A 54,972-nucleotide genomic window follows, 5' to 3' on the forward strand; every position below is an offset into this window, starting at 1 on the left:
ATCGTCATCAAAGATTCCTGTATCTATGATTTCATATTCGGGATCTGCCTTGGATCTTGCCTTGTTTTCTTCTTTTATTTTGGAATAAGGGAATTCGTTTTGGGGGTATTTGTACAGCATTTTCATATAGCTGTGGGTTGGCGTAGAATCAAGGTAATAGTAAAGTTCTTTTACATCCTCGCCATGATTTCCCTGTGGCCCTGTCAGTCCAAAAAGTCTTTCTTTGAGGATTCGATCTTTGCCATTCCAAAAAGCCCAGGCAATACAAAGATTTTGTTTGTTGTCCGAAATACCACCGATTCCTTCTTCCCCCCATCTATAAGCCTTGCTACGGGCTTCATCGTGGGTGACATTGTCCCAGGCTGCGCCATTGGGACTGTAGTCTTCCCTCACTGTTCCCCATTGTCTTTCTGTAAGGTAAGGTCCCCATTTTTTCCAATGTTTTTTTCCGTCACGGTCTTCCTCAAGCCTTAATTTCTCTGTATTCATTGATGCGTTTTCCTAATTGCCAGAACCGAATTTACCATTTTTTGGGTTTCTTGGTTCAGGAAAAGCAGTTCCGGAATACTATTTTTAAAAGTTTTTTTTACCGCAATCGTTTTAAATCAAGCTTTTTGCTTGGACCAAATTGAATATTCTACTTTGGAAGATCAAAAAAAAATCCCTTGTCAAAAAGCAAACTATGCAGAATGGCCGATTTTCAGGAAATAGAAGGTCCAATCGGATTCGTCCTATCTCCAAATTCCAGGTATGGAAAATCCTCCTTGTTTTCTTTTTGGAAGCTTTGTAAAGCATATCCAAATCTGGTTTGAAAGCTATCTACCCAATCCCGGTTTTTTTCTTGTTGAGAGGCTGAATTCACCAATGCAGTTTCTAATTTTCCGACATCAAATTTTTCAGCGATCGTTCCCACACCTGAGATTTGTGCATCTAAGGCATTACAAGCCTGTTCGTATTGTCCGGCAACAGGTACCATCAGCACATGTTTTCCCAAGTACATGGCTTCACATACCGACTCAAATCCGGCTGTGGAAAGGAGTCCTTTGCAGGCTGCCATTTTCTGCAAAAAAAGTACGTCATCCACATGATGAAACGTGAGGTTAGGCAGCGGCCATTGGATTTTTGCTTCGTTTTTTTTATCCCAAAAAGCCTCAATTTTGATCTCCGGATTGTCAACAGCTTCTTTGATTACTTCTTCTGCATAGCCGGGATTGACCATGTAAGCCAAGAAAAATCCCCCTTCAGTCGATTTTAGATTTATGACTTCCTTTCTTAATAGGGGAGGAAGAACCAAAAGATTTTCGATGTTGTGCGCTTTCATTGGCCTAAATGAGAGCGCCAACAGTAAATCCGCACCTAGTGAAGTGATATGGGTATTGGTTTTAAAAAGCAGTTTTTGGAGTGGTTGCCCGGGAGCAAAAGGAAAATCAGGATGGTGGATCAGGTATTGGTGACCGATCACCCAAAACTGGCATTTCGGTTTGTAAAGTGCATTGTATATTCCTCCCAAAACATCGTAAAAATTTAAGATGACATCCGGTTTGTGTGTTTTTACCAAATGATCGATCTGCTTTAGGCTTGTTTTAAAAACCTTGAATTTTAAGAGATTTTGCCAAATTGTTTTGGACAAGTTGATGGACTTTTGTGATTTGTCAGTCACAAAATTCGGACTTTCAAAAAGGCTTATCGGAACCTTTATGTTTTTTGTGACAAATTCCGGGATTTCCCTCCTCTTGCTTTTCCCGATGCAAACCGCACTTACCTCATGTCCCAAATTTCCGAGCATTTGGAACATGGAGATTGCCTGCGTCATATGGCCGCGGCCTTCCCCTTGGACAATAAATAGAAATTTCAATTTTTTAGAAGAAGTTTGGAAGCTTGAAATCACCGTCGAACTTATTGAAGGCCACTAATTTTAATTCAGGAATGGGTTCTGAGGAAGTTTCTTCAGTTAGTGGCTTTACCTTAAAATCAATTTCATTGTAAAAAATCAATTGCCAATTTCCCTCATGATCTTCTGCCAATGCACTCATGGTCTCCACCCAATCTCCCGAATTGAGATAAGTGATGCCATCGATGGTTCTGTTTTCGGCTTTGTGTATGTGACCGCAGATAATCCCGTCACAACCTTTTGATTTTGCCATTTTTGACAGTTCTTCTTCATATTGATCGACATAGGCCACAGCTGTTTTTACTTTTCCTTTGACGTATTGGCTAAGAGAAAAATAGGGCATGCCTCTTTTCCTTCGATGATAATTGACAAGTCGATTGAGCCAAAGAAGGAAGGTGTAGCCCACATCTCCGAGGTAGGCGATCCATCTCAGGTTGGTGGTGACGCTGTCGAAAATATCCCCGTGGGTAATAAAAAATTTCTTTCCGCAGCTTTCATAAATCATGTCAGCCTGAATAGAAAGATTTCCGATCTGAAGGGGGAGAATCTGATCCAAAAAGTCATCATGATTGCCGCGGAGGTAGTAGACCTTGGTGTGGTCTTTTTCAATCATTTTTAGCATTCTGTTGAAAAAGCGGGTGTGTTTCCGCTTCCAGGAGCCGGACTTTCTCAGTTGCCAGCCGTCGATGATGTCTCCGTTGAGGATGAGGTTTTCACAAGTATATTGCTTGAGAAACCTTGCCACCTCTTTGGCCTTTGATCCCTTTGTGCCTAGGTGCACGTCTGAGATGACGATAGTTTTAAAATTGGTTTTCAAATGGATTTGTTTTTCCCAAATCTAAAAACCGCTTATAAACTAGGTGTGAAATGGATGTTATGAAAATGATATGATTTTGACAGCTAGCCTGTTGATTGTAAAAGCAAGGTTAATTTGACGTTAAAACCAAAGGTTAGAGAACCTCCTACAAAATAGTATTCAAGGTTTAAGCATTAAAAATCAGCTTGAAGGTTGATCCTTCACCTAATTTTGACTTCACTTGGATGTTCCCTTTGTGTCTTCGCATGATCTGCTTTGACAGACTAAGGCCTATACCGGAGCCTTTCTTTTTGGTAGTAAAAAATGGAATAAAGATTTTCCCTAGTGCCTCTTCTTCGATTCCTTTGCCACTGTCGCTGATTTCAATGATGATTTTCCCCGATTCATCTATAAATGCCTCAAGCCTTACTACTCTTGTTACGGAATCCTCAACCGCCTGGATGGCATTTTGGATCAGGTTGATCAATACCTGCTCGATCAAAGTCTGATCCCCAAAAAGGATCAAATCCTGAGGTTCAATGCTTTTTTTGAATTGGATTTGATGGGCATCGAATTGATTTTGTAACAAAACTTCCAATTGGTCAAAAAGTTGTTTTAACCTGATCGCCTGAAATTTTGGTGTCGGGATATGGGCAAGACTTCTGAAATCACTTACAAAATTGATCATGCCCTCGCTTCGCTTTTCTATGGTGGAGATTGCCATCAGGTAATCCTCCAAGTCGCTTGCATCAATAGGGGCATGTGCATCGATTTTGGATTCTATGTCCCCTTTGACAGTGGAAGCCAAAGAAGAGATGGGAGCGATGCTGTTCATGATTTCATGGGTGAGGACACGGACAAGGTTTTGCCAAGCTTCCATTTCCTTCTCCTCAAGTTCGCTTTGGATATTCTGAAGGGATACAAGCTTGAATTTGACATCACGCAATACAAGCTCGATTACATAAACCGAAAGCTGCATGATTCCGTCAGGATGTGCGATTTTGATCAATTCACTTCCGCCGGTTCTTAAGGTATGGATGGCGATGTGGAGCTCTTTGTTGATTTTTTCGACTTCTGAAATGTTGCCGAGTTGCTGAATGCTGAGCATTCTTTTGGCTGCAGTATTGACTATTTGAACCTTTCCTTCTTCATCAAAGGTGATCAGTCCGATGCTTAGGTGCTGAAAGACAGAACGGAAATATTGGTAATTCGCTTCCTTTTCCGCCTGATCTTCCTTCAGTTTGGCAAGGATGGCGTTGAATTCGATATGGAGGTCATCTGTGTCAGTACCATCAAATTTGACAGGATAGACATTGGCATAATTGTCTTGTTTGATGTTATTGAGAAACTGACGTACTTTTTTGAAGGAACTTTCCGCATATCCCAAAAGGAAGATGATTTGGGCCAATACCAAAATGATGAATAATGAAATGGCAAAAACCCCCGCACCGTTGAGGATGAAGTATGACAGCAAAAACAAAGAAACCGCCAAAAGGAGAATCCTTCCAAGTAGACCGATTTTATAATCCATATTTTTCTAATCTTCTGTACAAAGAAGCCCGGGTAAGCCCAAGCTCTTTTGCGGCTTTTGAGATGTTGCCACCGTTTTTGTCAATGGCACGCTGTATTGTACTTTTTTCCATCTCATCGAGGTTATAAGTGGCCGTAGCAGCAATTTTTTCATTGGTTGGTTTTGCCGAAAGAAAGAAAAAGTCACGGCTGTCAAGCATGTCTCCTTCTGCCATGATTATGGCCCTCTCGATAGCATGTTGAAGTTCACGGATGTTTCCCGGCCAATTGTACTTTTGCAACAACTGTAAACCCGCAGGAGTGAATCCTTTGAAATCCTTCCTGTATTTTTGTGAATAGGACTTTAGGAAATGGTTGGCCAAAGTTGGAATATCATCCTGTCTTTCCCGTAAGGGAGGAAGGAATATCTCCACGGTATTGATTCGGTAAAGTAAATCCTGCCTGAAAGTATTGTCCATGACCATCTCGTGAACAGGCATGTTGGTGGCGCATATCAATCTGATGTCGATAGGGACAGCTTTGTTTGAACCTATTCTTGTCACTTCCCTTCTCTGCAATACCGTCAAAAGTTTGGATTGGAGAGGCATGCTGAGATTCCCGATTTCATCTAGGAATAAGGTTCCTTTGTCTGCTATTTCAAACCTGCCAGCTCTGTCGTCTTTGGCATCTGTAAAAGCCCCTCTTTTGTGGCCAAAAAGCTCGCTTTCAAACAGTGTTTCTGTGATCGATCCCATGTCCACTCCCACAAATATTTCATCTTTTCTATTGGATCGGTCATGGATTGCCCTTGCGATCAATTCCTTTCCTGTTCCGTTTTCTCCCAAAATCAGGATATTGGCATCGGTCTGGGCTACTTTGTCGATGATCGAAAAAATATTCTTCATTGAGGCACTTGCACCGATGATGTCAGCATATGGTTTTTTGAGCTCTGACTGAAGCTGCTTTTGCTTGGAAGACAGTTTTTCAACCTGATTGTAGCTTTCTTTAAGCCTTGAAGCAGAGGTAAGTGTGGCAAGAAGTTTTTCATTTTGCCAAGGCTTGAGAATAAAATCTGTAGCTCCTTCCTTGAGTGCTCGCACAGCCATCTCTACATCCCCAAAAGCGGTAATCAAAATCACTACTGCCTTTGGATCGATTTCTTTGATCTGCTTGAGCCAATGAAATCCTTCTTTGCCAGAAGTGGTGTCATCAGTAAAATTCATGTCCAAAAGAATCACATCAAAGGAATTGTTATTGACCAAAAAGGGGATACGTCGCGGATCTTTTTCAATGGTCACTTCTTTAGCATGTTTTTTAAGAAACATTTTTGCTGCAAAGAGCAAATCTTCATTGTCATCTATGATCAGGATTTTTCCTAGTGCTTGGTTTTCCATGTTTTCGGATTATTTGGTTCTTACCTGTATGAGAAAATGATGCCATCAATCAAAATCATCATTCACATGACTCAGGACAGTAAATATAGGAAGAATATGTTCAATATTGGACATAGGTATTTCATTATCGGACACTGTCCGCCTTAAGGTCAAAATGGTTTTTGATCCCTTATAAAAAGTCTTACCTTTGGTCATTGTATTTAAAAAAAGAGATATTATGTCAGTTGCAACTAAAGGAAACGCTGTAAAAGTACATTACACAGGAAGACTTACAGACGGAACCGTATTTGATTCTTCGTCCAACAGAGAGCCTTTGGGCTTTGTACTTGGAGATGGAAATATGATTAAAGGATTTGATGCCGCCGTAAATGGAATGGCAATCGGAGAGATGAAAAGCGTCACAATTCCTTCTTTAGAGGCATATGGCGAGAAAAGAGAGGATATGATGATTGACATCCCTATGGATCAGGTTCCTGCAGATATCAAGCCTGAAATCGGAATGGAACTTTCCCTACAGAATCAAGCAGGTCAGCCTGTCCCCGTTAAAGTTGTCCATGTAGACGAAGAAAAAATTGTTTTGGATGCCAACCATCCTTTGGCAGGTGAAGACCTGATTTTTGATATTACTTTAGTGGAAATCGGATAATTCCAACATGAAATATTTAAAAAGGGAAGCTTAAGATTTTTGTCTTTTGCTTCCCTTTTTTATTGGCCTTTCAATGGGGTATTTTTCCTTTGATAAATCCTGATTTGAGTGTTGTCAAACAAAAGGATAATTTGTTGATTTAAAAGGACTCCAGATGGTTTGAAATCATCTGAGAGTAAAAAAGTATCTTTTTTTTCAGACTGAAAGTCCATCGAAATCACTTTTTCATTTTCAATGAACACAGTTTTGTTTTTCCAAAACCCAAAATTTCGGGAAGGATTGGCCTGTATCTTTTTTATCAGATTTCCTTGATTGTCGAGGATAAAAATCCCTTCACCTTTGATATGGATAAAGAGGAGATTTTGGTATTCCCTCATCTCAGTGATGTCGAGAGAAGACCTGTCAAGAATCAGATTTAAAGGCTGTTGCTGTACAACCTGATTTCTCATGTAATCAAATTGCTTGAGAGAAAGGTCCGCTTCATCATATACCCATATGATATTATTGTTCCCGAGTGTAGCGGCTTTGGCAAGGGTAATAAGATTTAATGGGATTCTATTATCTGCAACAGGATTAATAAACCTGTCCAAAATCCTGTATTCTTGAAGATCAATAGAAAAAGTGAAAATATTAATGGTCCACCCTGCTTCCAACTGACTGATTCTGCCTTGTCGGTGGGGTGAAAAATTATTGATTACTTTTCCTGATTTGTTGAATTGATACAGGTTTCCTTCAAGGTCTGTGACAAAAATGAAACCCTGGTTATCCATGGAAACTTTGTCCATTCTTGGCAGGTTGATCTCTTCAAAATCACCCCATTCAGATTCTTGTGAAAAAGCCATCTGACAAACAGCCAAAAGAAAGGTGGATATGAACAGCAGATTTTTCAAACTGTGTGCTTTTTTATTTGAAATTCCTTTCCATCAAATACACCATACGTATAATGATTTACCCATTCACCGAGATTATAATATCGGGATTTGTTGTTTACAGGCAAATCTAAGGGAAGATGCCTGTGACCAAAAACATAATAATCAAAATGCTTGCTTTGTGCTACTTGTTTGCAATAAGCCCAAAGCCATTCATCATCTCCCTTAAACTCATTCTCGTTTTTGGCGACATTGGTAATTCTACTCTTGCTTGACCATTGGTTTGCGATCCTGACACCAATATCGGGATGCAACCACCTAAACGCCCATTGACATGCGGGGCTGGTAAAGAACTTCTTCAATACTTTATAGGAATTGTCACCCGGTCCAAGCCCATCTCCGTGTCCTACAAGAAAAGATTTGTTTTCGACGGTCAGTTCAATAGGATGGTGAAAAACTGGAATTCCCAATTCCTTGGTAAAATAATCTTTCATCCAAAGATCGTGGTTGCCTGTAAAAAAGAAAATCGGGATATTTTTATCACGGAGGTCAGCAATTTTTCCTAAAAATCTGATAAATCCTTTTGGAATTACTTCTTTGTACTCAAACCAAAAATCAAAAATATCACCCACCAAAAAAATCGCGGCCGCTTCATCCTGGATTTCATTGAGCCATTGAATTATTCTATTTTCACGGGCTTTGCTGCTTTTGGCATCAGGTGCACCCAAATGGAAATCCGATGCAAAAAAGATCTTTTTTTCGTGAAGTTTTAAATTCATAGAATTTTGACAATGCGGTAAAGGTAACAGGAAAATAAAAAAGCCTCCAAATCGGAGGCTTCTTATTGGGATATTATTTTGTCTTAATCCTCACTTTCTTCCACTTTCAGAGGCTCTTTGGTGTCACCGTGATCGGCTTTTCCGTTACCGTTTTCCTCTACTTTTGCGATGATTGTGTCTTTTTTATCTGCTTTTTTTGTATAAGCCTCGTAGGTAGTTTCTTTGGCAAAAGGTCTTTTTCCGATAAGATTTTCAAGGTCGGATTGGAAAAGTATTTCTTTTTCGAGCAGCTCCTTAGCCAATGTTTCTAGCTCCTCTTTCTTTCCGCGAAGCAAAGTCTTTGTTCTTTCATAAGCAGATGCTACAAGCTTCCTTACTTCTTCATCAATTGTTTCGGCGGTTGTTTCAGAATAAGGTTTTGTCATTCTATAATCAGCGGATTTGCTGTCATAGAAGGAAACGTTTCCGATTTTGTCATTCATACCATAAACAGAGACCATGGAATAGGCCATCTTTGTTACCCTTTCCAAATCGCTCAAGGCACCTGTAGAGATTTTGCTGAAAATGATTTCTTCAGCTGCCCTTCCTCCCAGAGTCATACACATTTCATCCAAAAGTTGCTCAGTCTGATATAGGAATTGTTCCTTTGGAAGGTATTGTGCATAACCCAATGCTGCTATTCCCCTTGGGACAATGCTGACTTTGACCAATGGATCTGCATGTTCCAAAAACCATCCCGCAACAGCGTGACCTGCTTCGTGGTAAGCAACAATTTTCTTTTCTTCCGGAGAAATAATCTTGTTTTTCTTTTCAAGACCACCTATTACCCTGTCAATAGCATCTTGGAAGTCCTGCATATCAACTGCTGTTTTGCTTCTTCTTGCAGCAATAAGTGCAGCCTCATTACATACGTTTGCGATTTCAGCTCCGGCAAACCCCGGGGTCTGCGCAGCAAGTTTCTTGGGATCGATGTCATCACCGGTTTTTATCGGACCAAGATGGACTTTAAATATAGCCTCTCTACCCACAATATCTGGTTTGTCAATACTGATCTGTCTGTCAAATCTTCCAGGTCTCAACAATGCACTGTCCAAAACGTCAGGCCTGTTGGTCGCAGCTAGGACGATTACGCCAGAGTCCGTACCAAAACCATCCATTTCAACCAAGAGTGAATTTAGGGTGTTTTCTCTTTCGTCATTGGATCCCGGCATTTGGCCTTTTCCTCTCGATCTACCTATGGCATCGATTTCATCTATGAAGATAATACAAGGTGCTTTTTCTTTGGCTTGCTTAAACAAATCCCTAACCCTTGCAGCACCTACACCTACAAACATCTCCACAAAGTCAGAACCTGACAAGGTAAAGAATGGAACTCCTGCTTCACCTGCAACAGCTTTGGCCAACAAAGTCTTACCTGTTCCCGGAGGTCCTACCAACAATGCACCCTTTGGAATTTTACCGCCTAGTTTGGTGAATTTTCCTGGGTTTTTAAGGAATTCTACGATTTCTTGGATTTCTTCTTTGGCCTCATCCAATCCTGCTACATTGTCAAAAGTAATTTTGACTTTGTTTTCCGCATCGAAAAGTTGGGCTTTTGATTTTCCCACATTAAATATTTGTCCGCCCGGACCACTTGGTCCTGACATCCTTCTCATCATGATCCAAAAGAACACAAAAAGGATGATCAAAAAGCCGAAGCTACCAAACCAATTGGACCAGCTTTCTTCATTTTTCACATTATATCCGATGCGCTGGGATTCAGGTACCTTACTTTCCAATTCTTCAAAATCCTTTTCGAATTTTTCTGCACTTGCAACCTCTATGGAATAATGGGGACCTGTTGGATTAAAGAAAGGACTATTTGCCTCAAGCTCGCTTTTGTATTTTTCATTTTGAAGTGCGGCCTCTTTCAAGGTCACATCGATTCTGTTTTGGTTTCTGATGATCATAACCTTGGCCACGTCATTGGCGAGGTAAATGTCTTCAAACCTACTTTTCGTAATATTGATTACGGTATTTCTCTGGTTGAACCAGGTAATTCCAACCAGAACAATCACAGCCGTAATGATCAGCCAAAGCTGAAAATTAGGCTTTTCGGGTGTTTTGGGCATGAAATTTTTACTCTTCTTGTTATCAGCCATTATTTTTTATTTCAAACTTTTTTTAAAAACGATTCTAGCTCCTTAAAGTTTAACCTGACTTTAAGATTCAATTTTTTTGATTTTTGCATCTCCCCACAATTCCTCCAAACCATAAAACTCTCTTTGTTCTTTGAGAAAAATATGAGCCACTACATTGACATAATCCATCAATATCCACTGATTGTTTTGCCTGCCCTCATTTCTCCATGGTTTTTCTTTGAAATTTTGGGTAACTTCTTCTACCGAGTCGGAAATTGCTTCGATTTGAGTGTCAGAGTTTCCTGAGCAGATAACAAAAAAATCAGTGAAAGCATTCTTTACACCTCTTAAATCCATCACTACAATATTGGAAGCTTTTTTCTCCTGCATTCCTTTTACGATAATTTTGCTCAGCTCCTCTGCTGTCATCATTTATTTACAGTAATTTTACAACTTAAATTTACAATAGATGGAGAGCAAACAAATTTCTTCATTGCTTTCCAAATAAGCTAATTTGAGATGTATAAAATCCTTGCCAATACGGTATTTCTTGGTAAAGATATCATTTACCTGACAGAGTGTCACTCAACTAATGATGAAGCGCTTGAAAGACTACGCAGGCGGGAAATAACTGAAGGCAGCATCATATTTACTGACAACCAAACCAGGGGTAGAGGCCAAAGGGGCAACGTTTGGCTTTCTCAAGCAGGAATGAACATCACTTTTTCGCTTTTGTTGAAGCCTAATTTTCTGATTCCGTCCGAACAATTTTACCTCAATATGATTATCAGCTTGGCTGTTGTCGAATTGTTTTTGGAGTATCCTGATGACATTAAAATCAAATGGCCAAATGATATCCTCCATCGGAGTGATGGTAAAATTGGCGGAATCCTGATTGAAAACATTATCAACCAAAAAGGAATTGAATATTCGGTGATTGGAATTGGACTCAATATCAACCAAACCGTTTTTGAAATCCCCAAAGTAACATCTCTCAGGTTACTCACAGGAAAGGATCATGAAAGGTGGGAATTGCTGCAGATACTTGTTGCCAATATTGAAAGGAGGTACATGACCTTGAAAAAAAAAGAATTTAAAAAGATCAAGGCCGATTACCTGGCACATTTATACAGATTTGAGGAATGGGCCATGTTTGACGATGGAGAAATTTTTGAAGGAAGAATCAAAGGGATCGATGAAAACGGCAAACTCAATATCCAAAAAAGAGACGGAAGAGACTGTTTTTATGGAATGAAAGAAGTCGCCTTCTTGTAACAGGCAAATTTTATTTTGGGTACAAAAATCCTAACTTTGCATTTTCAAATTGAAATTCAATTAATTAAATCATACAACTATGTCTGAAATTAAATCAGAAAAATTTGTCCAATACAAGGTGAAAGACATTTCCCTTGCAGCGTGGGGAAGAAAAGAAATTAAATTGGCGGAAGCTGAAATGCCGGGTTTGATGGCAATAAGAGAAGAATATGGACCATCACAGCCTTTGAAAGGTGCAAGAATCGCAGGCTGTCTCCACATGACCATTCAGACTGCTGTTTTGATAGAGACTTTGACGGCTTTGGGTGCTGAGGTAACCTGGTCATCCTGCAATATTTTTTCCACACAGGATCATGCCGCTGCAGCGATTGCAGCAGCAGGAATTTCTGTATATGCCTGGAAAGGAATGACAGCTGAGGAATTTGACTGGTGCATTGAGCAGACGATATTCTTCGGAGAAGACAGAAACCCATTGAACATGATCTTGGATGACGGAGGAGACCTTACCAATATGGTCTTGGACAACTATCCTGAATTGGTAGCAGGCATCAAGGGACTTTCTGAAGAGACCACCACAGGTGTTCATAGACTTTATGAAAGGATGAAAAACGGCACGCTTCCTATGCCGGCGATCAATGTCAATGATTCAGTTACCAAGTCAAAATTTGACAACAAATATGGTTGCAAGGAATCTTTGGTAGATGCTATCAGAAGGGCAACAGACATTATGATGGCAGGAAAAGTCGCTGTAGTGGCAGGTTACGGAGATGTTGGAAAAGGTTCAGCAGCTTCATTGAAAGGTGCAGGAGCCAGAGTAATCGTTACCGAAATCGACCCTATCTGTGCCTTGCAGGCTGCAATGGACGGTTTTGCTGTGAAGAAAATGGCAGATGCTGTAAAAGAGGCTGATATCGTAGTCACTGCTACAGGCAATAAGGATATCATCACCAAAGAGCATTTCCTTTCAATGAAAGACAAAGCCATCGTTTGTAACATCGGCCATTTTGACAACGAAATCGATATGGCTTGGTTGAATAAAAACTATGGTCATACCAAAGATGTCATTAAACCACAGGTGGATCTTTACACAGTGGAAGGAAAAGAGATCATCGTTCTTGCCGAAGGAAGGTTGGTGAATCTTGGCTGTGCCACAGGCCATCCGTCTTTTGTAATGTCCAATTCATTCAGCAATCAGACTCTTGCGCAACTCGAGTTATGGTTGAATACCGATCAATACGAGCCCGGAGTTTATGTATTGCCAAAGCATCTGGACGAAAAAGTTGCAGCTTTGCACTTATCCAAATTGGGCGTTGAGTTGGATACACTTTCTAAAGATCAGGCTGAATATATTGGAGTGACCCCTGAAGGTCCGTTCAAACCAGAATATTACAGATACTAAGAATCTGAATAAATTTTATGAAATAGCCTTCAGGAGAGATCCTGAAGGCTTTTTCTTTGGCTTCAGTAAAATTGCTTCCTCCAATTTAAAAAAAGGTACTTATTCTGTAAGTCTGAAAACCATCAAGCGACCATCCTCTAAAGTTATCGTGGCACTCGAATTACATGGATCAACTAAACTGTAAACCAATCTGTGGTTTGTAGCTTGGGTTTCATTTCTAAAAATCTCCCAATTTTCCGACCCTTGTCCAGGCAATAAAAGTCCACTGTTTATACAATTGATTTTATAATTCTTGGCTACTGTTTGATTCATTTTGATGGGCCTTCCTGCAATATTTCTTCCTTCAATCGCACCGCTGCTTGAAAATTCTGTTAATAATCCGTTCGTTAAAACCAATTGATGGGTATAATCTCCATCTATTTTTGAGGAAGAGTTATTCTTATTTATGATTAATAAATTCTGAAATGATTCAGCCCTTCGGTTGGGATTAAGTAAAATGTTTGCACGCTTAAATTCCCTGTAGCCTTCGATTTTTATTCCGCGAACTGAATAGTTTTCATATTCCAACCTCACTACTGATTCCAAAATGGAATTGGAAATATATTGAAGATGGATTTTCCCCAATCTTGGAACATAAAGGTTGTTGACACATTCTTTCTTTACGGAAAAATCCAAGGTTACTTTTTTTAAATTTTCATCAATGCTGACATCAGGACAGCCGGGTATTGCAAGACTTTCAGCAAAACGGAAATAGTCGATGGTCTGAAAAGGAAAAAAAAGGGATTCTTCAAGGGAAAATGAAATATTGAAAATTTCATTTCCTTCAAACTGTAAATCCGTGCTGATGTCCTTTTCAATATCCCCAAAACAGGAACCTAAAACCAAAAGCAATAAAAAAAAGACAGATTTCTTCATTGAATAATTTTCTTTAGACAAAGCTAATCCCTTTGTTTTGTTTATAAAATGATAAATGGAAGATCGGTGCAGCTCTTTTTTTTAGAGGTTCTATTCCCTATCTTCAACGGTAATTAATCCCAAAATAATATGTCATACACAGATGGAATGCTTAGAGATGGTGCTTTAAAGGGAAAAACCATTCTTGTCACCGGAGGTGGTACAGGTCTTGGAAAGTCTATGGGCCTTTATTTTTTGAAACTTGGAGCCAACCTAATTATTACAAGCAGAAAATTGGATGTTCTCCAAAATACCGCCAAAGAAATGGAAGCAGCTACCAGCGGAAAAGTCCTGCCTCTTGCCTGCGATGTGAGAGAAATCGATCAGGTCGAAAAAATGTGGGCTGACGCTGTTGCCCATTTTGGAAGAGTGGATGTCGTGCTCAACAATGCTGCGGGCAATTTCATCAGTCCAACGGAAAGACTTTCGAGCAATGCTTTCAATACAGTATTGGATATAGTGCTAAAGGGGACATCCAACGTAACCTTGACTGCAGGAAAATATTGGATCAAAGAAAAACAGCCGGGAACATTTTTGAACATAGTAACTACCTATGCTTGGACAGGATCGGGATATGTGGTCCCAAGTGCTGCCGCAAAAGCCGGTGTTTTGGCGATGACAAGGTCACTTGCTGTAGAGTGGGCAAAATATAAAATCAGGTCAAATGCCATTGCACCGGGGCCTTTTCCTACTGAAGGGGCATGGAGCAGACTGCTTCCCGGAGACTTGGTAAAGAAATTTGATCCAGCAAAAAAAGTCCCTGTTGGAAGAGTAGGGGACCATCAGGAGTTGGCAAACATCGCTGCTTACTTGGTTTCGGATTTCTCTTCCTATGTCAACGGGGAAGTAATCACCATAGATGGTGGCGAATGGCTGATGGGTGCAGGAGAATTCAATAACTTAGACGCCATCCCCCAAGAGCTTTGGGATATGATGGAAGCCTCAAGAGGAAAAAAAGCATGAGCCCCAAAGTAATTTGGGGCTATCTGAAAGCAAAATGGAAAATCAGGAATTTGTAAAAGAAAAGGACATCCAAATCAGGATGTCCTTTTGTATTTTAAATCTATTTGTCTTCTCTGAAGACTGGTGCTTTTTTGAAAGGCAGCAACATCGAATTGTCCCAACTTGCTAAAACTTTGTTGACATTCCCGTCATCAAGTGAAGTAGTCTCTATAATATACCATCGGGTATTTTTTTCTGCTCCCACTACAATGATATGACTTTCCGTAATGACTTTACCACCTGGAACTTTCGAAACCGTCGTTACCGGCACGATGGCATGGGTCTCTTCACCGGTTTCGGTTAATTGGATGTGGGGCTTGCTTTTGAATTCCTGCAAAACAAATCCTTTTTTCCGTTGTGTGTCATGAATCAACTCAAGAGCCTTGATGACATTCTCCGGACCACCTGCTTTTTCTACCACATCGGGATAAGTGAAGTTCAGCAAAGTCTGGTAATCGTCACACATTTTGGCAGAATAGTAAGCTTTTGCCGCTTCCTGAATATCAAATTCAACCTGAGCAATACTTTTGAAACTGAAAAAAAGGCATAGTGCCAATACGCTACTGTATTTGATTGACTTTCTCATGAGATAGATAAACTTTGGGTGATGGGCGAATATATCGAAAACTAAGAAATACCCAAACATCTATTTCATTTTTTTATTTTACATGCTTGCCACCATATAATATAAAGGAAATCCTATGGTTATATTGAATGGGAAAGTTACAGCCAAGGCCATTGGGAGAAAAATTCCCGGATTGGCTTTTGGAACAGCGATTTTCATGGCTGCAGGGACTGCAATATAGGAGGCTGAGGCAGCCAAAATGGCAAACATAAACCTGTCGCCTACATTGGAAGTGATGAATCCACTCAGAAAAGCTACCATGCAACCATTAAAAAGAGGGACCAAAACAGCAAAAGCTGCTGTGAATTTTCCCGATTCAAAAAAGTCTTTCAGTTTTTTGCCGCTTGTAATTCCCATATCCAAAAGGAATATTGCCAAGAATCCTTTAAAAATATCTGTAGTGAAAGGTTTGATTCCTTCAGCTTCTTTTTCGCTTGCCAAAAATCCAATCACAAGACTTCCCAAAATGAGTAAAACAGAACCGTTGGTAAAGGAATGGCTGACTACGTTCCGCATTTTCGTGGCATTGGTTTCACCGAAGGATTTTACCAAAAGTACCCCTATTATGATTGCAGGAGCCTCCATCAAAGCCATGATTGCGACCATATGACCACTGAAGGCCTGCTGCTGGATCTCGAGAAACGAAACCGCTGTTACAAAAGTCACTGCCGAAACAGAACCGTAAGCTGCTGCAATTGCACCGGAGTTTTCGATACTCAGTTTCCTTTTCAGGATAAAGAAAGTATACAGAGGGATCAGACTCGCTGCTGTTATCCCAAAAAACACAGCCCAAATTATTCCCAAATTGAATTCAGAATGGGCCAGTTCTTGTCCGCCTTTAAATCCTATGGCAAACAATAAATATAGTGATATGAATTTGGAGGAGTTTTGAGGTATTTCTAAATCACTTTTGACCTTGACGGCAATGATACCCAAAACAAAAAACAACAAAGCGGGATTTGTAAAATTGTCAATCAATAATTGAAAGTTCATAGTTGCTGAAAGTCCATTTGGATGTCAAATTGAATTGATTTTCTTTTGTCAATTTGGGAAAGTAGACCTTGGATTGAAATTTTATTTTCAATGATAATGGCAGATAACCTCGGGTGTCGTAAAAAGAGATTGACTTGATGCTTCATGTGAATCAGTGCAAGTGAAGCGACTTTATTTGGTTCCTGTATGATGTCACAATAATTTTCTTTGTACAATTCTGACAAAAATTGATGTGAAATTGAATTATAGGTAACTTCCTCATTCACAATTGACCTAAGTAGGGGTGAGTTTATGTCATGGACATGAAAGATTTCTGTGATATCCTCTTGAAGAAGTAGGTGGATCAGAGAATCAGCATAAGCCTTATTGTGGAAGTCAAAAACAGAACCCAATGCTGTCATGAAAAATGATTCATTTCCAAACCGATTTCGCAAATAAACCTCTCCATGGATCAAGGGGCAAAGCAAGAAGAGTTTTTTCGACATTTTTCTTTTTTAAATAATTGAAACCTTTGACAAAAATCTTGAGTATATATCATATATTATTATTTATATTTATAATAAAATACATTAAATATATTTATGCATTATACGCTCCACCAATTACAGGTTTTTCTTAAGGTTTCTCAGACTGAAAGCATCACAAAAGCTGCTGAGGAACTACATCTTACGCAGCCGGCGGTATCGATACAGCTGAAAAATTTTCAAGACCAATTTGAAATTCCTTTGACAGAAGTAGTTGGGAGGAAACTTTATGTGACAGATTTTGGTAAGGAAATAGCCATCGCAGCGGAGCGGATAGTTGATCAAGTATATGCCATTAATTACAAGACCATGGCCTTTAAAGGCCAACTAACTGGGAGATTGAAAATCTCGGTGGTGTCGACTGGGAAATATGTCATGCCTTACTTTCTCGGTGATTTTATTCGAAAAAATCCAGGAATTGAACTCAAACTTGATGTCACCAACAAAGCCATGGTGGTCAACAGTTTGGATGAAAATGAAATAGATTTTGCTCTTGTTTCCATTTTGCCTGAAGCTTTGCAAATTGAAACTGTAGAATTGATGGAAAACAAACTGCTTTTGGTGGCTGGAAGGGACTTTGAGATTCCTGGTTCTGTTTCCGGTAAGCAGATTTTTGAACACATTACATTGATATACAGAGAAGTAGGATCGGGAACACGGCTGACGATGGAGCGTTATCTGAGAAATAACAACATCCCCGTTACCAAAAAACTGGAGCTTACCTCAAATGAAGCTGTGAAGCAAGCAGTAATTGCCGGTTTAGGATGCTCTATCATGCCACTCATCGGGATTAAGAACGAACTTAAAAACGGCGATATAAAGATCATCCCGGTTGATGGACTTCCGATCGTAACAAACTGGAATCTGATTTATCTCAAAAACAAAAAATTCTCCCCTGTTGCCGAATCTTATCTTGAGTATATCAAAGAAGAGAAAAACAGGATTATGAAAGAGAATTTTGATTGGATTTGATTTTCAAGGAGTATGAATTGCTTACCTCAATAAGTAAAAAGTATTAAATATTGGTTACTCCAATAAGCAAAATAGGATAGACTTAAATTTCGATTTTCTTAAGGATAGCACATAAAAACGCTTAACTGCTACCGGTTTATTAATACTTTCAAAAATTTTATAACTTTAAAACGCAAAACCTGATTACCTTTGAATCGTAAATCTCTCTTGTGAAGCAATTTATCAAAATAGCGCTCCCTGTTTTCTATGTGTTTTTCAACGCAGGGTTGAGTTATTCCATGCATTTTTGTGGAGATGATTTTCAGTTGATCAATCTTTATGGGGATTCCAAAACCTGTTGTGAATCAGAGGAATCAATGCCGGGATGCTGTGATGATGTCTCAAACCTTGAGTTACCCAATTCAGATCAACAGCTAACAGAAATCATATATTTTCAGCCTCTTGGGTTTGATTTTGTTTTACCCACTTTTCAATTTGAATTGCCCGAAAGAGTAATTGGCATTTCTGAGAAAACAGCTTTTTCTGATTCCTCACCACCAATATTACAGCATACTCCAATTTATATTTTTTGTCAGGTATTCCTGATATGATTTTTTCTCTCTTAAGAGAAGTGAATCCCACAATGGGACATAGTGAACTGCATTTCTATTTTACATCCATTTAGCTTACAAAAATTGTAAGATAAAAGTCCGGCCTGGCCTAATTGCATTTCACCAATCATTTGTCTTTAATTTCCAAATCAAGGTTCAATTGTAGGAGCCTAATATCTACCAATATCAAATATCTATTTATATCTTAATCTACTGAAATAAAGCAGATTATATAAATGGAGGTTAGTTTTAGAAACTATGCTTAATAAAACAATAAAATTCTTTCTTGAAAACAAACTGGTAACGGTGATCCTTTTGGTACTCGTAGTCCTTTGGGGAATTGTCGTTGCTCCGTTCAACTGGAACACCGGTTTCCTTCCCAATGACCCCGTTCCTGTGGATGCGATTCCGGATATCGGAGAAAACCAACAGATCGTTTTTACCGAATGGATGGGACGCTCACCCCAAGATGTGGAGGATCAGATTACTTATCCTTTGACGACATCTCTTTTGGGAATGCCTGGTGTCAAGACCATTAGAAGCACTTCCATGTTTGGGTTTTCTTCGATCTATATCATTTTTGAAGAAGACATCGAATTCTATTGGAGCCGTTCGAGGATATTGGAAAAGCTCAACTCCCTGCCTTCAGGATTATTGCCCGAAAGTGGGCAGCCCAAGTTGGGACCGGATGCCACGGGTTTGGGACAGGTTTATTTTTACACTTTGGAAGGCAGGGATGAAAAAGGGAATCCTGTCGGAGGTTGGGATTTGAATGAACTGAGAAGTATTCAGGATTTTTATGTGAAGTATGGACTTGCCGGGACAGCAGGTGTGGCGGAGGTTGCCACCATTGGCGGACATGTCAAAGAATATCAGGTTGACCTGGATCCGGTGGCTTTGAAAGCCCACAATGTCACCATGATGGAGGTAATGAATGCCATCAAGCAATCCAACCTGGATATTGGTGCCAATACCATGGAAATCAACCAAGTCGAGTACATCGTCCGTGGTTTGGGATATGTCAAATCCTTGGAAGACATCGAATTGGCGGTAGTGAAAGTAAGTAACAATGTTCCCCTTAGGATCAAGGACATTGCCAAAGTTAACATCGGTCCGGCGAGTAGGGCAGAAAGGGCGATCTTGGATAAAGGTGGCGCTGAAGCAGTAGGGGGTGTAGTCGTGGCAAGATATGGGGACAATCCGCTTCAGGTGATCGATGCTGTCAAATCCAAAATTGAAGAAATCACTCCGGGACTGCCAAGCAAAACCTTGGCCGATGGGACAGTTTCCAAAGTCACCATTGTACCGTTTTATGACCGCTCAGGGCTGATCAAAGAGACACTCAACACACTCAATGAAGCCATTATACTCCAGATACTCATCACGATCATTGTAATCATGGTGATGGTTTTCAACCTGAGAGCTTCGCTTCTGATTTCCGCTTTGTTGCCTTTGGCGGTGCTGATGTGCTTTATCATGATGAAGTATTTTGGGGTGGATGCCAATATCGTGGCGCTTTCAGGAATCGCCATCGCGATAGGGACCATGGTTGATCTCGGGATTATTCTGAATGAAAATATTCTCAGACACATAGAAGAATCCGGCGGTCAAAAAACCAAACTTCAGGTCATTTACGAAGCGACTACGGAAGTGGCCTCGGCGATAGTCACCGCGGTGATGACTACCATTGTGAGCTTTTTGCCGGTATTTACCTTGCAGGCAGCCGAAGGAAAGCTTTTTGGCCCATTAGCCTATACCAAAACTTTTGCGTTGATAGCGGCTTTGATTTTTACTTTGGTATTTATGCCGGCTTTTGCCCATTGGGTTTTTGGCACCAATGTCAAATCCAAGTCATACAAAAACATACTCAATTTCGCCTTGCTTTTGTTGGGCTTCGTCTTGCTCTTTTTCTTTGCCTGGGCAGGATTGGTATTGATTGCCTTTGCCATCAACAATCTGGTTCATTCCTATTTTCCTGAAAAAACACAGCACGGAAAATACAAAGAATGGATTTCCATGGCCATTGCCGTGGCGGCAGTTTCCGTTTTGTTGGCTGAAATGTGGCGGCCTTTGGGGCTGAGTCAATCCGTTTTTGTCAATTTTATTTTCATCGGGTTGGTGATTGGGCTGAACCTTGGCGGGTTTTCACTTTTCATCCGTTTTTATGCACCTATTTTGAAATGGTGCCAAGAAAACACGAAGACATTTCTTGTGATACCTGCCTTCATTATTTTCCTTGGGGCCAATATCTGGCTGGGATTTGGGAAGATTTTTGAATTCTCTGCCATTGGATTTGATAAAATCGGATGGAATATCAGGACATCTTCGCTTTGGTCGGGGATGACGCATACTTTTCCGGGGATGGGGAAGGAATTTATGCCGGCTTTGAATGAAGGATCATTTTTGCTCATGCCAACGTCCATGCCACATTCCGGGGTGGAGGCCAACATGCAGATCGTAAAGCAATTGGATATGTTGGTTCAGGCGATTCCTGAAGTGGAGATGGTTGTCGGCAAAGCAGGGAGGGCCGAAAGTCCGCTTGACCCTGCACCGATGTCCATGTATGAGAATATCATCAATTACAAAACCGAATACCTCCAGGATCAAGATGCCCAAAAATTAAGATTCAAGACCGATGGGGATGGTTTTTTCCAATTAAATATTGAAGGGAAAGACTATTGGTATGACCGTGTCTCGGGTACTATCTGGGATAAGGATTTCAATTATTTGGAAGAAAATAAAACCAAATCCATTGTCAAAGAAATCCAAAAGCACCTGATCCTGGATGAGAAAAGCGGCCAATACTTCCGTCAGTGGCGGGATCAGATTGAATCTCCTGATGATATTTGGGATGAAATCCAACTCAGGACCTCCGGTATTCCAGGCGTTACTTCTGCGCCAAAACTCCAGCCTATCGAAACAAGGTTGGTGATGTTACAGACCGGAATGCGGGCACCTATGGGCATGAAGGTCTATGGACCTGACTTGGAGACGATAGAAAATTTCAGCTTGGAACTCGAAAAACTGCTTCAGGAAGTTCCTTCAGTCAAAGCGGAAGCGGTATTTGCAGACCGGTCCTTGGGCAAGCCCTACCTGGAAGTGGATCTGGACCGGGTGGCTTTGGGGAGATATGGACTGAATGTCGCCGATGTGCAGGAGTTTATAGAAGTGGCGATTGGCGGCATGACTTTAAGCACCACTGTCGAAGGCCGGGAGCGTTATGCCATCCGTGCCAGGTATGCAAGGGAGTATCGGGATGACCCTGAGGCCTTGAAGAAAATCCTGGTCAACAGCCCCACTGGAGCTCAGATTCCATTAGGTCAAATTGCAGAAATTACCTACCGCCCCGGTCCGATGATGATCAGGGGAGAAAATACCTTTTTGGTCGGCTATGTGATGTTTGACAAAAGGGATGGGTATGCAGAAGTCAATGTGGTCGAAAGTGCCAAAAACCTGCTGGATGAAAAAGTAAGAACCGGTGAACTTGAGGTTCCTGCCGGGGTATCCTATGTTTTTTCCGGCAGTTATGAAAATCAGATCCGGGCCGAAAAGCGCCTTGCATTGGTTATTCCGTTGTGTTTGGCGGTGATATTCCTGATCCTTTATTTCCAATTCAAGTCCACGGTACTGACCATGATGGTCTTTACAGCCATCGCGATGGCTTTTTCCGGAGGATTTATGATGCTGTGGTTATATGGTCAGAATTGGTTTTTTGATTTCAGTTTCCTCGGAACCAATATGAGGGACTTGTTCCAAATGCGTACCGTCAATCTCAGCGTGGCGGTTTGGGTGGGTTTCATAGCACTTTTTGGAATTGCAACAGATGACGGAGTAGTGATGGGAACCTACCTGACGCAGAGTTTTGACAAAGTCAATCCGACAACTGTTCCTGAAATCCGAAAGGCAGTATTGGAAGCCGGATTGAAGAGGGTGAGGCCATGTCTGATGACTACCGCAACGACTTTATTGGCCTTATTGCCTGTTTTGACCAGCTCCGGCCGGGGATCCGACATCATGATCCCAATGGCCATTCCGGCATTTGGAGGGATGGCGGTGGCCTTGATTTCACTATTTATTGTTCCGGTTTTATATGGGAAGTATAGGGAAATAAGGTTGAAAAGGGTTTGATATTGATATTAATTGATATAGGATATTGGTGGATATTGATTTGGGGATCTGGGTATTCATTGTGATTTGAAAGGAAGATTGGATATTAATTGATATTGGATATTGGTGGATATTGATTTTAGGAACAAGCGTGATTAGGAAGAATTGATATGGAGGAGAAAAAAGAATATATAAAACTTGAGGATTTGGAGGTATATAAATTAGCCAGAGAACTATCAAAAATGGGATGGGCCATTTATTCAAAAATGACATGGCAGACAAGAAAGATCATAGGCGACCAGTTTATTGAATCCATAGATTCGATAGGGGCAAATATTGCGGAGTCTTATGGCCGATTTCATTATTTGGATAGGGTCAAGTTTCTTTACAATAGCCGTGGTTCTATGTTGGAAGCCATCAATCATTGGTTAAGCCTTATGGAGGAAAGGGAAATCATCTCAAAGGAAGAGTTTGCCAATTTTAAGTTGATTTCTGATAAGCTTTCCCTTAAACTGAATAACTACATTCAATCAATTTACAATTCAAAAAAAGAATTGAAATGAAAAAATTCAAAAGCATAAAATCCTTTAAGGAATGGTTTGAAGCCGGTCTTTCCCGCCAATATCCATCAATATCCAATATCTATAAATATCTGATGTTTGCTGCATTGATGCTCAGTGGAAAAGTAAATTCCCAGTCCTTGGATAACTACCTAGAAATAGCAATTGAAAACAACCCTGGGATAAGGGCTTCTTTTAAAGGCTACGAAGCTTCTTTGGAGAAGGTAAACCAGGCCAATTCATTGCCGGATCCGGAACTGAATGTCGGGTATTTTCTCAGACCGATGGAATTGCTTATGGGTAACCAAAGGGCAGAAGCTTCAGTCATGCAGATGTTTCCATGGTTTGGTATGCTCAAAACCCAAAAGGATGAAGCCACTTTGATGGCTGAGGCAAGGTACGAGGCTTTCAAAGAGGAGCGGAATAGGTTGATGCTGCAGGTGAAGGAGACGTATTTCCAGTTGCAACAACTTGAAAATACCATTGCCATCACCCAATCCAATCTCGAAATTCTTAAAAGTCTCGAACGGTTGGCCATCATCCGCTACCAAGGCGGAAATACCTCTGAAGCGGTGTCATCGGTAAGTTCGGCCGTCAGGAAACCTATCCAGATCCAATCTTCCGGAAGTTCTTCCGATGGCATGGGAATGGGAGGAGGCAGTCCTGCTGCTGGTACAACCCCATCCAGTCCTTCCTCAGGAATGAATGCCATGGGCGCCACCGGCAGTTCCGGCAAATTGACAGATGTACTCAGACTTCAGGTTCAGATCAAAGCCCTCCAAAGCGAACTGATCCAGCTGGAGGTCAACAAAAAACCTTTGATTACCAAATTCAACCAACTCTTGGGAGTCGAACAAACTGAAAAAATCAACCTTTCCGAGAAGTTTGAACCGATCAATATTGCCGGATTGGAAGAACTGATGTTGGAAGGAATTCTGACAAACAATCCCATGGTGCTGATGCTGGAAAAAGAAAGTGAAGCTTATTGGAAACAAGCCCAAATGGCCAAACTGGAAGGAAGACCGATGTTGGGTGCGGGTTTGAATTACATGGTTTTTTCTCCAAGACCCGAATCAGGAATAATTGGAGGAATGGATGGAATGGAATATATGCCATCCGGAATGGGCAACAACATGTTTATGGTTATGGGAACGGTGACTTTACCCATTTACAGAAAAAAATACAAGTCGATGGAAACGGAAGCAAATTATTGGAGAGAATCTGCGATCAAGCAAAAAGAAGATCTTCAAAACAGCCTGGCCACAGAATTTGAAAGTGCCATTGCCCAGCTCAAAGATTCGCAAAGAAAACTTGAATTGCTGGAAGAACAGATTGAACTGACCGAACAGACCATGGAGCTTTCCGTGACTTCTTATGCGACCGATGGAAGTTCCTTTGAGGAGATTCTGAGTATTCAAAGAGAACTCCTGAACTTCAGGTTGGAATTGCTCAATACCCAGATCGAGCAGCAATTGAACTACGCAAGGCTTGAAGTCCTTACAGGGATTTAAAGGATATTGATGGATATTAATTGATATTGAATATTGAGGAAATTAATAGATAATGGATATTGAAGATATTATTGGATACTGGATATTAAAGATTAATGATATTAGTTGATACTGGATATTTATTGATATTAATTCCGATACAAGAAGATTCTGAAAGTTAAAACCGCATCGGTCATCGGTCTTCGGACTTCCAACTTCCGTCCTGCTTGAAAATGAATAAAAGCTTGCTTTTAAAAAGCGCAAAAATAAAAATGAACATTGAATCATAAACGCCATGAATACAAGAAAAAATATCGTCATCATCATCTTTGGTTGCCTCCTTTTTGGAGCAATTTTCGGATGGATCATCAGAGGTGGAGGAGAGCCTGAAACGGAAAATCAGGAAGCGCTTGCCACAGACGGGGAAACCATCTGGGTATCCCCGATGCATCCCCATATCCGTCAAAACGAACCTGGCCAATGCCCGATATGCGGCATGGATCTCGTTCCGCTGTCACAACTCAGTGGTTCTACCAACGAATACCAGTTGGAAATGACTCCCGAAGCCATGGCGCTTTCCAAAGTCATGACGACCAAAGTCACCTCAGGCGCTTCTGCCTCGAGGCTGCAACTTTCAGGAAAAATCCAACCCGATGAGCAAAGGATCAAAAGCCTTACCTCCAATTTTGCAGGAAGGATAGACAAGCTTTTTGTCAATTTTACCGGTCAGGAAGTGACCAAAGGCCAAAAATTGGCGACCATCTACTCACCTGATTTGGTCAATGCCCAAAAAGAACTGCTGGAAGTGGCCAAGATCAAAGACCGTCAGCCGGCATTGTACCAAGCTGCCAAGGAAAAACTGCGCCTTTGGAAAATCTCGGAAGGGCAGATTGCGGAGATTGAAAAAAGTGGCGCCGTTCAGACGCAATTTGACGTCTATGCCGATGCTTCGGGAATTGTGAGCGCAAGGAATGTCTCTTTGGGGGAATTTGTCAGCAGGGGTTCTGTCCTGTTTGAACTCATGGATTTGAGTCAGGTTTGGGTAATCATGGATGCGTATGAATCTGACCTGGCCGGAATCAAAAAGGGTGATAACATCACTTTTCAGGCAGCAGCTTATCCGGGAAAGGAATTCACAGGAAAGGTAACTTTTATTGATCCGACTTTGAATCCCGAAACAAGGACAGTCGGAATCCGTGCGGAAGCTGTCAATACAGGCATGCAGCTGAAGCCCGAGATGTTTGTCAGTGCCACGATCAAAACGTCCGCTACAGCCAAGTCAGGCTTGATGGTTCCTAAGTCCGCCATCCTATGGACAGGGCCGCGGTCTGTGGTGTATGTGCAGGTGGGCAACAGCGAGTCCCCGGCTTTTGAAATGCGCGAAGTGACTTTGGGTGCGCGCTCGGGTGACGATTATATGGTGACCTCCGGCATCAGCGATGGAGATGAGGTTGTCAGCAACGGGGTTTTTGCGATCGATGCCGCAGCTCAGCTATCAGGAAAATACAGCATGATGCTGAGGCCTGAGGCCAAAGCTGTTTCACAGAATCAGGACGTCCCCGAGCAATTCCGTAAACAACTTACCGCATTTGTAAAAAGCTATTTTGCGATCAAAAACGCCCTTACTGTTTCCGATGTTGCTTCCGCCCAATCGGCGGTATCCAAATCCAAGGCCTCTTTGACCAAGGTAGAAATGGGTCTTTTGGATGAAAAATCACACGATGTTTGGATGGGATTGTTGAAACCGATCCAAGGAAGTCTGGACAAAATCCAAAGCACCAAAGACGTGGAAGTGCAGCGTTCCCATTTCGAAACACTCTCGGACAACCTGATTTCGGCAGTGGGTTATTTCGGAGTGGAGGAAAACACCGTTTATAAGCAATACTGCCCTATGGCATTCAAAGACAAAGGGGCATTTTGGCTGAGTGGGGAAAAGGAAATCAAAAACCCATATTTCGGAGAAGCGATGCTAAGTTGTGGGGAGGTGAAGGAGACTTTTCAACCCACAAATCCATAAAAAAACCCTTAAATCATCAATGCCTGATTTTCGGATTGGGGTGGGGTAATCTGCAGGCTGCTGGAGTCGGAGATGCTTTTTCTCAGTTCTTCGTCCAATTTTCTAGCTTCTGTTTTGATCATTTTGATAAAATGGGCAACTTCCATAGCTGATTTTTTGGGATCGATGATTTCCAATATCCCAAGGATATTGGCCAGTTTGGCGCGCATCAGGTGTGTTTGGTTAAAAGTCACCGTCGTTAGGTATTGGGTTTGTTGCCGGAAAAGTGATTCTGTTTTTTTTCTTTCAGAAATATCAAAGAAACAACCTGCCATCACCAAAGGATCTCCTTCAGGACTCCACTGCAGGACTTTGCCATAGCCCAATACCCAAATGTCTTTCTTATGTACGTTTTTGATCCTGAATTCGCAATGAAACGGATGTTTGCCATTACTCGAAAAATGCTCCTTCAAATTTTCTTCCACTTTGACTTTATCTGAAGGGTGAACATGTTTTTTCCATTTCACATTCTTTTGGCTTTTACTCTTTTGGATAGGGCTGTATCCAAAAACCTCATTCAGAGAAAGGCTCAGCTGATCGGATTGCTGTGCAATATCCCAAATCCAAAACCCGATCAGGTTTTCTTCAAGCAATCCTTCCATCAGGGAATTTTTTGCATGCAGGTCATTGATACTATCCGGAAACTGAACTGATTTTTCATTGACATTTTCTATGATGTGACCAAGTCCCAAAATCTCAATGCTTTCACTGTTGCCTGAGTTGATGGTAAACTCCCATTTGGTCCAATAAAAATCCAGCCCATCCGATTTAATCTTCCTTATGTCAAGCTTGAACTTCCTTTCTCCTTCAATCAGTGATTTTTCCAAGAGGGACTGATAATTTGAAAAGTCTTTGTAGTAGACCAATTCTGAAAAGGAGGAACCTTCTAAGGCATGATTCAAAAACCTTGTTTCTTTTTGAAGATGTTCATTGCTATCCAATATATTAGCATCCCTGTCCAGACAGATATAATAAAAGTAATCTGAATGCTTAAAAAAATCTTTCATGTGGCAAACGGGTAGATAGGTGGGAGATAATTTTGAAAGTTCAAAATCGTATTACAAATTACATAAATACTAATGTAAAAAGCAAAAAAATTGTTTTTAAATCATAAATCGACCCCTCATGGAATCTATATATTTATTAAACCGGCAAGAATTTGGTTCTGAATCGAACCTTGGACAAGTAATGACATTAGAGGAAGCGATGGAACTGTTGAGCCTTTGGGTCAAAAACGACAAGCTGCTTTTTCACATGAAGCAGGTGGGACACCTGATGAAAGCCTATGCTGCCTCAAAAGGTTATGACGAATCCATGCAGCACATGTGGCATTTGGCGGGTTTGCTTCATGATGCCGATTGGGACCAATGGCCTGATCAGCATTGCCGCAAAATCATAGAAGAATTGGAATCAAGGAATATCGATCCACGCATCATCCGCGCCATCGCCTGCCATGGACCGAGGTATTTTGGGGTAGAACCTGTGACCGAGATGGAAAAGATGCTCTATGCCTTTGATGAATTGTCAGGTTTTGTCCATGCCTACTCCCTGATGCGGCCACAGGGATACGAAGGAATGGAAGTCAGCGGTGTCAAAAAAAGGCTGAAAGACAAAACCTTCGCTGCCCAAGTGAGCAGGGAAGATATTGCCGATGCTTCAGAAAGGGCAGGAATACCCGTGGAGGATTTGATCAAGTTTGTGATAGCGAATCAGCTGAGGGCATAAAAAAAAAGGACTATTCGTCCTTTTCTTCATATTCTCTCAGTTCTGCCTGAACCTCCCGCAGAGGTTTTAGATTTTCGGGAATCGGTGGATTCAGTTCCTCGTCTTTTTCATAAGGGAACACTTCTATGATCGGACTTTCGGTCACTTCTGTCACCCTGAAAGAAACGAGCATGTTGTTCAGACTTTCAAAGATCCTTTCGTAAGCTTCCTTCACATCATGCGCAGTAACAATCATGAACTGTGTCACTTTCTTTTCTTTGCCGCTGTCGCCATCAGCTACGATATAGGTGATTTTGCATTTGTGCCAAATGTCGATATCCTCATAGAAAAACACATCTACAAGATTGCTTTTGCTGATATTGGTCACCTGAAAGTCTCCCCGGATGACAGAACCAAGCATGTCATAAATCCTCGCCTCAGCCTCTGTAAATGACACTGCATCTACCAGATATTGCTCGGAAACATTTTTGAGCAAGCCTTGCTCAGTTTCTTTGGCATATTTTACTTTACACAAAAACCAGGTTCTCATAATTCAATTTTTCAAATTCAGGGAGCGAAGGTAAGTGATATTGATAAAAGCCACAATCAAATTGGTGATTTAGAATTCATTTAAAATTACCCTATATTTTGGGAGAACAATTCGTATATGTGGGACAAAATCATCTATAGTTTTCCGATCCAGCTGTTGATTTTGCATCTGAAAAAGAATCTTTTTCTGGTAGCACTGTGGGTTATTTTGGCGATGATCATCCTGCAGCAGTTTGGGACAGTGCTTGGGATTCCATTTCTTTTTCTAGATCCTGAGTATCTGAATCAGGTCTCCTGGCAGGGCTTTTTTCTGGTAGGGGTGACGCTTGCAATCTTCACAATGTCATTCCATATGACGACATACATCCTTGATGGCTCCAAATTTAAATTTTTGGCGGTTGTCCCAAGACCTTTTATTCATTATTGTGTCAACAACTCCATCATTCCTTTCGCTTTTTATATCCTATACCTTGTCGCATTTATTTCATTTCAATTTGATAACGAGCACGAGGATAATACCATCATCTTGGTCTATTTCCTTGGTTTCTCTGCCGGAACATTGACTACCTACACCTTGATTTTCGTTTATTTTGCACTTACCAATAAGGACTTTTTCAAACTCTTTGCAGATAGTGTGGAAAAGAGACTTCGCAAAACCAAAATCCCGAGGGCCAATATGCTCAGAAGGATCAAGGAAAGTCAAAAAGCCAAAGACAAGGTTGTAGACTATTTGGACATAAGCTTGAGGTTTAGACAGGTCAGGCAGGACTTATCCAGGTTTGAAACACATCAATTGCTCCGTGTTTTTGACCAAAACCACCTCAATATGGTTCTGATTCAGATTGCATTGATCGGTCTGATTTTGATTTTGGGTTTGTTTAGGGAAAATCCATTTCTTCAGATCCCTGCAGCGGCAAGCAGTATTTTGCTTTTTTCGATTCTGACGATGGTGGTAGGCGCCTTGGCCTTTTGGCTGCGAGACTGGTCCACGCCAATTGTCATCGCGGTCATAATTTTTTTCAATTTCTTATCCGGTACAGAAATCTTCAACAGACCCCATGCTGCTTTTGGAATGAATTATGATTCCGAGCCTGCCATATATGACCTCGACCACCTTAAGGAAATGCTACATCCCGATAGCGTGGAAAAAGACAAAAACTATACGCTGCAGATTCTTGAAAACTGGAAAAGCAAATTTCCTCAGGATTCAAAACCCAAAATGGTTTTTGTCGCCACAAGCGGAGGAGGCCAAAGGGCAGCTTTGTGGACGGTAAGGGTCTTGCAGGAAGCAGAGAAGGTGAGTTCAAATCAATTTTTCAAACATACCCAAATGGTCACAGGAGCATCAGGTGGGGTGGTTGGTGCTGCTTTTTTTAGAGAACTTTACCTGCGAAAAGAAGAAGAAAAGCTCGACCTTTTTGATGCAAAATACCTCGATCAGATCTCTGCGGACAACCTCAATCCGATCATATTTACCTTATTGGTCAATGACTTACTGATCAGAAACCAATCCTTCGAATACAACAACCGCAAGTACCTCAAAGACCGGGGGTATGCATTTGAAAACCAATTCAATATCAATACCAAGGGTATTTTGGAAAAGAACATCGGTGACTATAAAATTCCTGAATTTGAAAGTTTGATCCCCATGCTTCCTGTGACACCTCTGATTACGAATGATGGAAGGAAATTGTACATTTCACCCTATCCAATGTCTTATATGGGGATTTCATTGGAAAGATCGGAAGGGAATGAAGAGAAAAGTCAGGGTATAGATTTTCAAAGGTTTTTTGCCCATCATGGAGCCAATCAGCTGAGGTTTATCAGCGCCTTGAGGATGGGGGCGACTTTTCCCTTTATTACCCCCAATATCCAATTACCATCCACACCAGGGATGGAAACCATGGATTCGGGATTATCTGACAACTTTGGCGTGCAGGATGCGCTTCGGTTTATGTATGTTTTTCAGGATTGGATCAAAGAAAATACTTCAGGGGTCGTTTTGGTTTCCATCAGGGACTCTGAGAAATTCTCTGAAATCCAACAAAAACAACCTCCCAAACTTTTGGAAAAACTTTTTACTCCAATTAAAAACATATACATCAATTGGGACAATGTTCAGACGTTAAACAATGAGGTATTGTATAACCGTATGAAAGAGACCGCACCTTTCCCTATCGAAAGGATTGAATTTGAATATTCCACCTTGCAATACCTGAAGGAAATGGGATTGGCGGATCAGGAAGGGGTTTTTAATCCAAATCAGCAGGAGATTCTCAGGGCCTCACTGAATTGGAGACTTACGGCGAGGGAGAAAAAATCCATCATTGACAATATTTACAGCTACAAAAACCAAATGGCACTGGAAAGACTGAAAAATGTAATGTTCTTAGAATAAGCATTTTCAATCTATTTCCACCTCTTTTTCAAAGGCAAGCAATGATTCGGATTTACCCACCACATAAACGAGGTCCCCAAGTTTGATTTTCATATCTCCTGAGATTTCGGAATAGGTTTTTTCACCCCTTTTGATAGCCACGATATTGACACCTATCTCCTCCCTTAATTTCACTTCTTTGAGAGGTTTGTTAATAAATCTGCCGGAATCTTTTTCCACCTTAAATCCCACCATATTGATTGGGGGAAGTTCGACCTTAAGTTTGCTTGCTTTTTGGTCTGCGGGTTTTCTGAACATCTCATAATTGAAAGACCTGACTTCCTCTGTAAAATGCTCGATTTCATGTCGGGAGACCAAGTATTTCCCCAACACTCTGGTGAATATTTCTATTGAGGTTTCAAATTCCTCCGGAATCACTTCATCCGCCCCGAGTTTGTGGTTTTCTTCCATCTCGTTGACATACCTTGTCCTTACGATGATGTAAGGGTTGGTGGTCATGTACCTGATATTTGAAATGATCCTTTTGGTTGCAGCGGCATTGGATATGGCAATGACAGCCACCCGTGCTTTGTGAATTTTGACATGCTCAAGGACCGATTCGTTTGAGGCATCTCCAAAAATAATGGGCTCTCCGTTGGCAGCTTCCTTTCTTACCGTTACCGGATTCATTTCGATGATCACATAAGGGATATTTGCCGATCTTGCGGCTTTTGCAAGGTTGTGGCCATTCAGCCCAAAACCAATAATGACAAGGTGGTCCTTAAGATCTGTTTCAAGTGTGATGTTTTTTGGGATATCCTCATTGCCAAATTTTTCATTGAGTTTGCTAGGCAAAGATTTGTTGAGGATACTCAGCGAAAGCGACTCTCTTTTGTTCAAAAAAAATGGTGTGATCGCCATAGTCAAAATTGAAATAGCAAGAAAGAACTGATAGGTTGTTGGGTCCATTAGTTCATATTTCATGCCTTCTTTGGCTAGCAACAATGAAAATTCACCGATCTGAAATATTGAAAAACCTACAATAAATGCTTCCTTGAAACCTTGACCGATGGTTCTGACAGAAAATGCAACAATGATGAATTTGACCAAAAAAGTCAATACGGTCAAGCCCAGAATCAGCAGGATATTGGAAAACAGGAATCCAATGTCAAAAAGCATTCCCACTGACACAAAGAAAAAACTCAAAAACACTTCTCTAAATGGGAGGATTTTGCCGGTAGCATGGTGGCTGTAATCAGATTCACTGATGATCAATCCGGCCAAAAATGCCCCCAATCCCAAAGACAGTCCCAACAGTGAAGTTAGATAAGCCACAGCAAAGCAGATGACAATGATGCTAAGAAGGAAGAGTTCTTCATTTCTTGTTTTTGCGATACGGAACAGGAGCGAAGGGATAAGGTATTTGGCGCTTAAGAAAGTCAGGATTATCACTGCAATGCCTTTGCCTGCCATCAGAAGCAGTGAAAGGGCAATATTTTCTGTTTCCCCTGCCAACATGGGTATAAACAGCATCAATGGAACGATCACCACATCCTGGAAAATCAAAATTGCCAAGGTTGTTCTTCCTGAAATGGTATTGACCTGACCGCCTTCCTGTAGTAGCTTGAGAACGATCGCAGTGGAACTGAGCGAAAACAGGAAACCAAGAAATACAGACACGTTCCAATCAAAGCCCAAAAAATGAGCAATAAAAGTTGTGGCTAAAATTGTGGTAAATACCTGAAGTGATCCCCCGATAAAAACAGCCTTCTTGATTGATAAAAGACTTTTTAAAGAGAATTCCATACCGATCACAAACAATAGAAGGATTACCCCAATCTCTGATAGCGCCTCAACCGTAGTGGAAGCAGTGACCAAAGATAAGCCGTACGGACCTGCCAATGCCCCTGTAAATAAGAAGCCGATGATGGTGGGGATTTTTAATCTCATGAAGAGCAAAATCACCAAAGTGGCCAAGCCAAAAATCCATACAATGTCAGATAGCATGGGAAGTTCAACTGCTGCAAAAATAAAATGAAGCATGTTTTTAAGCTTTGATGGATTTTACTGTTTCACAAAATACAACTTAAAACCTTAGAAAATTCCCGAAAGAAATTTATAAGGCCGAAAGAAAATGATAAAAAGCAGGGATTTGGTTTGGAATGACTATTTCACCATCCTGAGAATGAGTGCTTCACCCATCAATAGGCGAGCCCAAGTTTTTTGTAAATGAAATGCATCAGCCAAGCGGGCCCGATCATCAAAAACTGAACATCTTTGAAGAAAGAAGGTTTTTTTCCTTCGATTTTATGTCCATAAAACTGGAATATCCAAGCCAAAATAAAGATGGCGATGCTGACTGCCCAAAGGGGAACAGGAGAAACCAAATTGATTAAATTAGCGACAGCGAGGCACAATGCAGAGAAGAAAAACATTCCCAAAGCTAAAGGAGGAGACAAGGAGACATAATAAAACAAAACGACAATCAAAGCTAGGGTGGCCCAATTTGCAAAATCTCCCAAAAATGGCAACAATGATTCAACTGAACCGGAAGGAATGCTATAAATCAAACCCACAATACTGAAAAATATAGCAGGGACACAGATCCAATGTATGGCTTTATTGGTCTCATTTTGATGGCTTTGACCATATTCCAATAAAAGTTCATCAATTTTTCTCATGGTTATTTGGATGGGGATTTAGTGGAATTTTTTGGATTCTGAGCTTTAAATTAATAAATAGCCTTAAATATTTTACCCGATTTTAAAATAATGTTGAGCTATTGGGAAAAGAAACATTTTGTGGACCATGATCTGATCGTCATCGGTGGAGGAATAGTGGGATTGTCTACCTCCATTCAATACAAAATCAGATTTCCGCATGCAAAAGTTATGATTTTGGAAAGAGGGATTTTTCCCAGCGGTGCAAGTTCCAAAAATGCAGGATTTGCCTGCTTTGGGAGTTTGACAGAAATCTTGGATGACCTCAATCACATGTCTGAACCCGAAGTCCTACAATTAGTAAGCAAAAGATATCGTGGACTGCTTTCCATCAGAGATTTTTTTGGGGATGAAAACCTCGGTTACCTTCCTTCTTTTGGTTTGGAGTTACTAACCGAAAATGAAATCAAAGCTTTGGAATCCCTTGATACAATCAACCAATTATTGGCGCCGATTTTCCATGAATTGGTTTTTGAACAGATAGAGGATGTCAAGCCGTTTGGTTTTTCTGCCAAAGTGAAGGCTGTTATCAAAAATAAATTTGAGGGTGAATTGGATTCAGGCAAATTTTTGAACTCACTTTGGAAAAAATGTCTTGAGCTGGATATCAAAATTTTGACAGGTTCAAAGGTTTCTAGAATCGACTTGGATGGCAAAATGGTTTTCGTCCAAAACCCAACAGATAAGGAAGATATCTGCTTCCATGCAGCAAAAATAGCGGTTTGCACCAATGCATTTACCAATCTCCTATTACCCGGATTGGATATCCAACCCGGTAGGGGTTTGGTGATGGTCACCAAACCGATTTCCAAACCTATCCCACTTTCAGGAACATTTCACTATGACAAAGGGTATGTTTATTTCAGGAAAGTGGAAGATAGAATTCTTCTCGGTGGCGGTAGGAACATTGATTTTGAGGGAGAAAGAACTGTTTTAATGGAATCAAATCCCAAAATCAGGGAATATTTGATCCATATTCTTAACAACATTATCCTGCCGGAAAACGATACGGAAATAGATTTTGAATGGACAGGGATTATGGCTTTTGGGAAAAATAAAAAGCCGATAGTAGAAATAGTAAGACCAAATGTGGGAATAGCAGTCAGGTTAGGGGGAATGGGGGTTGCAATTGGATGGCAGGCCGCTGAAGAATTGGTAAACCTCCTAGCGGAAGTGTAATTTTCCAAAAAATTCTTAATTTCAGTTTTTTAAAATTTCAATAAACATTAATGATAACAAAACACAAAGAGCCCACCATCCTTGAAGCACTGTTTCCTATCGCCTTCTTAATTGTTTTGTTGGTAATCAATATCTGGATTTTTGGAACGGACGCATTGTCGGGATCCAATCAGATGGTACTCATATTTTCTGCTGCCGTTGCGGCGTTGATGGCAGTCTATTGGCTAAAATTCAAATGGGAAATTTTGCAGGATGGGATTGTAAAAAGCATTTCCTCCGCGATGTCAAGTATCCTGATCTTATTGTTGATCGGGGCATTGGCCGGTACATGGATGTTGAGCGGAATTGTGCCTGCGATGATTTATTATGGACTTCAGATTCTAAATCCCACCATATTTTTGATTGCCGCCTGTATGGTCTGCGCGATAGTTTCCATTGCGACAGGAAGTAGCTGGACTACTGTGGCTACGGTGGGGGTAGCATTATTGGGAATAGGTAAAGCGTTGGGTTTTGAGGAAGGGATTATCGGAGGGGCAATTATTTCAGGAGCCTATTTTGGAGATAAGATGTCACCGCTTTCTGATACGACCAACCTTGCACCGGCAATGGCAGGAACGGACTTGTTTACCCATATCAGGCATATGACCAAGACCACAGTGCCTTCCATGTCCATTACCTTGATTATTTTTGGAGTGATAGGTGTTTTTTCGGGAGCGCAGGGTTCTGTAGATCAGGTAAAAGATATTTCTGCGGTTATTTTGGATCAATTCAATATTTCGGGATGGCTTTTCATCGTTCCTGTTGTAGTGATTGTCATGATCGTAAAGAAAGTTTCGGCTGTTCCGGCACTCTTGGTCGGTGCAGTGCTCGGAGGAGTTTTTGCCATTATTTTCCAGCCACAGGTGATACACCTGATTGCGGGAGATACCGGTTTTGGGTATGCTTACCAATCATTCAAATCGGTGATGATGGCTTTGTATGGAAGTATCAGCATAGTCACTTCCAATGAGATCGTCAATGAGTTGTTGGTCACTAGAGGAATGTCAGGAATGCTCAACACCATTTGGCTGATCATTTGTGCGATGGCTTTTGGGGGGATTATGGAAGAAAGCGGCATGCTCAAAGTATTGGCAGAGGCAGTGATCAGGAAAGTTCATTCCATCGGTTCGCTGATTGCTTCCACAGCAGCGACATGCGTGTTTTTCAATGTAACCACTTCAGACCAATACCTTGCGATTTTGGTTCCGGGAAGGATGTATGCCAATGTTTATAGAAAGCGGGGCTTAAAACCCGAGAATCTTAGTAGAACTTTAGAGGACAGTGCCACTGTTACCTCTGTGTTAATCCCTTGGAATACATGCGGTGCTACACAGGCTTCAGTGCTTGGTGTTGCGACATTGGCTTATGCTCCGTATTGTTTTTTCAATATCATCAGCCCGATTATGACAGTATTATTCGGATACTTCAAATTGGGTATAAATTATTACAGTGAAGAAGAAATGAAGGAGATAAGAAAGGAGTTTGCGGTATGATACCAATGAAAATTTCGAAATTGGAAATCAATGACTTGCCTCTCGGACAATTTGAGGGGGATATTGTATTGGTGGACAAAAAAGAACAAGTCAAAGAGATAATCGATGAAATCAGCAGACACGAACTCATTGGATTTGATACCGAAACCAGACCTTCCTTTACCAAAGGAACTCAATATCAGGTGGCCTTGCTACAGTTAGCTACAGATGATATTGCCTTTTTGGTCCGATTAAATCAAATTGGGATGCCAGGTGAACTGAAGGAACTGTTGGAAACAAAGCATATCGTCAAAGTAGGTGCTGCTGTCCATGATGACCTTAAGGCATTAAAAAAACTGAGAGCTGGTTTTATTCCTGAAAATTTCTTTGACCTCAATGAAGAGCTCAAAAAAGTTGGATTTCAAAATGTCGGGGTAAGAAACCTCGCAGCCATGGTATTGAATGTCAGGATTTCAAAATCTGAGCAGGTATCCAATTGGGAAGCCCAAACTTTGACGGAAAAGCAATTGCTCTATGCTGCCACGGATGCATGGGCCTGTCGGGAAATTTATAAAAAGCTGCATTATCAGGGATATTTGGAGACTTTTTTTAACTCTCAATGATTTTCACCCCTTCCAATTCCAAAGCTTTTGCAAGAACCATCTCCAAGATTCCGTCGGGGACCAATAATTTTATTTCGCAGGAATTGTCGAATTTTTGACCTGAAATTTCAAGTTCATGGTCTTTGACCAATTTCATCACCTGATTCATTTCCGGATAGTTGAAGTGTAGGTTCAGTTCTTGACTATCTTCTGTTTCTATGATTTGGTTGTTGGCAATTGCTTCAGCCGCTGCGGTTTTGTAGGCATTGATCAATCCCCCTACACCAAGTTTTGTACCCCCAAAATACCTGATCACGACAATCAAAACATTGGTCAAAGAGTGGGATCTGATTTGACCTAAGATCGGATCACCCGCAGAGTGGTTGGGTTCTCCGTCATCATTGGCACGGAATACATCTTTGTTCTTGCCAAGCATATAGGCATAGCAGTGGTGCCTTGCATCAAAATATTTTTTGCGTAAACCATCCAGGATTTCCTTTATCTCCTGTTCACTTTTGACCGAATAGGCAAACGCCAAAAACTTGCTACCTTTTTCTTTGAATAGGCCTTCTGAAACCGCGGAAAGCGTGAGGTAGGAGGCTTTGTTTTTCAAGATGATTTCAGATAAATGTTGGGAAAGGGAAATTAGGTTTTTTTAAAAAGACATGGAGGGAGACCAAAGCTTTTCGACAAATTAACCTACAAATAAAAAACTATTCAAGTATAAGTGATAATTTAGCAATGTGTATGAGGTTATTGTCAAAACCGGAACTGATATTCCTGGAGCCAAATGGGAATGAAAGCGGTCAACTTCACTTTGTAGAAGAGCCGACAAAAATCCCTTTTCCTATCAAGAGACTGTTTTGGCTTAATAAGATTGCTCAAGGAGCCAAAAGGGGCATACATGCACATCGGGAAGAATCACAGGTTCTTGTCTGTTTGTCGGGGAAGGTGTCTGCCTTACTTGAAGTGCTTTCGGGGGAAAAGTTTTTGTTTGAATTGGATTCCCCTTCCAAAGCCTTACTAATACCTCCGATGGTTTGGACAGAATTTACCTTTGACAAAGATTCTGTACTGTTGGGGATTTCTGATAGACAGTACTCGGAAGGAGATTATATCAGAGAAAGGGCTGAATTTGAGGTTTTTCAGAAAAAATTCAGAAGCAAATCCGAAACCTTTCCCGTTTGACCAAAGTATCTCAAAGGGAATAAGTTTTTTTTAGCATTAATTGCAAGATTCTGAGTAAACAAAGTATCGTAACCATTGCAAATACAAAATAGCCATGGAACCAACACCTTTAGTCACAATTATCCTTACTGCTTTCAATCAAAGTCCATTCATCGAACAAACTTTGGAAAGCATTAAAAATCAGGGATATCCTAACCTGGAAGTTTTTATTATTGACAATGGAAGTACGGACAATACCAAGCAGCGCATCACTGGATGGTTAGAAAAAAACAGCCCTGATTTTAATGCTTTCACTTTTTTCAGACAGGAGACGATGCCTTATTGCAAATCTTTCAATCAGGTTTTTTTGAAAAGTAAGGGAAAATTCCTCATAGACTTATCAGGAGATGATGTGCTGTTGCCTGGACATATTTCTAGCTCAGTTTCAAAACTCCAACAGTCTATCGGTGCTGCTGTTTGTTTTTCGGATGTGTTGATGGTTTATTCCAATGGAAAGGAAAAAACATTTTACAAAAGAACCCCCGATGGACATCTCAACCAAAAAGTGAAGATCGGAGATGTTTATAGCAGTCTTGTGCAAAGAAATATTATTTCTTCTGTTTCATTGGTTTTTGATGCTTCCATATTTACAAAAGTAGGAGGATATGATGAAAGCCTGGCTTATGAAGATTTTGACATTATGGTCAGGTTGGCGAGGAATTACCAGTTTGTTTTTTCAAACCATATCGGAGTCAAAAAAAGAATCCATTCCAAATCCTTTGCCGCGGGGCAGTATCAGCCAAAAAAATCGAAAATGCTGCCATCAACACTGAAGGTCTGTCAAAAGATAAAGACAATGAACAGAAGACCAAAAGAGGACAAAGCATTGATCAAAAGAGTACTCTTTGAAGCAAAACACGCACTATGGTCTGCGAATTTTGAGTCTGCAAGGGGTTTTGTTTCCCTTGCAAAAGCACTTGGTGCGAAGGGATTGAAAATGTCTCTTTATGATTCTTGGGCAAGCATGAAAATGGATATCTCAGGGTTATACCTACTTTTTAAGAAAATTAACCCACGATAATCTCCACCATTTTTTCTCTTTCCAGATATTTCTGGGCCACTTCCATAATGTCCCTAGGTTTGGCGGTCAGGATATAGTTAAGATGTTGCTTGTAGAACCCAAAATCCAATCCTGCCTGATGAATAGATTTATACCTTCCAATGAGTTCAAATCCGGAACTGAATTGGGACAATAACTTGCCCACCAAATAATTTCTGACCACTTCAAGTTCTTGTAGGGATATTGGCTCGTATTTGAGTTTGTCTATTTCTTTATATACTTCCTCGATGACAGCTTCATCGTGTTCTTTGATCACATCTGCCATCACTACCCAATAATCAGAATTTTTCAGTCCACCAATGCTGCTGTATATACCGTAGGTGTGGCCCTTGTCCTCCCTGATGTTTTTAATCAACCTGCTTCCGAAGTATCCTCCCAAAATGGTATTCATCAGATTCAGTTTAAAATAATCGGGATGGTTTTTTGGAATCAAATGACAACCAATCCTGATACTGCTTTGGACGGATTTTGCTTTTGATTCTATGACTCTAGGGTGGATTTGATTTTGAAATCCGGATACGGGATTGTCAAAAAAAGATACTGGGATATTCCCGATTTCTTTGATAATATCTTCCAGTTGGGAATCATCAAGATTTCCTGTCAGAAAAATCTCAGAATTGGTCCAAAGGTCTTTTTGATAGAAATCCACCAAATCCTCCCGGTCAATCACATATACATCATTTTCTTCTGTAATCTTACCAAAAGGATGGTTTTGTCCAAAAAGTGTTTTTCTGAATAATTGTGATGCCCTGTGGCTGTTTTTGTCTCGGTTGATATGGATACTCAGTGCTTTCTGTTTTTTCCTTTTAGCCAGTTCCTTTTCAGGAAATGTAGCTTCAGTCAGTAATTCCCGAAAGACCGGCAATACGGTACTGAAATGTTTTTTGGTGGTCAATAAGGAAAGCCCATGGTTTTCAAATCCTGATTCTGTCTCCACCTCGGATGCGTAGGTATCAAAAAAATCATCCAACTCTGCAGCATCTTTTGAATTGATTCCTTCTGTGACCATCTCCAAGGCGAAGTAAGGTGCCAACAACTTATTGTTTGTGGATTCATTGATAGAGGAACTAATCTCTAATTTGACCGCATCAATTTCAGTGGTAGGTATAAAATACAAATGGACTCCGTTTGGAAGAGTCCTTTGTATTGGTGTAGGAAATTCTATTGATGTTGGTATTTTAAAATCAGGTGCTTTGGATCTATCCAGCATTATTATTTTCCGGCAATATTATAGGAAAGAGACAACCTCAAAGTTTCTGCAAGGGGATGGTTTTGTACCTGTGGTACCAAGTAGGAAAAATCAAATCCAAGCTTGTTGTAATCAATTCCAAAACCCATTGTAAAATACCTTCTTCCACCCTTGTTTGGGTTTTCATAGAAATAACCCGTTCTTAATGCAAAAACATTATTATAAATATATTCAACACCAAAAGAAATCATGACTTCCTGCAATTCTTCACTGAATCCTCCCGGAGCATCAAAAAAGGAAGTAAACATTCCATTAATCAATGGTCTGTTTGGATCCCTACCACTTTCAATAATAAAATCTCCATTGTCGTCAGTTACCAATACACCGTTTTCATCTCTCAATAAAATCGGAGGACTTGGTACCATCAGCTTATTGAAATCTAGGGTGAAAGTCAATGAATTATATTCATTGAGATTCATTAGATAAGCGGTTCCTATCCTGAAATTTGTTGGGATAAAATCCAGATCATCTGCACTGTTGTAGGTGATTTTTGGACCAATATTGTTGATTGCAACACCCCAAGAAAACTCTCCTGTTTTATTTCCGGACAAAACTTCAGTGTTGTAATAAAGACCTACGTCTGTTCCAATGGTTACACCTGGTCTGCTTTCTGCACCTCCGGCCGAAGATATATTCCCTGAAAGGTTAGAATGGATAAATCTAGCTGAAATACCCAAACCCAATTTCTCTGATAATTTCCTAGAGTAGGTTCCACCCACAGCGATATCTCTTGGGGTAAATTCTCCAAGTTCATTTCCTCTTCCATCAGTCAACTGGATGTCACCCATGTTAAAATACCTCAAGTCAAAACCCCAAGCGGATTTATCATCTATTTTTCTGTAGAAAGTCAGGTAACTCAAGGACATGTCATTGACCAGCCTGCCCAACCAAGGGGAATAAGAAAGAGATACACCCATATCATTGTCGATAAAGGATAATTTACCGGCATTCCAATGCGCGGAAAAAGCATCAGGGCTTGTGGCCACACCGGCATCTCCCATAGCAGAATGTCTGCTGTCAGGCGCAAAATTCAAAAAAGGAACTGCGGTGGTAATTACTCGCCGGGTCGGATCTTGGCCGGATACAATTGGGCCGTTTTGACCTGATACATGAAATGTAAATAGGAATATCCCTGAAAAAATCGATAGGGTGACAAGGGTTTTCATCTGTATTTTCATTGAATGATAATTTTTCCGCTCTTTGTTTCAGATGAATTGTCTTTTTCTGAAATGAGCATTAGGGTGTAAATATAAGTTCCTTTTACGGGATATTTGGTTGTTGAACGGAAAAAATTCCATTCGATTCCATCCAGTAAAAAATCAGCTTCTACATAACGGCGCTGCATTGAAAATATTTCACTGCCGTAAATAGAATAAATTTTTAATTCAAGGTTGATTGTCTCATTAGGCCTATTGTGCGCAATTCTAAATTTGCTGCTTTCTGTGGTCGGATTTGGGTAAGTACCGTGCTCTAAGATCTTTAATTGTAAAGATCCCTTGATTTCTATTTCTTGGGTCATTTTCGAACTATTTCCGACATTATCCCATGCGGATACGGTAATTGTGTTTTTACCTTCTTTTAAATCAGCTAACAATGTGTTGATTTCTCCTAGTTCAAATCCATTATTTTTGGCTTTGAAAAATTGATTGAGGATTATGGGACTTTGATCATTGATAGTCAACTCGATGTCATGGCCATTGGCTTGGGAAGAAATATTGATTCCACTTTCATCCTCCAACAATATTGTCAGAGGAAGGTTTGAAAAAGGAAATGATCCGCTAGCATCTGATTGGTTTTGTCCAAAACGAAGTGCAATATCAGGTCCAAGTTTGTCATTTGAGGTGTAGGATGCCGTGCCGCCGATTGGGATTTGGATGGCACCGATTGCTTCATCTCCCTGATTTAGACTCGCAAATAACCGGATTTTTGCAGTCCCAATATTACTGTCAATATTTTTGGGGATAAAAACATCCGAGATAAACTCACCGTCTTTGACTTCGCCCTTTCCTCTGAACAAAACATTGATTTCTTCTAAAAATTCAGTAGGTGGACTTTCGTCCCCTAGAGAGGTGATGGTTTGGGCTTTGTCCGTAATTTGGATATCATAAGTTCCGCTACTTGTAGGAAGCATGGCTCCGGTAATAGGGTCGATTATTTTTCCTTTGATCTGAATTCGTTGTAAAGCCCGTAAAGTATCGGTCTCGGTTTCCAGTACGACATCCCAAACAGGGTCTGTCTGTGTGGTCAGTTCCGGAATGGCCAACTTCAGCGATGGATCCCCAAGCAAAGAAAAATTCCGGTTAAAAGGTCCGTTTAAGCTGTTGTTTTTGGTAAGTCTAAAAATCTCTCCCAAGTCGCGGGTTTCACCGTTGTCTTTTTCAAAAACTGATTCCACAAAAGCGGTATTCAACGCAAAATTGACTGAACTGAATACCGGTCTGCCTGTGGTGAGCAGGCCTATTGCTCCCTTTTTTTCGGCAAACAAAAACTCTTCAGCACCTGACCTGATAAAAGGACTGTCATGTCTTCCAAATTCGCAGGTAGCCGTCACAATCAATGGAAGAAGTGGGTTTTCAGGCCAGTCATATAGATCCGAAACTGTAAAGACCCTTTCCGCAGAAAGGACAGTTTCATTGCCATGCCCGATGTAATTAAGTATCAAAACCCCCTCTTCAATTGTGGACTTTAGGGCTGCTTTGGCTAAAGGAGAACTTTGGGCTGACCCTGATCTCTGCTGCTCAAACCTATCCAAATAAAGCTTTTTGATTAGGTATTCGGGATGGTTTTTGGACAAATACCCGTAATGAACCTCGGCGTCCCTGAGGTGAATATTGTTGTCAGCATCATCAGCAAAAAAAGCCAGATTCCTTTTCCACTCACCACGGTTATTCTCCCCATTTTCATAGGCGATTATTTTATTGACCATTTCTCCTGCTTCGCTGACGGAAATTGCAGGAATCCTTCCTACGCCGATTTGCAATTGCTCATCTCCGGCATTTGATTCGTCCCACTGACCTTGTCCCCAATCAACAAATCCAAAGAAATCATCTGAACTGTAAGTAGTCAGAGGATTCAGGCTATTCCGCGAGCTATAGGTCGGCACTAAATTTGGTCGGCCACCCTGTTTCGATTTGTAATCATAGGTTCCTTTACCAAAAAACAAGACATTCTTTAATCCTCCGGAATAATGAAAATGAAATGCGATCAGGTTTCTGATGGCTGTCACATCCCGATTGCCATATCCAAAGCTGTCATAAATATCCTCCAATACAACTACTGAACTCTGGATTCCTTTTTGGTTTTTGTGGGAGGAAAGCCGCTGCGCTTGGGAAAGAAGTGATTTATGGGTGATGATCAACAATTGGGGATCTGAGTCGTCTGTTCTCAAACTTGTATTGGCCAATTCGAAATCTGTGATTGCCTTTACGCCATTTGGCTCAAATGCTACAACCATTTCACCTTTTCCAAGGAAAATACGGTCGGATTCTTCGGTGATCTCATAAGTATTTTTGATTTTCCACGTGGTTTTTGCTGTAGAAAATGAAAAAGAATTATCCCCATCAAGATTATAAAATAATCCCGATCCGATTTTATCTGATGGATAAGGTGTGGCCAAAAGTGCATAGTCCAAATAGCCGGTACCATTGGGATTTGGACTTTGGTAATTTACACGAAAATCCATCTTCGATTCAGTGGATTCCGGAATTTCAAACTCCTCTGATTTTTCCCTGCCTTTGATTCCATATGTGGTATTTGGGATTGGCAAGATGGTGCTTTGTCCGATATTTTGTCCTCCTGCAAAAACCCGGAATACATTATCAGCCAATGACTGTGACATCAGTCCCAGTTTTATTTTAGAAGGGCCACTTTGGCCACTAGGAAGCTCAAAAGAAAATGTCAAGGATTGCCCTATAAACAAAGGTTGGGAATACCAAGCCCTGCCTGAATTCAACAAGTTTGTTTCCTCCCATTTTTTGCTTTGGATCAAAAATAAGTTCCCAACAGCTATAGGACCTGCAGGTGGATTATTGCCTTCAAGAATCTCATTTCCTTTGATTTTATTTCCCACCATATAAAAAAGTGTATCTGAATATAAGTGAGGTTGAAAATTTACTCCGTCTTCGTTTACAATGATTTGATCCGGGCCATAGGCAAAGAAAAAAACATCATTTCCGATGATTTTGGAAGGGATTTCCCGTAAGGTAAGTTGCAGGCTATCGAGTTTTTGAGGCAACATTCCTGGGTTTCCAAATATTGAAACCCCTTCGATATTATCAAAACCCAAATCTTTTAGCTGTCCTTCACTTACCTTATATACTCCAGGCTCCAGGATTGGAAATTTAAAGTACAAGTCTTGGGTCTGGGCTATAGATCCAAAGAAAACGAACAGCTGAATGAATATAATTCCGGCTGAAAAAAGGATTTTAATTTGCTTGTCAAGCATTCCGGGTGATTAATGCCTCTGTAATTGAGAGCGCAATATACAAAATAATTGCAAAAGGAATACCTGCTATCCCAAAGAGGATGAGCGAGATAAGGGCTGAAGCCACCACCAAATACCTGAAGATGTTTTTGGAAAATGAGAAATCTTTGAATTTCAAAGCAACCAAGGGAAGCTCAGCAATCAACAAATACGACATGATAAGTCCAATGGCAACAAGGACTGTTGGGTTGGACAATAGATTACCGAAAAAGGGAGATTTTTCTGAAAGAAAAGGAAGGGTACTGATGAATAAGGCATTTGCCGGCGTAGGAACACCAATGAATCTTTCAGATTGTCGGAGGTCTATGTTGAATTTGGCCAATCTCAGGGCAGAAAATATACCGATCAAAAAGGCTGTATATGGCAGATAGGCATTGTCCGATTTGGATTCGATCAAGGAAAACAAGATAAAGGCAGGGAGAACTCCAAAAGTCACCATATCAGCCAAGGAGTCAAGCTGCTTTCCAATCTCACTGCTAACCTTTAAGATTCTGGCCACAAACCCATCCAAAAAATCAAATAAAGCTGCCAAGAAAATCAAATAAGCACCATAATCAAGTTGGCCCTCAAGTACAAAAAGAATACCTGCCATGCCGGAGGCAAGATTTAGGGAAGTAAGCGCGTTAGGAATATGTTGCTTGATCATTTAGAATCTGGCCCGTTTGCCAACAAATGGATTGTTTTCTTTCTCTTCGCCTATGGTAGTTTCCGGCCCATGACCGGGGTATACGGTAGTTTCTTCCGGCAGGTTGAACAACTCCCGTCTGATCGAAGACAAAAGTGTCTGATGGTCACCGCCGGGAAGGTCAGTCCTTCCTATACTTCCCTGAAACAAGGTGTCTCCTGCAATGCATATGCCTGAAGGTTTATGGTAAAATACCAAATGTCCCGGAGCATGACCGGGGACGAAGAGGATGTCCAAAGATTGATTTCCGATGGTCAGTTTTTGTTTTTCATCTATGAAGTCATCCGGTTCAGCTTCTTCATATCCCGCAAAACCGTAATTAGGAGCGTAGACTTTAACCGATTTGAGAACCGGAATTTCATTTCGGTGAATACAAAGCGGAACTTTATAGGTGTTTTTGACAAATGCATTTCCCAAAACATGGTCTATATGACAATGCGTATTGACCAATTTGGCGACCTTAAGACCTTCAATTTGGATGAAGTTGCTCAGGATTTCTTTTTCTTTTTTCTCAAAACATCCCGGATCAAAAATTATCGCCTCTTTCGTCTCATCAAAAAGAATGTAGGTGTTTTCGTAAAAGGGATTGAAAGTGAATGTTTTGATCTGCAGCATGGGAAATCTTTTTATAATCACCTCAAAATAACGAATAAAGAAACTAATTTTGACCATGGAAGTTGATTTTTTACTTATCGGTCAGGGATTGGCAGGTACGGTATTGTCACATAGATTATTGCAGCTTGGCAAAAAAGTGGCAGTCATTGACCTGCCTTCTGCCAATCAAAGCAGTCGCATTGCTGCGGGTCTGTACAATCCGATCACAGGGAAGAAGATGGTGAAAACCTGGAATGCAGATTTGCTTTTTCCGGAGATTGAACCGCTTTATTCTGAACTGGAGGAGCTTCTCGGGACCACATTTCTTTACCGAAAAAACATTTACCGTCCTTTTTTGAATATAGAGGAGCAAAATGAATGGATGGGAAAAACAGGCGAACCAGGATTCGAACCTTATTTTGAAAAGATATTCTCCAAAGAAGTTTATCCCGAAGCTGTCAATCCATTTGGAGGAATCCTTTTGAAAAACTCAGGGTATCTAGACATCAATACACTCCTGAGTGCTTATTCGGCATTTTTAAAGAATAATAACCTCCTATTGGAGGAAAAATTTGAGGAGGATTTTCTTGAAGTCCTGGAAGGTGGATTTAATTATCAAGGACTTTACGCAAAGGGAATTGTTTATTGCAACGGACTAGGTGCAATGAAAAGCCGGTATTTTTCTTTTTTGCCTTTTGCTCCCGTAAAGGGTGAAATTCTTGATTTGGTTCAAGATTTTTATCCGGAGGAAATCATAAACCGTGGGGTTTTCCGAATTTCTCTGCCCAATGGAAACCAAAGAGTAGGCTCTACCTACACTTGGCATGACTTGGATCAGGGCCCCACCGAAAATGCCAAAAATGAATTGTTGGAAAAACTGGAAAAACTTGTACCTGCACCGGTTCATTCCATCCAAAACCATCGCTATGGGATCCGGCCTGCCACAAAAGATCGAAAACCATTTTTAGGTGAACATCCTGCTGTTTCGGGCGTTTATATTTTCAATGGTTTTGGTGCGAAAGGCGTATCTTTGATTCCCTTTTACAGCAAAATGATGGTTGAAATGCTTTTAAATGGTGACCAACCTGAAAAAGAAGTAAACATTGACAGGATTAAAAAACATAATTCAAATTTTTAAGTATATTTAAAACCCAAGTGAATCAGGTTAGATGAAAAATAAGATCGTATTCTTAGTCTTATCAATCTTCTTTTTGCAGCTCCCATTGCTGTCTTTAGCACAGTTCAATGGGGATAAATTCGGTAAAAACCGAATCCAACACAAAAATATTGAATGGTATTACTACAGCTCCAACAACTTCGAAGTTTATTATTATGACGGGGGGATGAACAATGCCAAAATGGCCATTGATTACCTTGAGAGTGAATTCGAACGACTTACCCAATTGATAGGCTATGTGGCCTACACGAAACCGAAAATTTTCATTTACAATTCTCCTGAGGAAATCCTCCAAAGCAACGTCGACCTGAATAAAGATGAATTTACCATCGACGGACAGACCTTTTTCAGCAAACTGATCGGAGAAGTGGCTTTTCCGGGAACTTGGGAAAGTTTCAAACGGGAATTGATCTACACTACTTCCAAAGTGATTATTGAAGAAATGCTTTATGGGTCTACCATTGCGGATGCATTTCAATCTAACCTGATCAACAGCTTTCCGGAATGGTACATAGACGGAGTAGCCATGTATCTCGCCCATGGATGGAGTATGGAAATGGACGACTTTGTCAGGCACTATTTCAAAGAAGAAAAAAATACCAAACTCCATAAGTTAAAAAGTAGGGAGGCTGGACTTGTCGGACAGTCTATTTGGAATTTTATTGTTGAGAAATATGGAAGGCGTTACATATCTAGTATCCTTAACCTTTCAAGGATCAACCGAAATGAAGAAAACAGTATTGCCAATACGATCGGACTTAACTACAGAGTATTTCAGGATCAGTGGAAGCAGTTTTATGTCGGTACCAACCAGCAGGTTTTCAATACTTTCAAAGATATCAATACTGTCAACGAAATAGCTGAGACTTCAGAATCCTACCTTGGCATCATCAATGACATCAAATTTAGTCCGGACGCCAAGCATCTTGCTTATGTAATCAACAGTGGAGGCAAATACAAAGTGCAGGTAAGGAATCTCGCCGACGGTAGGGAAATGACCGTTTTTTCCGGTGGGGCTGTTTCTGTGGATCAGCCAATAAACCTCACAGTTCCGGTTATCGCCTGGAAAGACACTCTTAATTTAGCCATTGCCACTTTCAAAAGAGGAACGACGACTCTAAGGTCAAGGGCCATTGACGGTTCAAGTCAAGACAAGATATTTTTAAGGAATATTACACAGGTTCTTAGCTTGGATTTCAATTCCACAGGAAAGAATATGGTACTTTCCTCCATCGCCAATGGAAAAACAGATGTTTATTCTCTCAATGTCAGGGGAGTAGGAAAAAGAATCACAAATGATGTTTTTGACAACATCACCCCAATGTTTTTGAATGATTCCACCATTATCTATTCTTCCAACTTTGTGCAACTCCCTGATTCGGCGCTAACAAAAACACCGGATGTCAAAATCCTTCCTGATTACTTCAACCTGTTTCAAGTTGATCTTTGGGATTCCTTGAAAATCACCAAACTTACCAACCTCAACAACAAAAATATCAAGCCCCGTGTCCTTAACGGAAACAATATTCTTTTCCTAAGTGACCAGAGCGGGATCAATAACATGATGCGACTGACGGTGTCAAATGGAATTTCAAGTCAGATGACTGCTTTCAATAAGAGTCTCGAAGCATTTGATTATTCTTCCAAAATAAATAAGGTTGCTTATTCCTATAGGGATGGAAACCAAAGCAGGTTGGTCATTGAAAGCTATTCCAACGTCGACCAGTTTACGCCAAGTACGCCAAGAATCCAGCTTTCTCAGGCCAAGACCCTCTCCGAGAGGATTTCATCAAGGAGATCAGAAATCGACGGGGCAGGTAAGAAGCCGACAGTAGAACTTACCCGTCGTGCCGAGCAACCCACAGTGAAGAGGGATACAGTTTTGAATGTCAGGTTGGAAGACTTGATGCTCACCACACCTCCTGTCAACGATCCAAAACCGCAGCAAGCAGCCAAGGATTCTGTCCCTGCGCCTAAGAGTCTCACAGGAAGTATCAACACAGACAGACTGAGATTTGAAAGAAAAGGTGGAATAGATACAGAGAATTATGCTTTTGACACGGTTCCCAAACCTGCCTCAGCACAGCAGTCACCAACTCTTGGACAATCCTCTGGAAGAGGTAACATGTTGGAAAATTTCAGGAGGCAAAGTCTTCAGAAGAGAATTACTGGTCCTGCCAGGATGACACCCCAATTCATCACTTCCAATCTGAGTACAGATTGGGTAGTCGATCCATTACGGGGATTTGGATTGGCCTTATCGGGTAGGATGACTGACATTCTCGATAACCATAATTTCAAAGGAGGCATCATGTTTCCTTTGGATTTCAGGTCCGGAAGCGACGTATTCTTCGAATACGAATACCTAAAACAGCGGATTGATTTTTCACTGAGGTATGATAGGAGGTCAATTCAGATTGAGGAGTTTGACCGGATTGTATTCCAAAAATATGTTTTGAATAAAATAGAGTTTGGATTTTCCTACCCATTCAATGTTCACTCAAGGGTGACGGCAGCGCCTTTGATTGCCAAAACCCAATACTTCAACCTCAATTCCGACTCCATCATCCGTGGCCAGGACCCTGACCAAAACAGGTTTGATGTTACTTATGCAGGCGGAAGGTTTGAATTTGTCTATGATAAAACACAGCAGTTGGGATTATATACCCAAAGAGGAGCCAAAGCAAAGATGGGAGTTGTTCATTATCAGGGATTGAACAATGCTTCCAGGTCTTTCTCCAATTTCTATCTTGATTTCAGGAATTACCAAGTCATTCATAAAAACCTCATTTTGGCAACAAGATTGTTTGGGGGCTCCTTTTTTGGAAAAAATCCACAAAATTATCTTGTCGGTGGAATGGACAATTGGCTCTTCAACGAGTTTTACCAGCCGCCGTCCAATAGACCTGAGCAATCTCCCGTCAGAAATCCTGGGGGAGTGGAAAATTCAAATATCCTCTTTGCGGATTTTGTAGACCTCAGGGGTTACTTGTTTGATGAAATTAGAGGCCGAAATGTCGTTACATTTACTACAGAATTGAGGATTCCTTTGTTTTCATACCTGTCAAGGGGAAATATCACTTCTAATTTTGTAAAGAACTTCCAGATGGTTGCTTTCTATGATGTAGGATCGGCATGGAATGATGCTGCACCTTGGGAAAGGGTCAATGACCAAAATACGGAGATCATCACCACACCGGGTTCGCCCTTTGTCATTACGCTGAACAACTTTAACAATCCTTGGCTCCAAAGCTATGGTGCGGGCCTCAGGACCGTCCTGCTCAATTATTACTTTAAGTTTGATGTAGCTAGACCCATCAGAAATTACCAAACCGATGAGTTGAAATTTTACGTTACCTTGGGCTACAATTTCTAATCACAAGAAAAATTTTATGATAAAGTCAATGACAGGCTATGGTTTGGCCGGTTTTGAAGATGACAGTTATGTAGTCAGTGTCGAGGTAAAAACCCTCAATTCAAAATTTTTGGACCTTTCGATCCGGTCCCCAAAGCAATTTTCGGACAAGGAACTAGAAATCCGAAACTTGGTAAGTGCGGTTCTTGAAAGAGGTAAGGTGAATCTAAACCTTGATTTTTCTTACAAATCTGCAGCCGAAATGCCGGTTGCGGTAAATGAGGATTTGTTTTTAGCCTATTATAAAACCTATCAAAATCTTGCTGAAAAGACTCAGACGAGTTCCCCAGACTTATTCAAATTGGCCTTACAATCCCCTCAGGTGCTCAATTCCAATGTGGAAAAGAAAACGGACACAGATGAATGGGAAATTGTAAAGAAGACTATTGAAAAAGCCCTGAGGCATTGCGATGCTTTCAGAAAAGATGAAGGCAATACCTTAGAAAGTAAATTTTTGGAAAACCTAGCTGTCATCAGGGAAGGTTTGGATACAGTCAAAACCCAAGATCCGGAGAGAAAAAGCAGGATCAGGGAAAGAATCAAGGGTAATTTCAGGGATTGGATGGAGGAGAATAGCTTTGACCACAACAGGCTGGAACAGGAACTGATTTATTATTTTGAGAAAATTGATATCACCGAAGAAATCGTCAGGTTGGAATCTCATCTCGATTATTTTGAAAAGAACCTTAGAGCAGGAGACAGTCAAGGCAAAAAGCTGGGATTCATCAGTCAGGAATTAGGAAGGGAGATCAACACCATCGGATCCAAAGCCAATGATGCCATGATCCAAAGAAGTGTGGTGGTGATGAAAGATGAGCTTGAAAAAATAAAAGAGCAGAGTCTGAATATATTGTAAAAGAGTGCCAAACTTCCTTACTAAGTGAAGAATTGTTAAGGCGCTAGGTGTAGATTTCCTGCCATGCATTCTGCCTGCTCGCAAAATAGCCTTATCAAAGCGATTATTTACGCACACCCTTACCTTTTTATTTTTTGAATTTGTCGTTCAATTGATCTTGAACTATCTTTCGTTTGAGCGTTTGGTTGGAGCTATGCCCTGTATGATGCTGACAGCAACCTTTATGAAAAAGAGGACTGAGCGTTAATAAATGATCCCTTTGGGTCATTTTAGCGAAGGGCCGGGCTGTAGGGTGGGATCCTTAGCAAAAAAGCCCGAAACGAGCATGAAGAACTGAAAACCCGTATCTTCGTACCACAGGATGGGTTTATGAGGACCTTTCTTGTGAATGAAACATCAGAAAACGTCTGGTTTGATCAGTTCAGGATAGAGACTACCACTCCGGTCATCCTCCAGGAGACGCACTATGATCCTTGGGGCGTAGAGCTGCAGGGACTGGGATATCAGCAGGCAGGGATCAAGGCGAATAAGTACTTGTATAACGGCAAGGAATTCAATGACCACCTTGGTATCAATCTCTCCGACTATGGGGCGAGGATGTACGATGCGAGTATAGGAAGGTGGTTTGTGGTGGATGCATTAGCAGATGAACCCGAGCAGGTAGATAAGTCACCCTATGCATACGCATGGAATAATCCAATAAACATTACTGATCCCGATGGTAATTGTCCATGGTGTTTAGGCGGGATTATCGGAGCAGCAGTAGAATATGGAAGTCAAGTAGGTGCAAATATTTATGAAAGTGGCTTTTCAGCAGATGCATTTACTAAAAACATAGACATCGTAGATATAGGTGTAGCTGCATTGGAGGGTGCAGCCACTGGAGGGTTTAGTGCAGTTAGAAGGACGGCAGCAAAAGCCACACTAACTGTAAGTGCAGAAATAGTTAAAAATGCTGTGGATGTTAAAACAGATGGAGAAGGAGGTGTCAGTAAAAAGGTAAACTCGGTAGAAAAAACTGCAATCGATACAGTTATCGGTCTAACACTGAATGCTGCCGGTGGATCTGGTATATTAAAGAATGGGGAAATTTTAAAAGAAACAACCGCGGCTGAAGCTGTTAAAGCGGCTCGACAATCTGGCCAAGTTGTTACAAGAGAGGGAAGACAGGCTCTTGAAACGCAGGCTAATGCAACACTGGCTAATGTTAGAGCAGTAAATAGTCAAACTCAAACAGCAGTCGCTCGGACTGCAACTGGAGGCGTTTCCGAGAGATTAAAAGATACTCATAACCGACAGTATTAGATGAAATTGATCGAAAAGATAAAAAAGCTAAAGTTAGCTCGGCTGGCTTTCCTTTTATTAATTGTCTACTTTTTAAAGGGTGCTTTTTTAAGCTTTTATAATAATTCCAAATTGGGCAGGTATGGAGTTCCGGGTTATGCTATAATTTCACCTGAAAAGTATGTTGGTGCAAGGAGACATGGGCCAGGCAAATATTATTTCACATTTGAACTCAATGGCACTTCGTATCGTGGAGTTGCAGAAAAGGAGGCAGATGTATTTGTTGGAGATACTATAAAAATCTTTTATTTGCCAGATGATCCAAGCGTGAATTGTAGTTATCAATATGCAAAAGGAATTTTTTTTCAGCAATTGATTGAAGATTAGCGGAGCCTCGGCTACCAGCAGGGTGGGCTGAGGGTGAATAAGTGGCTGTATAATGAGGACCGAGCGTTAAAAAATGATCCCTTTGGATCATTTTTGCGAGGGGCCAGGTTGCAGGGCTGGATTCAACGACCACCTCGGCCCTTCTGGGCGTAGAAAAGCATGTCTCTAGGTGTAGTTTGTAACTACACCTTTTTATTTAGTAGGATTTGCAATTCATTCTATCAAGAATTACCTTTTTTTGGGTGTTTGGTTGAATCCAATTGCATCCCGACAATTGTAGTGGAGGGAAGGATAAAAGTAAAGGACCAGGTGTTTGGAAATGATCCCAGAATTTCGAAGCGTTTTATTTATTTTTTATACATCCAGTTCCAAGCTATCAATCATATCTTTGAGTTCATTTGGTTTTAGGTCGGATTTTTCACCTTTGTCATAAATGGTAAGCAGATAAACCGTTTCGGTATCAATGTATAGATAAGTGATAACCCTTGCCCCTCCGCTTTTACCTTTACCTTTGCTACCGATGGACAAACGAATTTTATAGCAGTTGTTACCAATGGAAGTGCCGGCTTCGGGATTAGCAGTAATTTTTGCAATCAGTTCAGCAAACTCATTTTTGAGTGACGGAAACTTTTTAGCCAATCGTTTGAGTTCCTTCTCAAAGCGATGGGTAGGAAAAATACTATAACTCATTGAGTAAATCTTGAGCCGTTTTTAGTTTTAGTTTACCTTGTTTGTGTAGGCGTACTTCGTAAGCAGCTTCATTTAAATCTTCCCACAAATCCACCGTAGCCTCACTCATAGGCTTTGCTTTTTTTACAAAAGAAAGGCTTTTTAAAACTTTCATTGCGAAAGATGCTTCATTATCAGGTATATCTATTAATACTTTCATGGTCTTTGGTATTCAAACGGTTATACTTATTGCATTGTTAAAAGCTCATTTTACGGGAACCTTAATACTGTAAAGTTACGAAAAAGCCAAAATAGTCAATATTTAAAAATCTAGTGTAAAAATAAAAGTAACTGTTAAGTTTCTTAAAGTTGGGAGTGGTTGATTATTTCCATCTTAAGAAAGAAATTCAAAATGAATTGACTTTTCCACCTTCCCTGTTTTTGGCGGAAACTCCATTCCTTACTTTACCTTTTTGCTGCCAAAAACCAATGACATCACATTTTCATTACCCCGAGCGGTGGTGCCTAGGGATCGGTGAGTAATAAAAATCTGAGAAGCACCTTGCCCGGGGCTAATAATATTTCGCTCCACCGCGGCGGACTGTTGGTCTAAGTTGGAAACTTATACTTCAAAAAGATTCTCTAATTGAACACCTGTGGGGAGGAGGTCGGCGGACCGGGCCGGCGGTGGGA

The 54,972-nt window shown here is 40.8% G+C and carries 47 protein-coding genes (1 of these 47 cut by a window edge); 22 read left to right on the forward strand and 25 right to left on the reverse strand.

Going from position 1 to position 54,972, the window contains the following annotated elements; all coding sequences use genetic code 11:
- The 5 genes from NU887_RS19560 to NU887_RS19580 form a co-directional block, all read right to left on the reverse strand.
- Nucleotides 1-489: the beginning of an MGH1-like glycoside hydrolase domain-containing protein gene (locus NU887_RS19560; RefSeq protein ID WP_258425080.1), read on the reverse strand. The gene continues 2,184 nt to the left of window position 1, outside the view; the window shows 489 of its 2,673 coding nt (coding positions 1-489); it begins with the start codon at nucleotides 487-489; the stop codon falls past the left edge of the window.
- Nucleotides 490-700: 211 nt separating this feature from the next.
- Nucleotides 701-1,855, reverse strand: a complete 1,155-nt coding sequence (locus NU887_RS19565; protein WP_258425081.1) for a glycosyltransferase family protein — start codon at nucleotides 1,853-1,855, stop codon at nucleotides 701-703.
- Nucleotides 1,856-1,859: 4 nt separating this feature from the next.
- Nucleotides 1,860-2,708: a UDP-2,3-diacylglucosamine diphosphatase gene (locus NU887_RS19570; RefSeq protein ID WP_258425082.1), complete on the reverse strand. Its 849-nt coding sequence runs from the start codon at nucleotides 2,706-2,708 to the stop codon at nucleotides 1,860-1,862.
- Nucleotides 2,709-2,874: 166 nt separating this feature from the next.
- The gene (locus tag NU887_RS19575) at nucleotides 2,875-4,218 is read right to left on the reverse strand and encodes a sensor histidine kinase (RefSeq protein ID WP_258425083.1); all 1,344 of its coding nucleotides are present in this window, start codon (nucleotides 4,216-4,218) and stop codon (nucleotides 2,875-2,877) included.
- On the reverse strand, nucleotides 4,208-5,590 hold the full coding sequence (locus NU887_RS19580; protein ID WP_258425084.1) for a sigma-54-dependent transcriptional regulator: 1,383 nt from the start codon (nucleotides 5,588-5,590) through the stop codon (nucleotides 4,208-4,210). The genes NU887_RS19575 and NU887_RS19580 overlap by 11 nt, the downstream gene beginning before the upstream one ends.
- Before the next feature lie 217 nt (nucleotides 5,591-5,807).
- Between NU887_RS19580 and NU887_RS19585 the strand changes: the two genes are divergently transcribed.
- Complete coding sequence (locus tag NU887_RS19585) at nucleotides 5,808-6,236, forward strand: FKBP-type peptidyl-prolyl cis-trans isomerase (RefSeq protein WP_258425085.1); 429 nt, start codon at nucleotides 5,808-5,810, stop codon at nucleotides 6,234-6,236.
- Between the two features lie 59 nt (nucleotides 6,237-6,295).
- Here NU887_RS19585 and NU887_RS19590 read toward each other — a convergent pair whose 3' ends face one another.
- The 4 genes from NU887_RS19590 to rsfS form a co-directional block, all read right to left on the reverse strand.
- Entirely contained in the window at nucleotides 6,296-7,126 is an 831-nt protein-coding gene (locus NU887_RS19590; RefSeq protein ID WP_258425086.1) for a hypothetical protein, read from the reverse strand.
- Nucleotides 7,123-7,884: a UDP-2,3-diacylglucosamine diphosphatase gene (locus NU887_RS19595; protein ID WP_258425087.1), complete on the reverse strand. Its 762-nt coding sequence runs from the start codon at nucleotides 7,882-7,884 to the stop codon at nucleotides 7,123-7,125. The genes NU887_RS19590 and NU887_RS19595 overlap by 4 nt, the downstream gene beginning before the upstream one ends.
- A gap of 83 nt (nucleotides 7,885-7,967) precedes the next feature.
- Nucleotides 7,968-10,025, reverse strand: a complete 2,058-nt coding sequence (gene ftsH, locus NU887_RS19600; RefSeq protein ID WP_258425088.1) for an ATP-dependent zinc metalloprotease FtsH — start codon at nucleotides 10,023-10,025, stop codon at nucleotides 7,968-7,970.
- A 60-nt stretch (nucleotides 10,026-10,085) separates the two neighbouring features.
- Complete coding sequence (gene rsfS, locus NU887_RS19605) at nucleotides 10,086-10,433, reverse strand: ribosome silencing factor (protein ID WP_258425124.1); 348 nt, start codon at nucleotides 10,431-10,433, stop codon at nucleotides 10,086-10,088.
- 90 nt (nucleotides 10,434-10,523) lie between these two features.
- Here rsfS and NU887_RS19610 point away from each other — a divergent pair, with 90 nt between their 5' ends.
- Nucleotides 10,524-11,279: a biotin--[acetyl-CoA-carboxylase] ligase gene (locus tag NU887_RS19610; RefSeq protein WP_258425089.1), complete on the forward strand. Its 756-nt coding sequence runs from the start codon at nucleotides 10,524-10,526 to the stop codon at nucleotides 11,277-11,279.
- Nucleotides 11,280-11,358: 79 nt separating this feature from the next.
- Nucleotides 11,359-12,678: an adenosylhomocysteinase gene (gene ahcY / locus NU887_RS19615; protein ID WP_258425090.1), complete on the forward strand. Its 1,320-nt coding sequence runs from the start codon at nucleotides 11,359-11,361 to the stop codon at nucleotides 12,676-12,678.
- A gap of 99 nt (nucleotides 12,679-12,777) precedes the next feature.
- On the opposite strand, the gene NU887_RS19620 is transcribed toward ahcY, so the two are convergent.
- Nucleotides 12,778-13,593: a hypothetical protein gene (locus NU887_RS19620; RefSeq protein WP_258425091.1), complete on the reverse strand. Its 816-nt coding sequence runs from the start codon at nucleotides 13,591-13,593 to the stop codon at nucleotides 12,778-12,780.
- A 129-nt stretch (nucleotides 13,594-13,722) separates the two neighbouring features.
- Here NU887_RS19620 and NU887_RS19625 point away from each other — a divergent pair, with 129 nt between their 5' ends.
- Nucleotides 13,723-14,595: an SDR family oxidoreductase gene (locus NU887_RS19625; RefSeq protein ID WP_258425092.1), complete on the forward strand. Its 873-nt coding sequence runs from the start codon at nucleotides 13,723-13,725 to the stop codon at nucleotides 14,593-14,595.
- Between the two features lie 100 nt (nucleotides 14,596-14,695).
- On the opposite strand, the gene NU887_RS19630 is transcribed toward NU887_RS19625, so the two are convergent.
- From NU887_RS19630 to NU887_RS19640, 3 genes are all read right to left on the reverse strand, one after another.
- Entirely contained in the window at nucleotides 14,696-15,220 is a 525-nt protein-coding gene (locus NU887_RS19630; protein ID WP_258425093.1) for a hypothetical protein, read from the reverse strand.
- 78 nt (nucleotides 15,221-15,298) lie between these two features.
- Entirely contained in the window at nucleotides 15,299-16,252 is a 954-nt protein-coding gene (locus NU887_RS19635; protein ID WP_258425094.1) for a sodium-dependent bicarbonate transport family permease, read from the reverse strand.
- On the reverse strand, nucleotides 16,249-16,737 hold the full coding sequence (locus tag NU887_RS19640) for a hypothetical protein (RefSeq protein ID WP_258425095.1): 489 nt from the start codon (nucleotides 16,735-16,737) through the stop codon (nucleotides 16,249-16,251). Before NU887_RS19640 ends, NU887_RS19635 begins: the two co-directional genes overlap by 4 nt.
- 96 nt (nucleotides 16,738-16,833) lie before the next feature.
- Here NU887_RS19640 and NU887_RS19645 point away from each other — a divergent pair, with 96 nt between their 5' ends.
- The 6 genes from NU887_RS19645 to NU887_RS19670 all read left to right on the forward strand — a co-directional run bounded on the left by NU887_RS19645 (nucleotide 16,834) and on the right by NU887_RS19670 (nucleotide 26,512).
- A complete protein-coding gene (locus tag NU887_RS19645) occupies nucleotides 16,834-17,748 on the forward strand; it encodes a LysR family transcriptional regulator (protein WP_258425096.1) in 915 nt (304 codons plus the stop codon).
- Nucleotides 17,749-17,957: 209 nt separating this feature from the next.
- The gene (locus NU887_RS19650; protein ID WP_258425097.1) at nucleotides 17,958-18,338 is read left to right on the forward strand and encodes an HYC_CC_PP family protein; all 381 of its coding nucleotides are present in this window, start codon (nucleotides 17,958-17,960) and stop codon (nucleotides 18,336-18,338) included.
- 258 nt (nucleotides 18,339-18,596) lie between these two features.
- The gene (locus NU887_RS19655; protein ID WP_258425098.1) at nucleotides 18,597-22,466 is read left to right on the forward strand and encodes an efflux RND transporter permease subunit; all 3,870 of its coding nucleotides are present in this window, start codon (nucleotides 18,597-18,599) and stop codon (nucleotides 22,464-22,466) included.
- Nucleotides 22,467-22,615: 149 nt separating this feature from the next.
- Nucleotides 22,616-23,008: a four helix bundle protein gene (locus tag NU887_RS19660; RefSeq protein WP_258425099.1), complete on the forward strand. Its 393-nt coding sequence runs from the start codon at nucleotides 22,616-22,618 to the stop codon at nucleotides 23,006-23,008.
- Complete coding sequence (locus NU887_RS19665) at nucleotides 23,005-24,516, forward strand: TolC family protein (protein ID WP_258425100.1); 1,512 nt, start codon at nucleotides 23,005-23,007, stop codon at nucleotides 24,514-24,516. Before NU887_RS19660 ends, NU887_RS19665 begins: the two co-directional genes overlap by 4 nt.
- Nucleotides 24,517-24,790: 274 nt before the next feature.
- Nucleotides 24,791-26,512 (forward strand): efflux RND transporter periplasmic adaptor subunit, encoded by a 1,722-nt coding sequence (locus NU887_RS19670; protein WP_258425101.1) that lies wholly within the window; start codon nucleotides 24,791-24,793, stop codon nucleotides 26,510-26,512.
- A gap of 8 nt (nucleotides 26,513-26,520) precedes the next feature.
- Here NU887_RS19670 and NU887_RS19675 read toward each other — a convergent pair whose 3' ends face one another.
- Nucleotides 26,521-27,558: a PAS domain-containing protein gene (locus NU887_RS19675; RefSeq protein WP_258425102.1), complete on the reverse strand. Its 1,038-nt coding sequence runs from the start codon at nucleotides 27,556-27,558 to the stop codon at nucleotides 26,521-26,523.
- Nucleotides 27,559-27,676: 118 nt separating this feature from the next.
- Here NU887_RS19675 and NU887_RS19680 point away from each other — a divergent pair, with 118 nt between their 5' ends.
- Nucleotides 27,677-28,276, forward strand: coding sequence for a hydrolase (locus NU887_RS19680; RefSeq protein WP_258425103.1), 600 nt, complete (start codon nucleotides 27,677-27,679; stop codon nucleotides 28,274-28,276).
- A 10-nt stretch (nucleotides 28,277-28,286) separates the two neighbouring features.
- Here NU887_RS19680 and NU887_RS19685 read toward each other — a convergent pair whose 3' ends face one another.
- The gene (locus NU887_RS19685) at nucleotides 28,287-28,805 is read right to left on the reverse strand and encodes a DUF4494 domain-containing protein (protein WP_241125132.1); all 519 of its coding nucleotides are present in this window, start codon (nucleotides 28,803-28,805) and stop codon (nucleotides 28,287-28,289) included.
- A gap of 117 nt (nucleotides 28,806-28,922) precedes the next feature.
- Between NU887_RS19685 and NU887_RS19690 the strand changes: the two genes are divergently transcribed.
- Nucleotides 28,923-31,202 carry a patatin-like phospholipase family protein gene (locus NU887_RS19690; protein ID WP_258425104.1) on the forward strand — a complete coding sequence of 760 codons (2,280 nt, stop codon included), beginning with the start codon at nucleotides 28,923-28,925 and terminating at the stop codon, nucleotides 31,200-31,202.
- A 6-nt stretch (nucleotides 31,203-31,208) separates the two neighbouring features.
- Here NU887_RS19690 and NU887_RS19695 read toward each other — a convergent pair whose 3' ends face one another.
- Nucleotides 31,209-33,224, reverse strand: a complete 2,016-nt coding sequence (locus tag NU887_RS19695) for a monovalent cation:proton antiporter family protein (RefSeq protein ID WP_258425105.1) — start codon at nucleotides 33,222-33,224, stop codon at nucleotides 31,209-31,211.
- Between the two features lie 158 nt (nucleotides 33,225-33,382).
- Nucleotides 33,383-33,862, reverse strand: coding sequence for an Mpo1 family 2-hydroxy fatty acid dioxygenase (locus NU887_RS19700; protein WP_258425106.1), 480 nt, complete (start codon nucleotides 33,860-33,862; stop codon nucleotides 33,383-33,385).
- A 90-nt stretch (nucleotides 33,863-33,952) separates the two neighbouring features.
- Between NU887_RS19700 and NU887_RS19705 the strand changes: the two genes are divergently transcribed.
- From NU887_RS19705 to NU887_RS19715, 3 genes are read left to right on the forward strand one after another with little or no spacing between them, the layout of a single operon-like run.
- Nucleotides 33,953-35,080, forward strand: a complete 1,128-nt coding sequence (locus NU887_RS19705; protein ID WP_258425107.1) for an NAD(P)/FAD-dependent oxidoreductase — start codon at nucleotides 33,953-33,955, stop codon at nucleotides 35,078-35,080.
- Between the two features lie 50 nt (nucleotides 35,081-35,130).
- Nucleotides 35,131-36,612, forward strand: a complete 1,482-nt coding sequence (gene nhaC / locus NU887_RS19710; RefSeq protein WP_258425108.1) for a Na+/H+ antiporter NhaC — start codon at nucleotides 35,131-35,133, stop codon at nucleotides 36,610-36,612.
- The gene (locus tag NU887_RS19715; RefSeq protein WP_258425109.1) at nucleotides 36,609-37,214 is read left to right on the forward strand and encodes a 3'-5' exonuclease; all 606 of its coding nucleotides are present in this window, start codon (nucleotides 36,609-36,611) and stop codon (nucleotides 37,212-37,214) included. Before nhaC ends, NU887_RS19715 begins: the two co-directional genes overlap by 4 nt.
- On the opposite strand, the gene NU887_RS19720 is transcribed toward NU887_RS19715, so the two are convergent.
- Entirely contained in the window at nucleotides 37,201-37,806 is a 606-nt protein-coding gene (locus tag NU887_RS19720) for an IMPACT family protein (protein ID WP_258425110.1), read from the reverse strand. The genes NU887_RS19715 and NU887_RS19720 overlap by 14 nt on opposite strands.
- A gap of 134 nt (nucleotides 37,807-37,940) precedes the next feature.
- Between NU887_RS19720 and NU887_RS19725 the strand changes: the two genes are divergently transcribed.
- The gene (locus NU887_RS19725; protein ID WP_258425111.1) at nucleotides 37,941-38,381 is read left to right on the forward strand and encodes a sugar 3,4-ketoisomerase; all 441 of its coding nucleotides are present in this window, start codon (nucleotides 37,941-37,943) and stop codon (nucleotides 38,379-38,381) included.
- Nucleotides 38,382-38,475: 94 nt separating this feature from the next.
- The gene (locus NU887_RS19730) at nucleotides 38,476-39,441 is read left to right on the forward strand and encodes a glycosyltransferase (RefSeq protein ID WP_258425112.1); all 966 of its coding nucleotides are present in this window, start codon (nucleotides 38,476-38,478) and stop codon (nucleotides 39,439-39,441) included.
- On the opposite strand, the gene NU887_RS19735 is transcribed toward NU887_RS19730, so the two are convergent.
- From NU887_RS19735 to NU887_RS19755, 5 genes are read right to left on the reverse strand one after another with little or no spacing between them, the layout of a single operon-like run.
- Nucleotides 39,428-40,690 (reverse strand): M16 family metallopeptidase, encoded by a 1,263-nt coding sequence (locus tag NU887_RS19735; protein ID WP_275982438.1) that lies wholly within the window; start codon nucleotides 40,688-40,690, stop codon nucleotides 39,428-39,430. The genes NU887_RS19730 and NU887_RS19735 overlap by 14 nt on opposite strands.
- A 2-nt stretch (nucleotides 40,691-40,692) precedes the next feature.
- Nucleotides 40,693-41,907, reverse strand: a complete 1,215-nt coding sequence (gene porV / locus NU887_RS19740; RefSeq protein WP_258425113.1) for a type IX secretion system outer membrane channel protein PorV — start codon at nucleotides 41,905-41,907, stop codon at nucleotides 40,693-40,695.
- Entirely contained in the window at nucleotides 41,904-45,173 is a 3,270-nt protein-coding gene (porU, locus tag NU887_RS19745) for a type IX secretion system sortase PorU (RefSeq protein ID WP_258425114.1), read from the reverse strand. Before porU ends, porV begins: the two co-directional genes overlap by 4 nt.
- Nucleotides 45,166-45,858, reverse strand: a complete 693-nt coding sequence (pssA, locus tag NU887_RS19750; RefSeq protein WP_258425115.1) for a CDP-diacylglycerol--serine O-phosphatidyltransferase — start codon at nucleotides 45,856-45,858, stop codon at nucleotides 45,166-45,168. The genes porU and pssA overlap by 8 nt, the downstream gene beginning before the upstream one ends.
- On the reverse strand, nucleotides 45,859-46,512 hold the full coding sequence (locus NU887_RS19755) for an MBL fold metallo-hydrolase (protein ID WP_258425116.1): 654 nt from the start codon (nucleotides 46,510-46,512) through the stop codon (nucleotides 45,859-45,861).
- A gap of 55 nt (nucleotides 46,513-46,567) precedes the next feature.
- Between NU887_RS19755 and NU887_RS19760 the strand changes: the two genes are divergently transcribed.
- The 5 genes from NU887_RS19760 (at nucleotide 46,568) to NU887_RS19780 (ending at nucleotide 53,610) form a co-directional block, all read left to right on the forward strand.
- On the forward strand, nucleotides 46,568-47,629 hold the full coding sequence (locus NU887_RS19760; protein WP_258425117.1) for an NAD(P)/FAD-dependent oxidoreductase: 1,062 nt from the start codon (nucleotides 46,568-46,570) through the stop codon (nucleotides 47,627-47,629).
- A 31-nt stretch (nucleotides 47,630-47,660) separates the two neighbouring features.
- The gene (locus tag NU887_RS19765; RefSeq protein ID WP_258425118.1) at nucleotides 47,661-51,044 is read left to right on the forward strand and encodes a biopolymer transporter Tol; all 3,384 of its coding nucleotides are present in this window, start codon (nucleotides 47,661-47,663) and stop codon (nucleotides 51,042-51,044) included.
- A gap of 16 nt (nucleotides 51,045-51,060) precedes the next feature.
- Nucleotides 51,061-51,939, forward strand: coding sequence for a YicC/YloC family endoribonuclease (locus NU887_RS19770; RefSeq protein WP_258425119.1), 879 nt, complete (start codon nucleotides 51,061-51,063; stop codon nucleotides 51,937-51,939).
- A 369-nt stretch (nucleotides 51,940-52,308) separates the two neighbouring features.
- Nucleotides 52,309-53,244: an RHS repeat-associated core domain-containing protein gene (locus tag NU887_RS19775; RefSeq protein WP_258425120.1), complete on the forward strand. Its 936-nt coding sequence runs from the start codon at nucleotides 52,309-52,311 to the stop codon at nucleotides 53,242-53,244.
- Nucleotides 53,245-53,610 (forward strand): hypothetical protein, encoded by a 366-nt coding sequence (locus NU887_RS19780; protein WP_258425121.1) that lies wholly within the window; start codon nucleotides 53,245-53,247, stop codon nucleotides 53,608-53,610.
- A 354-nt stretch (nucleotides 53,611-53,964) separates the two neighbouring features.
- On the opposite strand, the gene NU887_RS19785 is transcribed toward NU887_RS19780, so the two are convergent.
- The gene (locus NU887_RS19785; protein WP_258425122.1) at nucleotides 53,965-54,300 is read right to left on the reverse strand and encodes a type II toxin-antitoxin system RelE family toxin; all 336 of its coding nucleotides are present in this window, start codon (nucleotides 54,298-54,300) and stop codon (nucleotides 53,965-53,967) included.
- Entirely contained in the window at nucleotides 54,290-54,499 is a 210-nt protein-coding gene (locus NU887_RS19790) for a hypothetical protein (protein ID WP_258425123.1), read from the reverse strand. The genes NU887_RS19785 and NU887_RS19790 overlap by 11 nt, the downstream gene beginning before the upstream one ends.
- Nucleotides 54,500-54,972: the final 473 nt, after the last annotated feature.

It is taken from the genome of Aquiflexum gelatinilyticum (genome assembly GCF_024741135.1).
GTDB lineage: Bacteria > Bacteroidota > Bacteroidia > Cytophagales > Cyclobacteriaceae > Cognataquiflexum > Cognataquiflexum gelatinilyticum.

Coding starts and splice junctions, on each gene's coding strand:
- NU887_RS19575 (WP_258425083.1), bottom strand. CDS start 4,218: ATGGATTATAAAATCGGTCTACTTGGAAGGATTCTCCTTTTGGCGGTT.
- NU887_RS19580 (WP_258425084.1), bottom strand. CDS start 5,590: ATGGAAAACCAAGCACTAGGAAAAATCCTGATCATAGATGACAATGAA.
- NU887_RS19585 (WP_258425085.1), top strand. CDS start 5,808: ATGTCAGTTGCAACTAAAGGAAACGCTGTAAAAGTACATTACACAGGA.
- NU887_RS19595 (WP_258425087.1), bottom strand. CDS start 7,884: ATGAATTTAAAACTTCACGAAAAAAAGATCTTTTTTGCATCGGATTTC.
- ftsH (WP_258425088.1), bottom strand. CDS start 10,025: ATGGCTGATAACAAGAAGAGTAAAAATTTCATGCCCAAAACACCCGAA.
- rsfS (WP_258425124.1), bottom strand. CDS start 10,433: ATGACAGCAGAGGAGCTGAGCAAAATTATCGTAAAAGGAATGCAGGAG.
- NU887_RS19610 (WP_258425089.1), top strand. CDS start 10,524: ATGTATAAAATCCTTGCCAATACGGTATTTCTTGGTAAAGATATCATT.
- ahcY (WP_258425090.1), top strand. CDS start 11,359: ATGTCTGAAATTAAATCAGAAAAATTTGTCCAATACAAGGTGAAAGAC.
- NU887_RS19620 (WP_258425091.1), bottom strand. CDS start 13,593: ATGAAGAAATCTGTCTTTTTTTTATTGCTTTTGGTTTTAGGTTCCTGT.
- NU887_RS19625 (WP_258425092.1), top strand. CDS start 13,723: ATGTCATACACAGATGGAATGCTTAGAGATGGTGCTTTAAAGGGAAAA.
- NU887_RS19630 (WP_258425093.1), bottom strand. CDS start 15,220: ATGAGAAAGTCAATCAAATACAGTAGCGTATTGGCACTATGCCTTTTT.
- NU887_RS19635 (WP_258425094.1), bottom strand. CDS start 16,252: ATGAACTTTCAATTATTGATTGACAATTTTACAAATCCCGCTTTGTTG.
- NU887_RS19640 (WP_258425095.1), bottom strand. CDS start 16,737: ATGTCGAAAAAACTCTTCTTGCTTTGCCCCTTGATCCATGGAGAGGTT.
- NU887_RS19645 (WP_258425096.1), top strand. CDS start 16,834: ATGCATTATACGCTCCACCAATTACAGGTTTTTCTTAAGGTTTCTCAG.
- NU887_RS19655 (WP_258425098.1), top strand. CDS start 18,597: ATGCTTAATAAAACAATAAAATTCTTTCTTGAAAACAAACTGGTAACG.
- NU887_RS19660 (WP_258425099.1), top strand. CDS start 22,616: ATGGAGGAGAAAAAAGAATATATAAAACTTGAGGATTTGGAGGTATAT.
- NU887_RS19665 (WP_258425100.1), top strand. CDS start 23,005: ATGAAAAAATTCAAAAGCATAAAATCCTTTAAGGAATGGTTTGAAGCC.
- NU887_RS19670 (WP_258425101.1), top strand. CDS start 24,791: ATGAATACAAGAAAAAATATCGTCATCATCATCTTTGGTTGCCTCCTT.
- NU887_RS19675 (WP_258425102.1), bottom strand. CDS start 27,558: ATGAAAGATTTTTTTAAGCATTCAGATTACTTTTATTATATCTGTCTG.
- NU887_RS19680 (WP_258425103.1), top strand. CDS start 27,677: ATGGAATCTATATATTTATTAAACCGGCAAGAATTTGGTTCTGAATCG.
- NU887_RS19685 (WP_241125132.1), bottom strand. CDS start 28,805: ATGAGAACCTGGTTTTTGTGTAAAGTAAAATATGCCAAAGAAACTGAG.
- NU887_RS19690 (WP_258425104.1), top strand. CDS start 28,923: ATGTGGGACAAAATCATCTATAGTTTTCCGATCCAGCTGTTGATTTTG.
- NU887_RS19695 (WP_258425105.1), bottom strand. CDS start 33,224: ATGCTTCATTTTATTTTTGCAGCAGTTGAACTTCCCATGCTATCTGAC.
- NU887_RS19700 (WP_258425106.1), bottom strand. CDS start 33,862: ATGAGAAAAATTGATGAACTTTTATTGGAATATGGTCAAAGCCATCAA.
- NU887_RS19705 (WP_258425107.1), top strand. CDS start 33,953: ATGTTGAGCTATTGGGAAAAGAAACATTTTGTGGACCATGATCTGATC.
- nhaC (WP_258425108.1), top strand. CDS start 35,131: ATGATAACAAAACACAAAGAGCCCACCATCCTTGAAGCACTGTTTCCT.
- NU887_RS19715 (WP_258425109.1), top strand. CDS start 36,609: ATGATACCAATGAAAATTTCGAAATTGGAAATCAATGACTTGCCTCTC.
- NU887_RS19725 (WP_258425111.1), top strand. CDS start 37,941: ATGAGGTTATTGTCAAAACCGGAACTGATATTCCTGGAGCCAAATGGG.
- NU887_RS19730 (WP_258425112.1), top strand. CDS start 38,476: ATGGAACCAACACCTTTAGTCACAATTATCCTTACTGCTTTCAATCAA.
- NU887_RS19735 (WP_275982438.1), bottom strand. CDS start 40,690: ATGCTGGATAGATCCAAAGCACCTGATTTTAAAATACCAACATCAATA.
- porV (WP_258425113.1), bottom strand. CDS start 41,907: ATGAAAATACAGATGAAAACCCTTGTCACCCTATCGATTTTTTCAGGG.
- porU (WP_258425114.1), bottom strand. CDS start 45,173: ATGCTTGACAAGCAAATTAAAATCCTTTTTTCAGCCGGAATTATATTC.
- pssA (WP_258425115.1), bottom strand. CDS start 45,858: ATGATCAAGCAACATATTCCTAACGCGCTTACTTCCCTAAATCTTGCC.
- NU887_RS19755 (WP_258425116.1), bottom strand. CDS start 46,512: ATGCTGCAGATCAAAACATTCACTTTCAATCCCTTTTACGAAAACACC.
- NU887_RS19760 (WP_258425117.1), top strand. CDS start 46,568: ATGGAAGTTGATTTTTTACTTATCGGTCAGGGATTGGCAGGTACGGTA.
- NU887_RS19765 (WP_258425118.1), top strand. CDS start 47,661: ATGAAAAATAAGATCGTATTCTTAGTCTTATCAATCTTCTTTTTGCAG.
- NU887_RS19770 (WP_258425119.1), top strand. CDS start 51,061: ATGATAAAGTCAATGACAGGCTATGGTTTGGCCGGTTTTGAAGATGAC.
- NU887_RS19775 (WP_258425120.1), top strand. CDS start 52,309: ATGAGGACCTTTCTTGTGAATGAAACATCAGAAAACGTCTGGTTTGAT.
- NU887_RS19780 (WP_258425121.1), top strand. CDS start 53,245: ATGAAATTGATCGAAAAGATAAAAAAGCTAAAGTTAGCTCGGCTGGCT.
- NU887_RS19785 (WP_258425122.1), bottom strand. CDS start 54,300: ATGAGTTATAGTATTTTTCCTACCCATCGCTTTGAGAAGGAACTCAAA.
- NU887_RS19790 (WP_258425123.1), bottom strand. CDS start 54,499: ATGAAAGTATTAATAGATATACCTGATAATGAAGCATCTTTCGCAATG.